This window comes from Streptomyces sp. NRRL F-6492 (assembly GCF_001280125.1).
Classification (GTDB): domain Bacteria; phylum Actinomycetota; class Actinomycetes; order Streptomycetales; family Streptomycetaceae; genus Streptomyces.
Window position 1 is genome coordinate 1 of record NZ_LGEG01000226.1, and the last position, 57212, is coordinate 57212.

The following is a 57212-nucleotide window of genomic DNA, read 5'->3' on the forward strand; positions in this document are numbered from 1 at the left end:
GGCGCGGCGGGGCGGGGGGTGATGGGGGTGTTGTGGTTCATGCCGGGGGTCTTCCGCTTCCGAAGGCTCCCCTAACCCCTGTTACACGCTCGTCGACAATTGGGGACAAGCTCGCCCTAAAGTACGTGCGTTCGAGTGCCGATGAGGCACCTCCCCCTCGTGAACGCGGCCGTGAACGCGACGGCGACCGCGCACGCGACGGCGGGGGCCGCGGGCCGGAGCCCGCGACCCCCGCCGGGTCCGGTCGCCGTCACTCCGCCGCGCGGTCGCACTCCTGCGCGCGCAGGGCCCGCGCCAGGTCGTCGCGGGCCTCCAGGACCAGGCGCCGCAGGGCCGGCGCGGCCGACTCGTGCGCCGACAGCCAGGCGTCCGTGGCGGCCAGCGTCGCCGCGTCGTCCTGGAGCCCCGGGAACAGGCCCCGGACCACGTCCATGCCGATCTGGATCGACCGCTCGGCCCACAGGCGCTCGATCGCCGCGAAGTACTTCTCCGCGTACGGGGCGATCAGTTCGCGCTGCGAGGGCTGCGCGAAGCCCGCGATCGTCGCCTCGACCAGCGCGTTCGACAGGGCGTCCGACTCGACGACCTGCGCCCAGGCCTGCGCCTTGACCGCCGCCGAGGGGCGCGAGGCGAGCAGCCGCACCTGGTGGCGCTTGCCCGTCGCCGTGTCGTCCCGGGCCAGCTCCTCGCCGATCCGGGCCTCGTCCGCGCGCCCGTGCGCGGCGAGCGGCGAAAGGAGCGCCCAGCGCAGCTCCTGGTCGACGTCCAGGCCGTCGATCCGGGCCGTGCCGTCGAGCAGCTCCTCCAGGAGCCGGAGGTCGGCGTCCGAGGAGGCCGTCGCCGCGAAGAACCGCGCCCAGGTCAGCTGGTGCTCGCTGCCCGGCTCCGCCGCCCGCAGCTCGCGCAGCCCGCCCTCGGCGAGCAGCCGGCCGCCCTCCGCGCGCCACCCCGGCGCCGCGTACAGGGTGACGGCCGACTTCGTCCAGGCGTGCACCATCTGGAGGACGCCGATCTCCGTCTCGCGGCCCGCGAAGGCCAGGACGACGGCGACGAAGTCCCGGGCGGGCACGAGCCCGTCGCGGGTCAGGTTCCACAGCGCCGACCAGCACAGCGCGCGGGCCAGCGGGTCGGTGACGTCGCCCAGGTGCTTGCGCAGGGTGACGAGGGAGCCCTCGTCGAAGCGCATCTTGCAGTAGGTGAGGTCGTCGTCGTTGACGAGCACCAGGTCGGGCCGCTCCTCGCCCGCGAGCCCGGCCACGACCGTGCGGGCGCCGGTGACGTCCGCCTCGGCCCGCGCGTACCGCGCGAGCGAGCCGTCCGCCCCGAGCCGGTAGAGGCCCACGGCCGTCCGGTGCGGACGGAGCTCGTCGCCCTCCTGGAGGACGGCGAGCTCGGTGATCCGGCCCTCGGCGTCGTAGGTGACGTCCGGCGCCAGGACGTTCACGCCCGAGGTCTGGAGCCAGGACTTCGCCCACCCCTTCATGTCGCGCCCGGAGGTCTCCTCCAGGATCGCGAGCAGGTCGCCCAGGCGCGTGTTGCCGTAGGCGTGGCGCTTGAAGTAGCGGCGCGCGCCCTCCAGGAACGCGTCCCGCCCGGCGTACGCCACGAGCTGCTTCAGGACCGACGCGCCCTTGGCGTACGTGATGCCGTCGAAGTTCAGCTTGGCGTCCTCCAGGTCACGGATGTCGGCCGTGATCGGGTGGGTGGACGGCAGCTGGTCGGCGCGGTACGCCCAGGACTTGCGGTTGTTGGCGAAGGTCACCCAGCTGTGGGTGAAGCGGGTCGCCTCGGCGTTCACGAAGGACCCCATGAAGTCCGCGAAGGACTCCTTCAGCCACAGGTCGTCCCACCACACCATGGTGACCAGGTCGCCGAACCACATGTGCGCCATCTCGTGCAGGATGACGTTGGCCCGCGCCTCGTACGAGGCCTGCGTGACCTTGCCCCGGAAGACGTACTCCTCGCGGAAGGTCACCATGCCCGGGTTCTCCATCGCGCCGAGGTTGTACTCGGGGACGAAGGCCTGGTCGTACTTCCCGAAGGGGTACGGGTAGTCGAAGTTGTCGTGGAAGAAGTCGAAGCCCTGCTTGGTGATCAGGAAGACGTCGTCCGCGTCGAAGTGCTTCGCAAGGCCCTTGCGGCACATCGCCCCGAGCGGGATCTCCAGGTCCCCGCGCCGGTAGGTGTCGGTCACGTAGTGGTACGGACCGGCGACCACGCAGGTGATGTACGTGGAGATCGGCGCCGTCTCGGCGAACCGCCACACCCCCTCCGCGTCCCGCTCCCCGGCGCCGTTCGACCAGACCGTCCACTCCTCCGGCGCGGTCACCGAGAAGCGGTACGGGGCCTTCAGGTCGGGCTGCTCGAAGTTCGCGTACACCCGGCGGGCGTCGGCCGGCTCGTACTGCGTGTAGAGGTAGACCTCGCCGTCCTCCGGGTCGACGAAGCGGTGCATGCCCTCGCCGGTCCGGCTGTAGGCGCACTGCGCGTCCACGACCAGGGTGTTCTCGTCCTCCAGGCCGTCGAGCGCGACCCGCGCGCCGTCGAAGACCTCCGCCGGGTCCAGGGAGCGCCCGTTCAGGGTGACCGCGTTCACCGAGGGGGCGATCAGGTCCGCGAAGGTGCTCGTGCCCGCTCCCGTACGGCGGAAGCGGATCGTCGTCACCGAACGGAAGGTGCGCACCGCCTCGTCGGACTCGCCGACCGCCGAGCGCAGGTCGAGGGCGACCTCGTACCCGTCGACGGACAGCAGCGCGGCCCGCTCGTGGGCCTCGTCGCGGGACAGATTCTCACCGGGCACGGTCACTCCTTCGTGGCGCGTTCGAAACAGCACCGATCCTCCCATGTGCCCCTGTCGCCCGGCACACGGGAATGCCCTTCCGGGTCCGTGGCGTTCTCCCCTCGGCGCACCACCTTCCTTTCCCGCGGCCGTACCGAGGAGTGACATGTCCGAGAGCAGGACCACCGCAGACTTCTACTTCGACCCGCTGTGCCCCTGGGCCTGGATGACCTCCCGCTGGATCCTCGAAGTGGAGAAGGTGCGCCCGGTCGACGTGCGCTGGAAGGTGATGAGCCTGGCGGTGCTCAACGAGGACCGGATCGACGAGCTCCCGGAGGAGTACCAGGAGATGCTGCGGACCAAGGCCTGGGGCCCGGTCCGCGTGGTGATCGCGGCCCAGCAGCTGCACGGCGACGAGGTCGTCGGCAAGCTCTACACCGCGCTCGGCACCCGCTTCCACAACAACGGCGAGGGCCCGACCCGCGAGGCGATCGCCGGGGCCCTGAAGGACGTCGGCCTGCCCGAGGACCTCGTGGAGTACGCCGACAAGGACACCTACGACACCGAGCTGCGCGCCTCCCACAAGGAGGGCATCGACAAGGTGGGCCAGGACGTCGGCACCCCGGTCGTCTCGGTGCCGGGCCCCGACGGCGACGAGGTCGCCTTCTTCGGTCCCGTGGTCACCCCGACCCCGCGCGGCGAGGCGGCGGCCCGGCTGTGGGACGGCACGCTGCTCGTGGCGTCGACGCCGGGCTTCTACGAGATCAAGCGCACCCGGACGGCGGCGCCGAGCTTCGAGTAGTCACCGCCCCGCAGCTGCGGAAGAACCCCCGCGATTCACGTCATCGCGGGGGTTCTTCCTCATTCCGCCCGCACGTGAAGGTTGAGAAGACGATCACGAGTGGGACGACGGGGGGCCGCTGCGGGCCCGGTGCCTCAGAAGGAGATCAGCGGGACCGAGGCCTTGGCGGCGTGGTAGCGCTTGCTCACGTCCTGCCAGTTGACGACCTGCCACATGGCCTCGATGAAGTCGACCTTCTGGTTCTTGTACTGGAGGTAGAAGGCGTGCTCCCAGGCGTCGAACACCAGGACCGGGACCGAGCCCTGGCCGACGTTGCCCTGGTGGTCGTAGACCTGCTCGACGATGAGGCGGCCGCTGATCGGCTCGTAGGCGAGGACGCCCCAGCCGGAGCCCTGGGTGGTCGCGGAGGCCTTGGTCAGCTGGGCCTTGAACTTCGCGAAGGAGCCGAAGGACTCGGTGATCGCGTCCGCGAGGTCGCCGACGCCGTCGGCGGCCAGCGGCTCGCCGCCGCCGCCCTCCTTCGGGCTGTTCATGTTGTTCCAGTAGATGGAGTGGAGGATGTGGCCCGAGAGGTGGAACGCGAGGTTCTTCTCCAGCCCGTTGACGGACCCCCACTGGTCCTTGTCGCGGGCTTCCTCCAGCTGCTCCAGGGTGTCGTTCGCGCCCTTGACGTAAGCCGCGTGGTGCTTGTCGTGGTGCAGCTCGATGATCTGCGGATTGATCACCGGCTCCAGCGCCGCGTAGTCGTACGGCAGCTCGGGAAGTGTGTAGATCGGCATGTGCCCGGCCCTTCGACTGCTCCTGCTTATTGCAACCTGTATGCAGGTGCAGGCTAACAGTAGGTGCGTCCCGGAGTTGATCAGCCCTTCGTCCTAGGTCCCGTGTCCGCGCATGGAGAAACCCCCGGACCGGGTGCGGTCCGGGGGTTTCCCGTCGGTACGGGGCGCGGTCAGGAAGCGCGGTCCCGTGCCGCCCTCTGGCGTACGAGGCCGATGCCGGCGAGCAGCAGGGTCAGGCCGCCCGTCCAGTACAGCTGCGTGCGGGTGCCCTCCTCACGGGCCATCAGGACGAACACCACCGCCATGCCGGCCAGCGCCACCCACGTCAGGAACGGGAAGGCCCACATCCGCACGACCAGCTTCTCGGGCGCCTCGCGCTCGGTGCGGCGGCGCAGCACCAGCTGGGAGGCGGCGATGAAGAACCAGACGACCAGGATGATCGCGCCGATGGTGTTGAGCAGCCAGACGAAGATGTCGTCCGGCCGCCAGTAGCTCAGCAGCACGCAGCCGAAGCCGAAGACGGAGGAGGCGAGCACGGCCGGGCGCGGGACGCCGCCGGAGGTGCGGCCGAGCGCCTTCGGGCCCTGGCCGCGCGCGACCAGCGAGGAGGCCATGCGGGAGGCGCCGTAGACGTTGGCGTTCATCGCGGAGAGCAGGGCGACGAGCACGACCGCGTTCATGATCTGGCCGGCGGCCGGGATGCCCAGGTGGTCCAGGGTGGCGACGTACGGGCCCTTCTCGACGACCGCCGGGTCGCCCCACGGCACCAGGGTGACGATGACCGCCATGGAGCCGATGTAGAAGAGCGCGATCCGCCACATCGCCGTACGGACGGCCTTGGCGACGCCCTGCACCGGGTGCTCCGACTCGGCCGCCGCGATGGTGACCGTCTCCAGGCCGCCGTACGCGAAGACCGAGGCGAGCAGGCCCACGATCAGACCCTCGGAGCCGTGCGGGAAGAACCCGCCGTCGCCGGTGAGGTTGGCGGTGCCGGGGGCGTCCGAGCCGGGCAGCAGACCGGTGATCGCGAGGACGCCGATGCCCAGGAAGAGGACGATCGCGCCGACCTTGAGCGCGGCGAACCAGAACTCGAACTCGCCGAAGTTCTTCACGGCCGCCAGGTTGGTGACGCAGAAGACCAGCATGAAGAGCGCGACCCAGGCCCACTCGGGGCTGCCGGGGAACCAGCCGGTCATGATCTTCGCCGCGCCGATGCCCTCCAGGCCGACGGCGACGCAGAGCAGGAACCAGAAGGCCCAGCCCGAGGTGAAGCCCGCCCAGGAGCCGAAGGCGCGCTCGGCGTGGACGGAGAAGGAGCCCGAGGCCGGGTTCGCGGCGGACATCTCGCCGAGCATCCGCATCACCAGCATCACGAGGATGCCGGAGAGGGCGTAGGCGACGACGATGGAGGGGCCGGCGGCGGCGATGCCGGCGCCGGAGCCGACGAAGAGGCCTGCGCCGATGACGCCGCCGAGGGCGATCATCGAGAGGTGGCGCTGCTTGAGGCCGTGGGAGAGCCCCTCGGCGGGTGCCGCGCCGTCGTCCTCGCGGTCGACGGGCGCGGGCGCGGTGGTCCGGGACATGGGCCGCCCTGTTCACTGGCTGGGACGGGGGAACGGGCCACAGTCTGGGCGGGCACACCGCTGAGAGGGAACCGATGTCCGCTATACGGGCACGGTCTTCACACAAGGTGAAGATCCGGTTCCGTTTCGTACGCGGCCTCCGCGCGCCTCCCGGCCCCCGCCGCGTCCGGCGTCGTCCCGGCCCTCGGCCCCGCCGCGCCCGGCGTCGTCCCGGCCCTCGGCCCCGCCGCGCCCGGCGCCTTCCCGGCCCTCAGCCCCGCCGCGCCCGCAGCTCCCGCACCCACGCCACCAGCAGCACCGCCCCGGTCGCCGCCGACGACCACAGCACCTGTGGCCGCGCCCCCTCGTCGCACAGCATCAGGACCAGCACCGCGCCCATCGCCGCGAGCGCCACCCACGTCAGCCAGGGGAAGCCCCACATGCGCAGCGTCAGCGTCTCGGGCGCCTCCCGCTCGATCCGGCGCCGCAGCCGCAGCTCCGAGACCGCGATCAGGCCCCACACGAAGAGCAGCACCGCGCCGACCGCGTTGAGCATGTAGAGGAAGACGGAGTCCGGCCACTTCAGATTGAGCAGCACGGAGACGAAGCCGAAGGCCACCGAGGCGAGCACCGCCCGGCGCGGCACCCCTCCGCCCGAGACCCTCAGGAGCCCCTTCGGCGCCTCCCCGCGCTCGGCGAGCGAGAACACCATCCGCGAGGAGCCGTACAGGTTCGCGTTGAGCGCCGAGAGCAGCGCCACGAACACCACCACGTTCATGATCTGGCCCGCCCCCGGCACCCCGATCGCGTCCAGGACCGCCACGTACGGCGACTCGCCCGGCTCCATCGACGTCCACGGCAGCAGGGTCACGATCACCAGCATCGAGCCCACGTAGAAGAGGAGGATCCGCCACACGGCGCTGCGCACCGCCCGCGCCACGTTCCGCGCCGGGTCGTCCGACTCGGCCGCCGCGATCGTGACGACCTCCAGGCCGCCGAAGGCGAAGACGACGGCGAGCACCCCCGACACCACCCCCGACCAGCCGTTCGGCAGGAAACCGCCCTGCCCGGTCAGGTTGGCGAGGCCCACCGGATCGGTGTCCGGGAGCCAGCCGGCGATCGCGAGGACGCCCAGGACCAAAAAGAGGACGATCGCACCGACCTTGAGCGCGGCGAACCAGAACTCGAACTCGCCGAAGTTCTTCACCGCCGCCAGGTTGGCGAGGGTGAACACGACCATGAAGACGAGCACCCAGCCCCACTGCGGGACCCCCGGCACCCAGCCGTGCGCGATCCGGGCCGCGCCCGTCGCCTCCACGGCGAGGACCACGACGAGCAGGAACCAGTACAGCCAGCCCACCGAGAAGCCCGCCCACCGGCCGAGCGCCCGCTCCGCGTGCACCGAGAAGGCGCCCGACGCCGGCATCGCCGCCGACATCTCGCCCAGCATCCGCATCACCAGCATCGCGAGCGCGCCCGCGATCAGGTACGAGAACACGATGGCCGGCCCGGCGACGGCGATGCCGGCCCCCGACCCCACGAAGAGCCCCGCGCCGATCACCCCGCCGAGCCCCAGCATTGTCAGGTGACGCTGCTTCAGGCCGTGGGAGAGGGGCTCCGGTTCGGTGAGCGGAGAGGGCGGCGGGGCGTCGGGCATGGTGAAGGGCTCGTGCTCTCGGGAGATGGCGCTTTATGGAGACTCCACAGTCTCTCCGGTGACCTCCCCCAGGCGCAAAAGGGACGTCTTCCAGCGAGTTGCCAGTGACAAGGGTCACGTGGCGCACGGCATGAAAACCGTCCTTTGTCAGAACTCCATGAAGCGGTCGGCTTCCGCTTTGTCGGCTGCTGACGGTGATCGGGCGCTCACCCCTGGCATAGCGTCAACCTGTCCCTGCACCCTCACCCCCGCGGAGTACCGATGAGCACCGCAGCCGCCCCCGTCCGCTCCCTCCGGCCGGGCATCGTCCTCGCCGACCTGGTCCCGGCGAGTCGCGCCCGCGACATCGCCCTCGTCGTCGGCGGCGCCGCCCTCACCGGCCTCGCCGCGCAGCTCTCGGTCCCGGTCCCCGGCTCCCCGGTCCCGGTCTCCGGCCAGACCTTCGCCGCCCTGCTCGTCGGCACCGCCCTCGGCGCCCGCCGCGCCTTCCTCGCCCTCGCGCTCTACGCGGTGGCCGGCGCGGCCGGCGTGCCCTGGTTCGCCCAGGCCACCTCCGGCTACGGGATGCCGTCCTTCGGCTACGTCCTCGGCATGCTCCTGGCCGCCACCGTCGTCGGCGCCCTCGCCCGCCGCGGCGCCGACCGCTCGGTGCTCCGCACGGCCGGCGCGATGGCCCTCGGCTCCGCGCTCGTCTACGCGGTCGGCGTGCCCTACCTGGCCCTCGCCACCGGCATGACCTTCGGCCAGGCCGTCGCCGCCGGCCTCACCCCGTTCCTCATCGGCGACGCCCTCAAGGCCGCCCTCGCCATGGGCGTCCTCCCGGCCGCCTGGAAGCTCGCCGGCCGCAGGGGCTGAGGCCCGCACGGCACGCGAAAGGGCCCCGGCGCACTCCGCCGGGGCCCTTTCGCACACGCGGTCAGAGCTTCGCGGAGGACTTCCCGATCCGCTCGCGGACCAGCGCGACCGCGATCACGAGGGCGGCCACGAGCAGCGAGAGCACGACCTGCTCCCGGGCGCTGCCGCCGTCGTAGATCATGTAGCCGAGGACGAAGACGATCATGGCGATCGTCGCCCAGGTCAGGTACGGGAAGAGCCACATCCGCACGACCAGCTTCTCCGGCGACTCGCGCAGGATGATGCCGCGCATCCGCAGCTGGGTCACGCAGATGACCAGCCAGACGAAGAGCGCCACCGCGCCGGAGGAGTTCAGCAGGAAGGCGAAGACGGTGTCCGGCCACTTGTAGTTGAAGAAGACCGCGACGAAGCCGAAGACGACCGAGCCGAGGATCGCCGCCCGCGGCACGCCCCGCGCGGTGGTGCGGGCGAAGGCCTTCGGGGCGTCACCGCGCCGCCCGAGCGAGAAGGCCATCCGGGAGGCGGTGTAGAGGCCCGAGTTCAGGCAGGACAGGACGGCCGTCAGGACGATCACGTTCATGATCTGGCCGGCGGCCGGGATGCCGATGGAGTCGAGGGCGGCGACGTACGAGCCCTTCTCGACGATCGACTCGTCGTTCCACGGCAGCAGGGTCAGGACCACGAAGATCGAGCCCAGGTAGAAGACGCCGATCCGCCAGATCACGCTGTTGGTGGCCTTGGTGACCGCGCGCTGCGGGTCCTCCGACTCGCCGGCGGCCAGGGTGACGATCTCGCTGCCCATGAAGGAGAAGACGACCATCAGCACACCGGTGAGGATCGCGCCCGCGCCCATCGGGAGGAAGCCCCCGGCGTCGGTGAGGTGCGCGAACCCGGCGCCCGGGTTGTCCGAGCCGGGCAGCACGCCGAAGACCGCGAGCAGGCCGATGACGACGAAGGCGCCGATGGCGACGACCTTGATGCCGGCGAACCAGAACTCGAACTCGCCGTAGGAGGCGACCGAGGCGAGGTTGGTGGCGGTGAGCACCACCATCACGATGAGCGCCCAGGCCCACTGCGGGACGGCCGGGACCCAGCTCTCCAGGATCACCGCGCCCGCGGTCGCCTCGACGGCGAGCACGACGACCCAGAAGAACCAGTACAGCCAGCCGATGCTGAAGCCGGCCCAGCGGCCGAGGGCCTGGTCCGCGTAGGCGGAGAAGGAGCCGGAGGACGGCCGGGCGGCGGCCATCTCGCCCAGCATGCGCATCACGAAGACGACCATGGTGCCGACGAGCGCGTAGGAGAGCAGGATCGCGGGGCCGGCCGCGGCGATGCCGGAGCCGGAGCCGACGAAGAGGCCGGCGCCGATGACGCCGCCGATCGCGATCATCGAGAGGTGGCGGTTCTTGAGACCGGCCTTGAGACCGTCGGAGGAGTCGGGCGTCCCGGTGGTGCCGGTCGTGCCGTCGTCCTTCGTCAGGGTCGGTTGCGTGTTCATGGACGCTTCCTCGGGTGTGGGGGTCGCTCGGGTCGCGAGCCCGGGCATTTAACCCTGTCGGCGGGGCTGATCGGAAGACCCCGTTCCGGATCGTTGTACGGACGGACGCGCGAGGGTCGAAGGTCCGTACCAGGCCGGACGAAGGTCCCGACCCCGCTGCCCACTACCCCGGCCGGTACGTGCCACACTCGGCACCATGCGCGTCTACCTCGGTTCCGACCACGCCGGCTACGAACTCAAGAACCACCTCGTCGAGTGGCTGAAGGCCCACGGCCACGAGCCCGTCGACTGCGGTCCCCACGTCTACGACGCCCTCGACGACTACCCGCCGTTCTGCCTGCGCGCCGCCGAGAGGACGGCCGCGGACCCGGACGCCCTCGGCATCGTCATCGGCGGCTCCGGCAACGGCGAGCAGATCGCCGCGAACAAGGTGAAGGGGGTGCGCGCCGCCCTCGCCTGGAGCGAGCAGACCGCCGCCCTCGGCCGCGAGCACAACAACGCCAACGTGATCTCCGTCGGCGGCCGGATGCACACGCAGGAAGAGGCGACCAAGTTCGTCGAGATCTTCCTCAGCACCCCGTACTCCGGTGACGAGCGCCACACCCGCCGGATCGACATGCTCACCGCCTACGAGAACACCGGCGAGCTCCCCCCGATCCCGGCCCACCACCCGCAGGAGCCGACCGCCTGATGCCCGAAGGGCACACCATCCACCGGCTGGCCGCCGACCACCGCGAGCGGTTCGGCGGCCGGCCCGTGCGCGTCTCCAGCCCGCAGGGCAAGTTCGCCGACTCGGCCGCCCTGCTCGACGGCACCGTCCTGGAGACCACCGAGGCCCACGGCAAGCACCTCTTCCTGGGCTTCACCGGCCGGGTCTGGATCCACATCCACCTCGGCCTCTTCGGCAAGGTGGCCTTCGGCGACGCCCCCGCGCCGCCGCCCACCGACACGGTGCGGCTGCGCCTCGCGAACCCCGAGTCGTACGTCGACCTGCGCGGCCCCACCACCTGCGCCCTGATCACGGACGCCGAGAAGCGGGCGATACACGACCGGCTCGGCCCCGACCCGCTCCGCGACGGCGACGACCCGGACGGGGCCTGGCGCCGGATCTCGAAGTCCCGCACCACCGTCGCCGCCCTCCTCATGGACCAGAAGGTCGTCGCCGGCGTCGGCAACGTCTACCGCGCCGAGGTCCTCTTCCGGCACGGCATCGACCCGTACCGCGCCGGCAAGGACCTCACGAAGCGGGAGTGGGACGCGATCTGGGCCGACCTGGCGGCGCTGATGCGCGAGGGCGTCCGGCTCAACCGCATCGACACCGTCCGGCCCGAGCACACCCCCGAGGCGATGGGCCGCCCGCCGCGCGTCGACGACCACGGCGGCGAGGTGTACGTCTACCGGCGCGCCCGGATGGCCTGTCACATCTGCGGCACCGACATCCGCACGGCGGACCTGGCCGCCCGCAACCTCTTCTGGTGCCCGGGCTGCCAGACCCGCTGAGGGCACTTCTCTAGAACCCGTGCGGCAGCCACGGCGCGACCGGCGAGCCGAACGCCACCGACGCCTCCACCAGCGCGCCCTCCCGCAGCTCCCGCACCCGCCCGGCCGCCGCCAGCGACGTCAGCGGGACGCCGCCCAGATACGCCGCCCCCAGCTCCCGCACCGAGAGCGACAGGTCCGCCGGGTCCGAGGTCCGCACGCAGACCGCGCCCTTCGCGTCCCCGGTCAGCCGCCAACGCCCCTCGTTCCACGGACAGAACGCGTCCTCGACCTCGAACACCACGTCCACCGGCGTCTGGTACGTCCGCGCCTCCAGGGCCGGGCCCACCTCCACCAGGCGCGCGTGCAACGAGTCCCGCAGGGTCGGCGCGCACCGCCGCACGTCGTCCACCAGGTGCTGCCAGCCGTCGTCCACCGGCCGGCCCTCGACCGTCCGCACCGACGCCGTCAGGTCCACCGAGCAGAGGAACCGCCACAGCGCCGCCTCCGCCGCCGGGTCGAGCCCCATCAGCCCGTGCACGTGCACCGACCCGTCGGCCCCCGTCGCCGACCAGTCCGGCTTGACCGCGTAGTGCGCGAACCCCACGACCTCCCCGTCCCGCTCCGCGAGCACGCACAGCCGGGGCGAGGTCCCGCCCCGCTCGGCCGCGGGGTCGATCAGCGGCAGCCGCTCCCAGCCCGGCCGCCGGGCCAGCATCCCCGGCCGCGCGGACACCAGGCGCGCGTACACCGCCTCGCACGCCGCCGAGGACTCCACGAGGTCCGCCCGGCGCAGCGCCACCGCGTCCGTGCCCTCCGGCACCGCGAGCCGCACCCGGTTCGTGTCGATCACCGCCCGCGTCGAGTACGTCGCGATCCCGTAGCCGAACCGCCCGTAGATCCCCGGCTCCGACGCCGTGAGCACCGCGAGGAACTCGCCCGCCGCCCGCAGGTCGTCCAGCTGCCGCCGCATCATCGCGGTCAGGATCCCGCGCCGCCGGTGCGTCCCCGCCACGCTCACCATGGTCACCCCGGCCGCCGGCACCGACGCCCCGCCCGGAACCGTCAGCCGGAACGAGAACGACCCCGCCGTCCCCACGCACAGCTCACCGTCCCAGGCGCCCAGGGAACGGTCGAACTCGGTCAGGTCCCGCCACAGCCGTCGCTCCTCCGGGGACTCGACCACCCCTCCGAAGGCGAGTTCGAGGACCCCGTACCAGCGGTCCCATTCGATCGGGTCGAGAACCCGCAGCTCAGTAGTCATATGCCAAGTCATATGCCATCGATATCAGCGGCCCGCGCCCGGGGCGACCCGGTTTCGCGCACATTGTCGCCGGGGTACCCCTGCACGACGCCGGACGGGATGGATAGGGTCCGGCCCATGGGACACCGCGGCGGAGTGAACGCGTACGCGGCCCGGACGCGCAGGCGCGTACGCCGGGCCCGCGTCGCGCTGCGCAAATCCGGCGTCGACTACTTCCGCGGGGACGGCGCCGACTGGATCGCCTTCGCCGGACTCCTCCTGATGATCCCGGCCATCGCCTTCGGCACCCTGGTCGACCCCGTCTGGTGCGCGCCCACCGCGCTCGCCCTGCCCATCGTGGCCGGCGGCCTGCTGCTGCGCCCCGCCAGCCTGCTCGGCCTGTACGCGGCCGCCGCGGGCGCCCTCATCGTCGAGTCCGTCGTCCTCGGCCCGTACACCCAGGGCCCCGCCCGGGTCACCCCCGGCACCGTCCTCGTCGTCGCCGCCTGCGGCCTCTTCGGGCTCCTCATCGCCCAGTTCCGGGCCCGCGTCGGCGTGCCCTGGCGGCGCGGCGGCACCATGCTCTTCGACCTGCGCGAACGCATCCGGGTGCAGAGCGCGCTGCCCCGGCTCCCGCAGGGCTGGCACCGCGAGATGGCGCTGCGCCCGGCCGGCGGTCAGTCCTTCTCCGGGGACTTCGTGGTCGCCGCCCGCACCCACGGCGGCCGCACCCTGGAGGTCGTCCTCACCGACGTCTCCGGCAAGGGCATGGACGCCGCCTCCCGCTCCCTGCTGCTCTCCGGCGCCTTCGGCGGCCTCCTCGGCTCGCTCCCGCCGCACGGCTTCCTGACCGCCGCCAACGGCTACCTGCTGCGCCAGAACTGGGACGAGGGCTTCGCCACCTCGATCCACCTCGTCCTCGACCTGGAGTCCGGGGACTACGAGCTCTACTCGGCCGGCCACCTGCCCGCCCTCCAGCTCCACGCGGGCAGCGGACGCTGGGAGGAGAAGGAGGCCGAAGGACCCCTCCTCGGCGTCTACGACGGCGCCGAGTTCCACCCGGCCAAGGGCTCCCTGCGCCCCGGCGACGTGCTGATGCTCTTCACCGACGGCCTCGTCGAGGCCGCCGACCGGGACATCGCCGAGGGCATCGACCGGCTCACCGGCGAGGCCGACCGCTGTGTCACCGACGGCTTCGACGGCGTCGCCTGGGACCTCATCGAGGCCGTCGCCAAGGACGTCAACGACGACCGGGCCCTGCTCCTGATCAGCCGCCGGTCCCCCTGAGAGCGCCTCCGGACGCGCACGGACACGGGGACGGCCCCGGACCCTCCCGCGCGGGGAGGCGTCCGGGGCCGTCCGGGATCCGGGGCGGTCAGCCCGGCTTCGCCGCCCCACCCCTGCGGAAGGCCCAGGCCATCTCGGGCTCCGTCACCCACTTCAGCGCCTTGCGCACCGGGGGCGTGCAGAGGAGGGTCATCACCGCCAGGGCGACCAGGGTGACCGCCACCCGGCCCGGGGCCGTGGTGAGCCACGGGTGGTCCTCGAAGAGCCCCAGGTATCCGGCGCCCCGTATCAGGAAGCCGTGCAGGACGTAGCCGCAGATGGTGCCGGCCCCGAGGGCCGTGAACCAGCGCCGGGTGCCCGGGACGAGGGACAGGAACGCCGCGGCCAGCACCAGCGTGCCGAGGAGGAGGACCGCGACCAGGAACACGCCCCACCCCACGTCGGCGCCCATCTCCTGCACGCTGCGGGAGCGGTAGAACCAGTTGAGGTGGAAGGCCGGCGCCCGCCAGTAGAAGAACGGAACCGCGGCGACGAGCACGACCGCCGAGACGATCCGCACGGGCCGCCGCCGCAGGAGGGCGAAGTGCTCCGGCTCCATGCTCAGGCCGATCACGAAGTACGGCAGGAGCTGGAGCACCCTGGCCAGGTCCAGGGGCGCGCCGACGGCCGGAGTGACCGACGCGAGTCCGGCGATCACCAGGGAGGTCGCCACCGGCCACCGCACGACCCGCCAGAACGGGGTGGTCAGCCGCCAGACGAACAGCGCGATCAGGAACCACATCAGATAGGTGGGGCGCAGCAGGCTGAACGGCCGGAAGGCACCGGTGCCCCACCGGGTGAACAGCGTGTACGCGACCTCGAAGAAGAGGTACGGCACGGCGACGCCGGTGAGCAGGCGCCTGAGCTGGTCGGGCCGGCCGGTGTAACTGCGCGAGAGATAGCCGGATATCAGTATGAACACCGGCATGTGGAAGGCGTACACCAGCATGTAGAGCCCGCGGGTGGCCCGGCTCCCCTCGATCACCGCGGGCCAGAGGTGACCCATGACGACGAGCAGGATCGCGAGGTACTTCGCGTTGTCGAAGTAGGGATCGCGCACGGTGGGCCCGCGCGCGGGCCCGCTCCGCGGCGCGGTCGCGGGGGCCGTGGGTGTCCGCTCCGCTTCCCGGCGCCCGGAGAACGGAGCCCTGACGCTGTTCTGTGTGGCGGAGGACATCGGGGAACCCTAGCCACGTCCTCACGCCGACTGAACCCCGTGCGCAACAAAGGGCATTCGACGCAAAAAGGCCTTTAAGTGCTCTTGTGCCGCCGATTAATACGCCCTACACCCGGGTAAAACGGGCTTGGTTGTACGGTTGTGCCTTTTCTCTCCCTTACCCGCCGCCGGGGGCCCTCCGCGACCCGGCGGTTCGTCACCGGGCGGCGTGGGCAAGGGGGTTGATGGCACCATGGGAGCGGCGGGGGGCGCGGACGACGCGAGGCCTCCGGACGGCAAGGCGGGACCGACCGAGGGTGTGATCAGTTGTGGCCATTTCACTGTCTGTGGTGTTGCTGTTGGCGATCATCATGGTGGTGTTGATCCGCGGGGGAAGCCTCAAGGCCGGCCCCGCCGTGGTCGCGGTCCTCTTCGGCTTCTTCCTCGCCTCCACCGGCATGGCCGACGACATCCAGCGCTTCCTGGACTCGATAACGCAGACCGTCGCGTCCATCAAGTTCTGAGGACGCCCCCTCGGAAACGACACGGGGCCCGGACCGCGAGAAGCGGTCCGGGCCCCGGGCCATGTGGAGCGGGTGACGGGAATCGAACCCGCGTAGCTAGTTTGGAAGACTAGTGCTCTACCATTGAGCTACACCCGCACAGCATCGCGCCGCAGGTCACGAGGACCGCGGCACGAAGAGCATGGTACCGGGTCCGGGGCCCTCTTCGCACACCCCGTGGAAAGAGGGGCGCCGCAGAGTCTCCGTCCATGTACCCTACGTGTCGCACCGACGGGGTGTGGCGCAGCTTGGTAGCGCGTCCGCTTTGGGAGCGGAAGGCCGTGGGTTCAAATCCCGCCACCCCGACCATGACGACCACGTGCCCGTCCCGGGCGTTCTTGATCATGTTGTGGGCGTCCTCCCGCTTGCGGTTACTATGCAAGCTGCGTGCCCGTGTGTCTCTCTGACCGGGCCGATCGGCCGGACCCGCCCCGCGCGGCCCGGCTGAATCCAGGAATCAGCCACAAGGAGACCGAACCGTGAAGAGCGCCGTGGAGACCCTGAACCCGACCCGGGTTCGGCTCACTGTCGAGGTGCCCTTCGAGGAGCTCAAGGACAGCCTCGACGCGGCGTACAAGAAGATCAACCAGCAGGTCACGGTCAAGGGCTTCCGCAAGGGCAAGATCCCGGCTCGCGTGATCGACCAGCGGTTCGGCCGCGGCGCCGTGCTGGAAGAGGCCGTCAACGACGCGCTCCCGAAGTTCTACACCGAGGCCGTCAACGAGGCCGAGGTCAACCCGCTCGGCCAGCCCGAGGTCGACATCACCGAGCTGAAGGACGGCGAGCTGCTGGCCTTCACCGCCGAGGTCGACATCCGTCCGGCGATCGAGATCCCGGACTACTCCGGCATCGAGGTCACCGTCGACCCGGTCGAGGTCACCGACGAGGACGTCGAGAAGTCCGTGGAGCAGCTCCGCGAGCGCTTCGCCTCGACCTCCCCGGTCGAGCGCGCCGCCCAGGACGGCGACGTCGTCACCATCGACCTGGAGGCCAAGGTCGAGGGCGAGGTCCTCCCCGACGGCGTCGCGAGCGACGTCTCGTACACCATCGGCTCCGGCGAGCTGCTCGACGGCATCGACGAGGCCGTCAAGGGCCTGGAGGCCGGCGGCGAGACCACCTTCACCTCGCAGCTGAAGGGCGGCTCCGCCGAGGGCAAGGACGCGGAGGTCACCGTCAAGGTCACCGCCGTCGCCGCCCGCGAGCTCCCCGAGCTGGACGACGACTTCGCGCAGCTGGCGTCGGAGTTCGACACCCTCGACGAGCTCAAGGCCGACAGCCGCAAGCGCCTCGAGAACATGAAGCAGTTCGACCAGGCCACCCAGGCCCAGGAGCGCGTCCTCGACGAGCTCCTCAAGCTGGTCGAGGTCCCGATGCCCGAGAAGCTCCTCGAGGACGAGATCAACACCCGCAAGCACAACCTGGAGCACCACCAGCTCGGCCAGATGGGCATCGACCTCGCGAAGTACCTGGAGATCCAGGGCAAGACCGAGGAGGAGTTCCTGGCCGAGACCAAGGAGCAGGCCGAGAAGGGCATCAAGACCCAGTTCATCCTCGACGAGCTGGTCAACCGGGAGAAGCTTGACGTCTCCCGCGAGGAGCTCACCGAGCACCTGTTCCGCCGTGCCGCCTCCTCCGGCATGAGCCCCGACCAGTTCGCCCAGGCCGTGGCCCAGGGCGGCCAGGTGCCGATGCTCGTCGGCGAGGTCGCCCGCGGCAAGGCCCTCGCGGTCGTCGTCGAGGCCGCCAAGGTCGTCGACACCAACGGCGAGGTCGTCGACCTCTCCGACGACGAGGACGAGACCGCCGAGACCGCCGTCGAGGCGGCCGAGGGCGCCGAGGCCGAGGCCTCCGAGGAGAAGTAAGCCCGGAGCGGCGCGGGGGCCCGACCCCCGCGCCGAACCGCTCCGCGGGCCCGTGCGCACAGCTGTGCGCACGGGCCCGCGGACGTACCGGGACCCCGTGACGCGCCCCCAACTACCTTGCGCTCCCAGCGAACAGTTCGGGAACCGGGATGGCGTTGTCCCACCTGCGCGTTAGGGTCCATGAATACGAGGGCAGTGCCTTCTGAACGAGACGCGGAGACGGCCCGGGGCCGTCGGAGACGAGCAGGTGGATACGTGACGAATCTGAAGCCTTACGCCGCGGGTGAGCCGTCCATCGGTGGCGGCCTCGGCGACCATGTCTACAACCGGCTGCTCGGCGAGCGCATCGTCTTCCTCGGCCAGCAGGTCGACGACGACATCGCCAACAAGATCACCGCACAGATGCTCCTCCTGGCCGCCGAACCGGACAAGGACATCTACCTCTACATCAACAGCCCCGGTGGCTCGGTGACGGCCGGCATGGCCGTCTACGACACCATGCAGTACATCCCGAACGACGTCGTCACCATCGGCATGGGCATGGCGGCCTCCATGGGACAGTTCCTGCTGACCGGCGGCACCGCCGGCAAGCGCTTCGCGCTGCCGAACACCGACATCCTGATGCACCAGGGCTCCGCCGGCATCGGCGGCACCGCCTCGGACATCAAGATCCAGGCCGAGTACCTCCTGCGCACCAAGAAGCGCATGGCCGAGATCACCGCGCACCACTCCGGCCAGACCGTCGAGGCGATCATCCGCGACGGCGACCGCGACCGCTGGTTCACCGCGGAGGAGGCCAAGGAGTACGGCCTCATCGACGAGATCATCTCTGCCGCCTCGGGCGTTCCGGGCGGCGGCGGCACGGGCGCCTGAGCCCCGCCGGCCCGCTCAAGAGCCCCAGCCCACCGAACGCCACCAGGACGGTGAACACCCAGATGCAGAACAACCTCTCCCCGAGCGGCCTCCACACCGGCGCGCCGATGGACAACCGCTACGTCGTGCCGCGCTTCGTGGAGCGCACCTCGCAGGGCGTGCGCGAGTACGACCCGTACGCGAAGCTGTTCGAGGAGCGCGTGATCTTCCTCGGCGTGCAGATCGACGACGCCTCCGCCAACGACGTCATGGCGCAGCTCCTGTGCCTGGAGTCGATGGACCCGGACCGCGACATCTCGATCTACATCAACAGCCCCGGCGGTTCCTTCACCGCGCTCACGGCGATCTACGACACGATGCAGTTCGTGAAGCCGGACATCCAGACGGTCTGCATGGGCCAGGCGGCCTCCGCCGCGGCCGTGCTGCTCGCCGCCGGCACCCCCGGCAAGCGGATGGCCCTGCCGAACGCCCGCGTGCTGATCCACCAGCCCTCCGGCGGCACCGGCCGCGAGCAGCTCTCCGACCTGGAGATCGCGGCCCGCGAGATCCTGCGCATGCGCAGCCAGCTGGAGGAGATGCTGGCCAAGCACTCCTCGACCCCGATCGACAAGATCCGCGACGACATCGAGCGCGACAAGATCCTGACCGCCGAGGACGCCCTCGCGTACGGTCTCGTCGACCAGATCGTCTCGACCCGCAAGAGCACGGCCTCCGCCGAGCGCTGACGCCCGACCTTCCCCTGACACGGTTCGCGTGGCCGAATCGCGACCATGTGAACCGTGCCAAGGGGGGCCCGAACGGGGGGCCCGGCAAGGTACCGTCGAATATGAGGCACCAGGAGTCGCCGAACCAAGCGGCTCCCAGGCGAAGGGGAAGCACCTCGTGGCACGCATCGGTGATGGCGGCGACCTGCTCAAGTGCTCGTTCTGCGGAAAGAGCCAGAAGCAGGTGAAGAAGCTCATCGCGGGACCCGGTGTGTACATCTGCGACGAGTGCATCGACCTCTGCAACGAGATCATCGAGGAAGAACTCGCGGAGACGAGCGAGGTGCGCTGGGAGGAACTCCCCAAGCCCCGCGAGATCTACGAGTTCCTCGAGGGATACGTCGTCGGGCAGGAGCCCGCGAAGAAGGCCCTCTCGGTCGCGGTGTACAACCACTACAAGCGCGTCCAGGCCGGCGAGAACGGCGGCGCGCAGGGCCGTGACGACGCCATCGAACTGGCGAAGTCCAACATTCTGCTGCTCGGCCCCACGGGCTCCGGGAAGACGCTGCTCGCGCAGACCCTGGCCCGCATGCTCAACGTCCCGTTCGCCATCGCCGACGCGACGGCGCTCACGGAGGCCGGCTACGTCGGCGAGGACGTCGAGAACATCCTGCTGAAGCTGATCCAGGCGGCCGACTACGACGTCAAGAAGGCCGAGACCGGGATCATCTACATCGACGAGATCGACAAGGTCGCCCGCAAGAGCGAGAACCCGTCGATCACGCGGGACGTCTCCGGCGAGGGCGTGCAGCAGGCCCTCCTGAAGATCCTGGAGGGCACCACCGCCTCCGTGCCGCCGCAGGGCGGCCGGAAGCACCCCCACCAGGAGTTCATCCAGATCGACACGACGAACGTGCTCTTCATCGTGGGCGGCGCCTTCGCCGGCCTGGAGAAGATCATCGAGTCGCGGGCGGGCGCCAAGGGCATCGGCTTCGGGGCGACCATCCGCTCCAAGCGCGAGATCGAGGCGAGCGACCAGTTCCAGGAGGTCATGCCGGAGGACCTGGTGAAGTTCGGGATGATCCCCGAGTTCATCGGCCGTCTCCCCGTCCTCACCTCCGTCCACAACCTGGACCGCGAGGCGCTCCTCCAGATCCTGGTCGAGCCGCGCAACGCGCTGGTGAAGCAGTACCAGCGCCTCTTCGAACTCGACGGCGTGGAGCTGGACTTCGACCGCCCGGCCCTGGAGGCCATCGCCGACCAGGCGATCCTCCGCGGCACCGGCGCCCGCGGCCTGCGCGCCATCATGGAGGAGGTCCTCCAGTCGGTGATGTACGAGGTCCCGTCCCGCAAGGACGTGGCCCGGGTCGTCATCACGGCCGACGTGGTCCGCGACAACGTCAACCCGACGCTGGTCCCGCGGATCGTGAAGAACGACGGCAGGCACGAGAAGTCGGCCTGACGCCGGACGGACGACGATGAGGGGGTCCCGCCCGAAGGCGGGACCCCCTCACGCGTGCGCGGGACCGTCCGGTCAGAGCTTGACGCGAACTTCCTTGCGGAGCTTGGCGGTGGTGGCGGCCGCCTCCTCGGCGGAGCCGCCCGCGCCGGTCATCATGGAGGCCATGTCGACCGGGACCACGAAGCCCACGGTGCTGTGGTCGGCCCAGACGCACATGGTGATGGCGAACGCGGGCGTGCCCTTGCCGGTGTCGGCCTTCGTCTTGGCCTGCTGGCACTTCAGGACCGCGCCGTCGAGCCCCGCCGGCTCGTACGCCTGCGGGCTGCCCTCCAGCTGGGGCACGTCGGGCTTCCCCGCGTCCTTGTCGGCCTCCACCTTGGCGGCGGCGAAGATGGTGTCGACGACCTTCTCGGGGTCCTCGATCTCGCCGTAGAGGCCGTTGAAGGAGAGCATCTTGCTCGCCAGCGGGTTCGCCTTGTTCTCCACCTGGTAGGAGGCGCCGACCTCCTTGGCGTTCTTGACGCCGTTCTTCTCGGCCTCCTTCAGGGAGCTCTTCTCGGACGAACTCCCCTTGTCGGGCATCTTCTTGTACTCGCCGAGCACCGTGTCCGGGGTGATCAGCTTGTGCGGGCCGTCGTTCGCGACCGAGGAACCGCCGCCGCCGACCACGAAGTACGCGCCCACGGCGATCGCCGCGACCACGGCCACCGCGCCGACGATCCAGCCCGCCTTGGACTTCTTCGGGGCCGGCGGGGGCGGCGGGAAGCCGCCGGGGCCCTGGGGGCCGCCGTACGGGGGCTGCTGGCCGTACGGGCCGGGCTGCTGCTGCGGGTAGCCGTACGGGGGCTGCTGCGGCGGGACGCCCTGCGGGGCCTGCTGGGGGTATCCGTAGCCGGGCTGGGCACCGTACGGCCCCGGCTGCTGCGGCTGCTGGCCGTAGGGGCCCGGCTGGCCGTAGGGCCCGGGCTGCTGGGGCGGCTGGCCGCCGTACGGGCCCGGCTGGTTGTAACTCATGGACAGGTTCCCCTCACAGGATGTTTATGCCTGCCGAACATCCTGGCGGAACCGTCGGACACTCGGTGCGGCGGGGGCCACACCGTTACCGAACCAAAGCGTTTCAGGACAGGGACGAGACACCCCTAAACTGACCCCGTGACCGAGAACACTCAGCAGCAGACAGCGCCCACCACCGAACTGCCGACCCAGTACGCGCCGGCCGAGGTAGAGGGGCCGCTGTACGAGCGCTGGGTGGAGCGGGGGTACTTCGAGGCGGACGCGAAGAGCGAGAAGCCGCCGTACACGATCGTCATCCCGCCGCCGAACGTCACCGGATCGCTCCACCTGGGCCACGCCTTCGAGCACACGCTGATCGACGCCCTCACCCGCCGCAAGCGGATGCAGGGCTACGAGACGCTGTGGCAGCCGGGCATGGACCACGCCGGCATCGCCACCCAGAACGTCGTCGAGCGCGAGCTCGCCAAGGAGGGCAAGTCCCGCCACGACCTGGGCCGGGAGGCGTTCGTCGAGCGCGTCTGGCAGTGGAAGGCCGAGTCCGGCGGCCAGATCTCCGGCCAGATGAAGCGCCTGGGCGACGGCGTCGCCTGGTCCCGCGAGCGGTTCACCATGGACGAGGGCCTGTCCCAGGCCGTCCAGACCATCTTCAAGAAGCTCTACGACGACGAGCTGATCTACCGCGCCGAGCGCATCATCAACTGGTGCCCGCGCTGTCTGACGGCCATCTCGGACATCGAGGTCGAGTACCAGGACGACGACGGCGAGCTCGTCTCCATCCGCTACGGCTCCGGTGACGCGGAGATCGTCGTCGCCACCACCCGCGCCGAGACGATGCTCGGCGACACCGCCGTCGCCGTCCACCCGGACGACGAGCGCTACCGGCACCTCGTCGGCACCGAGATCGAGCTGCCGCTGACCGGCCGCCGCATCCCGGTCGTCGCCGACGAGCACGTCGACCCCGAGTTCGGCACCGGCGCCGTCAAGGTGACCCCGGCGCACGACCCCAACGACTTCGAGATCGGCCAGCGCCACGGCCTGCCGAACCTCGCCGTCATGGACGAGCGCGCGGTCATCACCGCCCACGGCCCCTTCCAGGGCCTGGACCGCCTGGAGGCCCGTTCCGCCATCGTCGCCGCGCTGCGCGCCGAGGGCCGGATCGTCGCCGAGAAGCGCCCGTACACCCACTCCGTCGGCCACTGCTCGCGCTGCAAGACCACCATCGAGCCGCGCCTGTCGATGCAGTGGTGGGTCAAGGTCGGCCCGCTCGCGCAGGCCGCCGGCGACGCGGTCCGCGACGGCAAGGTCAAGATCCACCCGCAGGAGATGGAGAAGCGGTACTTCGACTGGGTCGACAACCTGCACGACTGGTGCATCTCGCGCCAGCTGTGGTGGGGCCACCGCATCCCCGTCTGGTACGGCCCGAACGGCGAGGTCGTCTGCGTCGGCCCCGACGAGCAGCCGCCGGCCGGCGAGGGCTGGCACCAGGACACCGACGTCCTGGACACCTGGTTCTCCTCCGGCCTGTGGCCGTTCTCCACGCTCGGCTGGCCGGAGCGGACCGAGAGCCTGGCGAAGTTCTACCCGAACTCCGTCCTGGTCACCGGCTACGACATCCTCTTCTTCTGGGTCGCCCGGATGATGATGTTCGGTCTGTACGCGATGGACGGCACCCCGCCGTTCCACACCATCGCCCTGCACGGCATGGTCCGTGACCAGAACGGCAAGAAGATGTCGAAGTCCTTCGGCAACGTGGTCAACCCGCTGGACTGGATGGACGAGTACGGCTCCGACGCCGTCCGCTTCACCCTGGCCAACGGCGCCAACCCGGGCGTCGACGTCCCGATCGGCGAGGACTGGGTCAAGGCGTCCCGGAACTTCGCCAACAAGATCTGGAACGCGACCCGCTTCGCGCTCATGAACGGCGCGACGATCGAGGGCCCGCTGCCGGACGCCTCGGAGATGTCGGCGACCGACCGCTGGATCCTGTCCCGGCTGAACAAGACGGTCGCCCAGGTCGACGCGCTCTACGAGGACTACCAGTTCGCGAAGCTCAGCGACGCGCTCTACCACTTCGCGTGGGACGAGGTCTTCGACTGGTACGTCGAGCTGTCGAAGACGACGTTCTTCGCGGGCGGCGAGCAGGCCAAGGTCTCCGGCCGGGTCCTCGGCGAGGTCCTGGACGTCATGCTGCGGCTGCTGCACCCGATCGTCCCGTTCGTCACCGAGGCCCTGTGGACCACGCTGACCGGACGCGAGTCCGTCGTGATCGCCGACTGGCCGAAGGACTCGGGCTTCCGGGACGAGGCCGCCGAGAAGGAGATCGAGAACCTCCAGCAGGTCGTCACCGAGGTCCGCCGCTTCCGCGCCGACCAGGGCCTCCAGCCCGGCCAGAAGGTCCCGGCCCGTCTGGAGCTCGGCGGCACCGCGCTCGCCGCGCACGAGGCCGCGATCCGTCAGCTGCTGCGCCTCCAGCCGGAGGGCGAGGACTTCTCCGTCACCGCCTCCCTGCCGGTCGCCGGGGCCACCGTCGCGCTCGACCTGTCGGGCACGATCGACGTGGAGGCGGAGCGCAAGCGCCTCACGAAGGACCTCGCGGCGGCCGAGAAGGAGAAGGCGCAGGCGAACGGCAAGCTCGGCAACGAGGCGTTCCTGGCGAAGGCCCCGGACAACGTGGTCGACAAGATCCGCACCCGCCTCGCCAAGGCGGACGAGGACATCGCCCGCATCCAGGCCCAGCTGGCGAACCTGCCGCAGGCCTGACCCGTACGGACGAAGGGGCCCGGAACCGATCGGTTCCGGGCCCCTTCGCGCGCGTACCCCGTCCGGCCCCTTCGCGCGCGTACCCCGTCCGGCTCCTCCGCCGGTGTCCCCCTTCCGGCTTCCGGGTGACGTGCCCCATCTCATAGCGGGCCGGGGTCCGGGACCTTGGATGATGGAAGGCATGCTCCGTCTCCCCGCCGTCCCCGCGCTGCGCCGTCGCGCGGAGCGGTGGACGGGCTCGCCCCGCGCCCTCGACGCCGTCGCCGCGCTCGGCGCCTTCGGCCTCATGGTCCTGGACGTGCCGGGCCTCGCCCGCGAGGACAACTCCCTCACCGGCGTCACCGCCACCCTGGCCCTCGCGGCCGGCGCGGCCACGCTGGTCCTCCGGCGCCGGCTGCCCTGGCTCCCGTACCTGGTGGCGCTCGGCCTGATGGGCTGGCTGCACGAGCTCACCATGGTCCAGTTCGCGCTGTACTCGATCGGCCGGTTCCGGGGCCGGCGGGCCGCCGTCGCCGCGACCGCGCTGTACGTCGCCGTCGCGTACGCCCTCTTCCAGACGCCCGGCCGGCACCTCCACGGCTACACCCTGAGCGACTTCCTGAGCGTCGTCGTCCCGATCGGGGTCCTCGCGGCGGGCGTCGGCATCGCCGCGTACCGGCACGACCTCGTCCGCGCCCTGGAGACCGAGCGCCGCGAGGCCGCCGCCCGGCAGGCCGTCCAGGAGGAGCGGATCTCCGTCGGCCGGGACGTCCACGACCTGGTCGGCCGCGAGCTCACCGTCCTCGCGGTGCGGGCCGAGGTCCTCGCCGTACGGGCCAGGGGCGAGGACGGCCGGCGGGACTTCGAGGAACTCGCGGACACCGCCCGGCGCGCCCACCGGATGCTCAACGAGACGATCGTGCGGCGCGCCGACCGGGACCCGGCCACCACCGGCCTCGACGGACTCGCCGTCCTCGCCCGGGAGAGCGGGCGGATGGGCAGCCCCGTGGAGCTGACGGTCGCCGAGGAGGCGGAGGCGCTGTCGCCGCTGCGCCGGACGGCCGTCCACCGGGTCGTCCGGGAGTGTCTGACGAACGCCGCCAAACACGCGCCCGGCCTGCCCGTGACGGCCGTGATCGCGGTGGAGGGGGCCGGCCTGCGGATCGAGGTGCGCAACCCGCTGCCGTCCGCGCCGCCGGAACGGGCCCCCGTCTCGACCGGCACCGGCCTGCTCTCCATGGAGGAACGGGTCACCAGCATGGGCGGCGCGCTGACGGCGGGACCGGAGGGCGGGGAGTACGTGGTGCGGGCGACGCTTCCGGCGGGCCTCGACCACCGGACGACCAGCGGGCCGTCCACGACCCCGTCCGGGCCGCTCCGTAGACTGGCCCCGTGAGTGAGCCCCGCGATCCGTCCGACACGCCCGACGACCCCGACGCTTTCGACGAGATCGTCGACAACGAGACCACACGCGATCCCGACCTGGCGGTGATCGAGGCCGGCAGCCGCACCCTGCGCGCCCAGGCCGGACCGCCCCAGGGCGACCCCGTGCCCGGCCGCCCCGAGGACCCCGAGCTCGACGAGGCGCTGCGCGAGGTCGAGACCGAGCTGTCCACCCGCTGGGGCGAGACCAAGCTGGAGCCCTCGGTCACCCGGATCGCGGCCCTGATGGACGTCCTCGGCGAGCCGCAGCGCGCGTACCCCACCATCCACATCACCGGCACCAACGGCAAGACGTCGACGGCCCGCATGATCGAGGCCCTGCTCGGCGCCTTCGAGCTGCGCACCGGCCGGTACACCTCGCCGCACGTGCAGACCATCACCGAGCGGATCAGCCTCGACGGCGCCCCGATCTCCGCCGAGCGGTTCATCGAGACGTACCGGGACGTCGCGCCGTACGTGGAACTCGTCGACGCCCGGGAGGAGTACCGGCTCTCCTTCTTCGAGGTCCTCACCGGCATGGCGTACGCGGCCTTCGCCGACGCCCCGGTCGACGTGGCCGTCATCGAGGTCGGGATGGGCGGCACCTGGGACGCCACGAACGTCATCGACGCCTCCGTCGCCGTCGTCACCCCCATCGACCTCGACCACACCGACCGGCTCGGGGAGACGACCGCCGAGATCGCGTCCGAGAAGTCCGGGATCATCAAGCCGGGCGCGACCGTCGTCCTGGCCCAGCAGCCGGTCGACGCGGCCCAGGTCCTCCTGAAGAAGGCCGTCGAGGCGGACGCCACCGTGGCCCGCGAGGGCATGGAGTTCGGCGTCACCTCCCGCGAGGTCGCGGTCGGCGGCCAGCTCCTCACCCTGCGCGGACTCGGCGGCGAGTACGACGACGTCTTCCTGCCCCTGCACGGCGCCTACCAGGCGCACAACGCGGCCGTGGCGCTCGCGGCCGTCGAGGCCTTCTTCGGCATCGGCGCCCAGCACGCCCGCACCCTCGACGTGGACACGGTCCGCCGGGCGTTCGCACGGGTGGCCTCGCCCGGCCGCCTGGAGATCGTCCGCTCCTCCCCGACGGTCGTCCTGGACGCCGCGCACAACCCGCACGGGGCGAGGGCCACCGCCGAGGGCATCAGCGAGGCCTTCGGCTTCTCCCGGCTCGTCGGCGTGCTCTCCACGAGCGCCGACAAGGACGCCAAGGGGGTCCTGGAGGCCTTCGAGCCGATCCTCGCGGAGGTCGTGATCACCACGAACTCCAACCCGCGGGCCACCGACGTGGACGCGCTCGCCGCGATCGCGGTCGAGGTCTTCGGCGAGGACCGGGTCGTCGTCGAGCCGCGGCTGCCCGACGCCATCGAGGCGGCGATCACCCTCGCGGAGGAAGAGGCCGAGTACGGCGGCGCGGGTGTCCTCGTGACCGGTTCGATCTTCACGGTCGGCGACGCCCGGCTGCTGCTCCGGAGGGGCTGAATCCCATGCGCACGCTCTGTTCCTCGACGCTCATCGGCGAGTTCTTCGTCATCGGCTTCGCCGGGCTCGTCGCCATGAAGGACGACACCCTGGCGATGTCCACCGTCTGGTGGGTCTGCGGGATCGGGATGGTCCTCTCGGTGCTGCTGTGCGGGACGGTCACCCGGCCCGGCGGCGTCCAGCTCGGCTGGGCGCTCCAGATCGGCCTGATCGCCAGCGGCTTCTTCGTCCCGGTCATGTTCTTCCTCGGGGCGGCCTTCGCCGCCCTGTGGTGGGCCTCCGTCCACTACGGCCGGAAGGTCGACGAGGTCAAGGCCCGCTGGGCCGCGGCGCAGACCGCCCAGGGCCCGGCAGAGCCTGACGCTGCGTAATCGGGGCACGTGCGGGCCCTGTAGCCTCGGAGGCCCGCACACCGCTTTTCCCGAAGGAGCCCCCCGTGAGCCAGCGCACGCTCGTCCTGCTCAAGCCCGACGCCGTCCGCCGCGGCCTGGTCGGCGAGATCATCGGCCGCATCGAGCGCAAGGCCGGCTGGACCCTCGCGGCCCTGGAGCTGCGCGAGCTGGACCAGGAGACGCTGGAGCAGCACTACGGCGAGCACAAGGGCAAGCCCTTCTACGAGCCGCTGATGGGCTTCATGGCCTCCGGCCCCGTCGTCGCGCTCGTCGTCGAGGGCGAGCGGGTCATCGAGGGCGTCCGGCAGCTCGCCGGCCCGACCGACCCGATCGCCGCCGCGCCGGGCTCCGTCCGGGGCGACTTCGGCACCATCGTCCGTGAGAACCTGATCCACGCCTCGGACTCCGAGGAGTCGGCCCTCCGCGAGCTGAAGATCTTCTTCCCGGGTCTCGTCTGATCCGTACTCCGTCTGCTCCGGGTCCCTTTTGATCCGGTGTCAGCCGAAAGCACCACCCCGGTGGGGCGACCGAAGGAATTTCGGTCGCCCCCAGGCATATGAACGACAAACCCGGGAACGGATCGCCGCATCCTGCCGTCACCTGTACAGAGGTGGACCACCGCGCGGCATCCGGGCGGGCAGCACTACGATGGAAAACTCCACGCCGCACCACCCTCAGCCATGGGAAATCAAGGGGAACTCAATGTCGTTCATCGGCCGTGACATGGCTGTCGACCTCGGGACCGCCAACACGCTGGTGTACGTCAGGGGTCGAGGCATCGTTCTGAACGAGCCGTCCGTCGTCGCCATCAACACCAACACCGGCGGCATCCTCGCGGTCGGTGCCGAGGCGAAGAAGATGATCGGCCGGACCCCCGGCAACATCGTCGCCGTCCGCCCGCTCAAGGACGGCGTGATCGCCGACTTCGAGATCACCGAGCGGATGCTCCGCTACTTCATCCTCAAGATCCACAAGCGCCGCTACCTGGCCCGCCCCCGGGTCGTCGTCTGCGTGCCCTCCGGCATCACCGGAGTGGAGCGCCGCGCCGTCATCGAGGCCTCCACCCAGGCCGGCGCCCGCCAGGTGCACATCATCGAGGAGCCCATGGCGGCGGCCATCGGTTCGGGCCTCCCCGTCCACGAGGCCACCGGCAACATGGTCGTGGACATCGGCGGCGGCACCACCGAGGTCGCCGTCATCTCCCTCGGCGGAATCGTCACGGCACAGTCCATCCGGGTGGCCGGCGACGAGCTGGACAACGCGATCATCCAGCACATCAAGAAGGAGTACTCGCTCCTCCTCGGTGAGCGCACGGCCGAGCAGATCAAGATCACCATCGGCTCCGCCTACGACCTGGAGAAGGACGAGCACACCGAGATCCGCGGCCGCGACCTCGTCTCCGGTCTGCCCAAGACCGTGGTCATCTCCGCCGCCGAGGTCCGCAAGGCCATCGAGGAGCCGGTCAACGCGATCGTCGACGCGGTGAAGACCACGCTCGACAAGTGCCCGCCGGAGCTGTCCGGTGACGTCATGGACCGGGGCATCGTTCTCACCGGTGGCGGCGCTCTGCTGCGCGGCCTCGACGAGCGCCTCCGCCACGAGACCGGCATGCCGATCCACATCGCCGAGGACCCGCTGGACTCGGTGGCGCTCGGCTCCGGCAAGTGCGTGGAGGAGTTCGAGGCCCTCCAGCAGGTCCTCGACGCGCAGCCGCGCCGCTAGCACCACGGGCCGGGTCGGTGCGGTAGAACTGCCGCACCGACCCCCGCACACCCCGCGCACCACGGAACAACGGAACAGACGAACCACGAGGAAAGGCACGGCCGCCGCACGTGAGGGACACACGAGAGAGCCGGCTGCTCCTGGTACTGCTGATCGCCATCGCGTTCGCACTGATCACGGTGGACATCCGCGGCGGCCAGGAGTCACCCGTCGACGGGGCCCGGCAGGCCGCGGCGGCGGTCTTCGGGCCGGTCGAGAACGGTGTGGCCGCCGCCGTCGACCCCGTAGGCAACGCCATAGGCGCGGTACGGGACTCCGGCGAGCGGCACACCCGGGTCGCCGCCCTGGAGAAGGAGAACGCCGAACTCAAGGCGAAGCTCGGCAGCGACGACCGCAACCGCAACCGGCTGAACGAGCTCGACACCCTGCTCAAGACCGCCGGAGCCGGCCAGTACGGCATCAAGGGCGCGCAGGTCGTCGCCATAGGAGCGGCCCAGGGCTTCTCCTGGACCGTCACCATCGACGTCGGCGCGCGCGACGGCATCCGGCGGGACATGACGGTGCTCAACGGCGCCGGACTCGTCGGCCGGGTCACCACCGTCGGCCCCTCCACCTCCACGGTCCTCCTCGCCAACGACCCCGACTTCACCGTCGGCACCCGCATGGAGAAGAGCGACGAGCTCGGCTTCGCCACCGGCCAGGGCAACAGCCCGCTCCGCGTCCAGCTCCTCAACGGCAAGGCCAAGGTCAAGCCCGGCGACCGGCTCGTCACCTTCGGCTCGCGCGCCGACAAGCCCTTCGTGCCCGGCGTCCCGGTCGGCGAGATCGTCCGCGTCGACCCGGCGGGCGGCGGCCTGACCCGCAACGTCTACGTCCGCCCGTACGTCGGCTTCACCAAGCTCGACATCGTCGGCGTCGTCGTCCAGGCCCCGCGCTCCGACCCGCGCGACGCGGTCCTGCCGCGGAAGCCCGGACCCGCGCCGACCGTCACCGTCACGGCCACGCCGAAACCGACGGGCAGCGGGCAGCCGGAACGGGAACAGGCACAGAACCAGGATCAGAACCAGGCCGGTCAGAACCAGAACCAGGGGGACACGACACCATGAAGTTCAACCGGATCCTCCTCTCCGCCGCACTGATCGTGGTCGCCCTGGTCGTCCAGGTCTCCGTCCTCGCCCGCCTCCAGCTCCCCGGCGCCGTCCCCGACCTCGTCCTCCTCACCGTCGTCGGCCTCGCCCTCGTCTACGGACACGTCAGCGGCGCCCTCATCGGCTTCACCGCCGGCCTCCTCGCCGACCTCGCGCCGCCCGCCGACCACGCCGCCGGCCGCTACGCCCTCGTGCTCTGCCTCATCGGCTACCTCGTCGGCCTGGCCCGCCCGGAGAACGGCCGGCTGACCTCCGCGGCCGGCCCCATGGCCGTCGTCGCCGTCGCGGCCGTCGGCTCCACGCTCCTCTACGCGGGCGTCGGCGCCCTCGTCGGCGACACCGCCGCCCGCCACGTGGGCCTGGGCTTCCTGCTGTTCACCGCGGCCCTGTACGACCTGCTCCTCGCACCCTTCGTGGTGCCGCTCGTCATGGCCCTGGCCCGCCGCGCCGAGAACGACCCGCTCGCCGACTCCGGCGGGGGCGCCGGCACCGACGTCGCCTCCGGCTGGCTCGCCTCCGGCACCGGCCTGAGCATCGGTGCCCAGCGCGGCGGCCTGCGCGTGAAGGCCGCCCGGAACCGGGCCGCACGGGCCGGACGCATCAAGGGAGTCAAGCGACTGTGACCGAGGGGGCAACGGCAGTATGAGCAACATCCCCGAGACCGGCCGGACCCCCCGGGTCCGGATCCGGCTCGTCGTCATCCAGATCCTCGTCTTCTCCCTGCTCCTCACCCTGGGGGGACGGCTCTGGTACCTCCAGATCCGCAACGGCAAGGAGTACACGGACGAGGCCAAGAACAACCACGTCCAGCAGGTCGTCCAGCCCGCCGTCCGCGGCTCGATCCTGGACGCCCGCGGCGTGCCGCTCGCCGACAACGAGACCCGGCTCGTGGTCTCCGCGTCCCGCACCGAGCTGATGAAGATGAAGGACGACGGCAAGGCCGTCCTCACCCGGCTCGCCGGGGTCCTCGGGATGAAGCCCGAGGACATCATCAACGCGATCCGGCTCTGCGACTCCAAGACCCCCAAGCCCTGCTGGAACGGTTCCCCGTACCAGCCGATCCCGGTCACGGACGAGGCCACCACGCAGCAGGCCCTGACGATCCGTGAGAGCTCGGAGGACTTCCCCGGCATCACCGCCGAGCCCACCGCCGTCCGCCGCTACCCGGCGCCGGGCAAGGCCCGCACCGCGCAGGTGCTCGGCTACCTCTCGCCCGTCACCGACTCCGAGATCGAGAAGGCCAAGGACACCGACTCGCCCTTCCTCCGCTCCGACCAGGTCGGCCGCTCCGGCATCGAGCGCACGTACGACAAGGAGCTGCGGGGCAAGGCGGGCGTGACCCGCTACGAGGTCGACAACCTCGGCCGCGTCATGGGCCAGGCCAAGGCCGACCCGGGAGTGGCCGGCTCCACCCTCGTCACCAGCATCGACGCCCGCGTGCAGGCCGTCGCCGAGTACGAGCTCCACGAGGCGATGAAGGTCGTCCGCAAGGAGACCGACAAGATCACCGGACGCAAGTACGAGGCCGACGCGGGCGCCGTCGTCGTCATGGAGACCAAGACCGGCCGCGTCGTCGCGATGGCCTCCCAGCCCGACTACGACCCCAACGCCTGGGTCGGGGGCATCTCCGCCACGGACTACTCCACCCTGACCAGCAAGAAGTCCAACTACCCGCTGCTCAACCGCGCCATCCAGGGCCAGGCAGCCGCCGGCTCCATCTTCAAGGTGATCTCGGCGAGCGCCGCCGTGCGGGCCGGCCACGACTTCAACGACAAGTACAACTGCAGCAGCTCCTACAGCCTCGGCAGCCGCAGCTTCGCCAACTTCGAGTCCCAGGGGCACGGCCCCATCACCCTCGGCGAGGCCCTCAAGTACTCCTGCAACACCGTCTTCTACGCCCTCGGCCACCAGGAGTGGCAGCGCGACGGCGGGATCAAGCCCAAGAAGGACGCGAAGGACTGGTTCTACCGCACCGCCCGCGACTTCGGGCTCGGCGCCGAGACCGGCATCGACCTGCCGAACGAGGTGACGGGCCGCATCCCCGACCGCCAGTGGAAGCAGAACTTCTGGGCGGCCAACAAGGACGTCTGGTGCAAGCAGGGCAAGAAGGGCGGCACCTACGTCCAGCAGATCGCCTACGAGAGCTGCCTCGAAGGCAACCAGCTGAAGGCGTACGACAGCATCAACTTCGCCATCGGCCAGGGCGACGTCCTCGTCACCCCCATCCAGATGGCCACCATCTACGCCGCCATCTCCAACGGCGGCACCCTCTACGACCCCACCGTCGGCAAGGCCGTGATCAGCCCCGACGGCAAGGAGGTCCGGGAGATCAAGCCCACGTCCCACGGCAGGCTCCCGGTCAACGCCCGGACCGTCAGCGACCTCGACAAGGGCCTGCGCTCCGTCGTCGAGCCCGGCGGCACCGCCGCCTGGCGGTTCGGCGGCTGGCCCCAGGACAAGATCCCGATGCGGGCCAAGACCGGCACCGCCCAGGTGTACGGCAAGCAGACCACCTCCTGGCTGGCCACCTACACCGACGACTTCACCATCGTCATGACGATCTCCCAGGGCGGCACCGGCTCCGGCGCCTCCGGCCCCGCCGTGCGCAACATCTACGACGCCCTCTACGGCCTCGACGACGAGGGCAACCAGGACCTCAAGCGGGCCCTGCTGCCGCAGCCGCAGAAGGCCCTGCCGAAGATCAACCGCTACGGCACCATCGACGCCCCCGCGATCAAGCCGTACGACCCCGCGTCGCAGAAGCCCGTTCCCGCCGGGGACGGCGACCCCGCGGGGGAGAACGACGGACAGCCGCCCCTCGCGGGGCCGCCGCCCGGCCGGAGGGACTGACCCGATGACGACCCGCACCAGCTTCTCCGTCTCCCGTTACGCCCCCCAGCGCGGGCCGCTCCTGAAGCTCACCGCCCGCGACTCCGTGCTGCGCCGCCTCGACTGGCCGATGCTGCTCGCGGCGCTCACCCTCTCCCTGCTCGGCGCCCTGCTCGTCTGGTCGGCCACCCGGGGCCGCACCCAGCTCAACCAGGGCGACCCGTACTACTTCCTCTTCCGGCACCTCCTCAACACCGGCATCGGCCTCGCCCTGATGGTCGGCACGATCTGGCTCGGCCACCGCACCCTGCGCGGCGCGGTGCCGGTCCTCTACGGCATCTCGATCCTGCTGATCCTCGCCGTCCTCACCCCGCTCGGCGCCACCATCAACGGCGCCCACGCGTGGATCGTGATCGGCGGCGGCTTCTCCCTCCAGCCCAGCGAGTTCGTCAAGATCACGATCATCCTGATCATGGCGATGCTGCTCGCGGCCAAGGTCGACGCGGGGGACCAGCTCCACCCCGACTACGGGACCGTCGCCAAGGCCCTCGTCCTCGCCGCCCTGCCCATGGGCATCGTCATGCTGATGCCCGACCTCGGCTCGGTCATGGTGATGGCGGTCATCGTCCTCGGCGTGCTGCTCGCCTCCGGCGCGTCCAACCGCTGGGTCCTCGGCCTGATCGGCACGGGCGTCCTCGGCGCGGTGCTCGTCACCGCGCTCGGCATGCTCGACGAGTACCAGATCAACCGCTTCGCGGCCTTCGCCAACCCCGACCTCGACCCGGCGGGCGTCGGCTACAACACCAACCAGGCCCGCATCGCGATCGGATCCGGCGGCCTCTACGGCACGGGCCTCTTCAAGGGGCACCAGACCAGCGGCCAGTTCGTGCCCGAGCAGCAGACCGACTTCATCTTCACCGTCGCGGGGGAGGAGCTGGGCTTCGTCGGCGCCGGCCTCATCCTCGTCCTGCTCGGGATCGTCCTCTGGCGCGCCTGCCGGATCGCCCGCGAGACCACCGAGCTCTACGGCACGGTCGTCGCGGCCGGCATCATCGCCTGGTTCGCCTTCCAGTCCTTCGAGAACATCGGCATGACCCTCGGCATCATGCCGGTCGCGGGCCTGCCCCTGCCGTTCGTCTCGTACGGCGGCTCGTCGATGTTCGCGGTGTGGGTGGCGATCGGACTCCTCCAGTCGATCCGCGTCCAGCGCCCGATGACCGCCTGATACCGGCCTTTCCCCCGCCACGCCGAGTAAGCGGGCCCACGGGCGGTTAGACGAGGGGTATGGCCGAGACGAAGCGCGAGATCGAGCGGAAGTACGAAGCCACGACGGGAACCGGCGTCCCCGACCTCACCCGGGTCCCGGACGTCGCGACCGTCGTCGACGAGGGCGTCGTGGAACTCGACGCCACCTACCACGACACCCCCGACCTGCGCCTGGCCGCCGACTCGATCACCCTGCGCCGCCGCACCGGCGGCTCCGACGAGGGCTGGCACCTGAAGTTTCCCGTCGCCGTCGGCGTCCGCGACGAGATCAGGGCCCCGCTCTCCGACGCCCTCCCGCCCGACCTGGCGGCCCTGCTGCGCTCCCGCGTCCGCGGCGGCGAGGTCGTGCCCGTCGTCCGCCTCCGCTCCGCCCGCGACGTCCACCGGCTCCTCGACGCCGACGGCGGCCTCCTCGCCGAACTCTCCGTCGACACCGTCCGCGCCCGGCGCCTGCCCGCGGGCCCCCGGGCCTCCTGGACCGAGATCGAGGTCGAGGCCGCCGACGACGCGGACCCCGCCATCCTCGACGCCGTCGAGAAGCGCCTGAGGAAGGCCGGCGTCCGCCCCGCGCACGCCCCCTCCAAACTGGCCAGGGCCCTCGCGGAGACCGACCCGGGGGAGGACCGCCCCGACGCCCCGCCGCCCTGCGGACCCGGCACCGCCGGAGCCGCCGTCCTCGCCTACGTACGGGAACAGGCCGAGGCGATCGTCGCGCTCGACCCCGCCGTCCGCCGCGACCTGCCCGACGCCGTGCACCAGCTCCGCGTCGCCTGCCGCCGCCTGCGCAGCGCCCTCAAGACGTACCGCTCCGTCCTCGACCGGGACGCCACCGACCCCCTCGGCGACGAACTCAAGTGGCTGGCGGGCGAGCTGGGCGTCGCCCGCGACCAGGAGGTGCTCGCCGCCCGCCTCCGCGCCCGGCTCGACGACGTCCCCCGGTCCCTGCGCCTCGGCCCGGTGAAGGCCCGGCTGCGGATCTGGGACACGGCCCGCACCCGGGACGCCCGCCGCAGGGCCGTCGCCGCCCTCGACTCCGACCGCCACCTCGCCCTCCTCGACCGGCTCGACGCCCTGCTCGCCGACCCGCCCCTGCGGAAGGCCGCCGCCCGCGACGCCGCGAAGGTCCTCCACCGCGCCGTCCGCAAGGACCACGCCCGGCTGGCCGCCCGCGTCGACCACGCCCTCTCCCTCGCCCCCGGCCACGAGCGCGACCTCGCCCTCCACGAGGCCCGCAAGGCCGCCAAACGCGCCCGCTACGCCGCCGACGCGGCCCGCCCCACCCTCGGGAAGCCCGCGAAGAAGCTCTCCAAACGTGTGAAGGAGGTGCAGTCCCTGCTCGGCGAGCACCAGGACGGCGTGGTCTCCCGCGCGACCCTCCACGACCTCGCCGCCCAGGCCCACGCGGCCGGCGAGACCGCCTTCACCTGGGGACTCCTGTACGGCAGGGAGGAGGCGGCGGCGGACGCGGCCGAGCGCGGCCTGCCGGAGGTCTGGGCGGGGGCCGCGTCCCTCTGACCCGGGGGCGTCGCGGGGCGGCTCGGGGCCACCGGGCACCGGGGTACGCTTGAGAGTCGCCCCCCTGCCCGCTCACGAAGGTTCGAGATGTCTGCTGCCGAGTCTGTCTTCCCGCAGCTCGAAGCCCTGCTCCCGCACGTGCAGAAGCCGATCCAGTACGTCGGCGGAGAGCTGAACTCCACGGTCAAGCCGTGGGAAGAGTGCGACGTCCGCTGGGCGCTGATGTACCCGGACGCGTACGAGGTCGGCCTGCCCAACCAGGGCGTCATGATCCTCTACGAGGTGCTCAACGAGCGCGAGGGCGTCCTCGCCGAGCGCACCTACAGCGTGTGGCCGGACCTCGAGGAGCTGATGCGCGAGCACGAGGTCCCGCAGTTCACGGTCGACAGCCACCGCCCGGTGGGCGCCTTCGACGTGTTCGGCCTGTCCTTCTCCACGGAGCTGGGCTACACCAACATGCTCACCGCGCTCGACCTCGCGGGCATCCCGCTGGAGGCGAAGGACCGGACCGTCGACCACCCCATCGTGCTCGCCGGAGGCCACGCCGCCTTCAATCCCGAGCCGATCGCGGAGTTCATCGACGCGGCGGTCATCGGCGACGGCGAGCAGGCCGTCCTCGACATGACCGCGATCATCCGCGCCTGGAAGGCGGAGGGCAGGCCGGGCGGCCGCGAAGAGGTCCTCTTCCGCCTCGCGAGGACCGGCAACATCTACGTCCCGCGCTTCTACGACGTCGAGTACCTCCCGGACGGCCGCATCGGCCGCGTCGTGCCCAACCGGTCCGGCGTGCCGTGGCGCGTCTCCAAGCACACCGTCATGGACCTCGACGAGTGGCCGTACCCCAAGCAGCCCCTCGTCCCGCTCGCGGAGACCGTCCACGAGCGCATGTCCGTCGAGATCTTCCGCGGCTGCACCCGCGGCTGCCGTTTCTGCCAGGCCGGCATGATCACGCGCCCCGTGCGGGAGCGAAGCATCACCGGCATCGGCGAGATGGTCGAGAAGGGCCTCAAGGCGACGGGCTTCGAGGAGGTCGGCCTCCTCTCCCTCTCCTCGGCGGACCACACCGAGATCGGTGAGATCGCCAAGGGCCTCGCGGACCGCTACACCGAGGACAAGGTGGGCCTGTCCCTCCCCTCGACCCGCGTGGACGCCTTCAACGTCGACCTGGCCAACGAGCTGACCAGGAACGGACGCCGCTCCGGCCTCACCTTCGCCCCCGAGGGCGGCTCCGAGCGCATGCGCAAGGTCATCAACAAGATGGTCTCGGAGGAGGACCTGATCCGGACCGTCTCCACCGCGTACGGCAACGGCTGGCGCCAGGTGAAGCTGTACTTCATGTGCGGCCTGCCGACGGAGACCGACGAGGACGTCCTCCAGATCGCCGACATGGCGATGAACGTGATCGCCGAGGGCCGCAAGGTCTCCGGCCAGAACGACATCCGCTGCACCGTCTCCATCGGCGGTTTCGTGCCCAAGCCGCACACCCCCTTCCAGTGGGCCCCGCAGCTCTCGGCCGAGGAGACGGACGAGCGCCTGCGCAAGCTCCGCGACAAGATCCGCGGCGACAAGAAGTACGGCCGCTCGATCGGCTTCCGCTACCACGACGGCAAGCCCGGCATCGTCGAGGGCCTCCTCTCGCGCGGCGACCGCCGCCTCGCCGGCGTCATCCGCGCCGTGTACGAGGACGGCGGCCGCTTCGACGGCTGGCGCGAGCACTTCTCGTACGACCGCTGGATGGCGTGCGCCGAGAAGGCGCTGCCCGAGCACGGCGTGGACGTCGCCTGGTACACGACCCGCGAGCGCACCTACGAGGAGGTCCTGCCCTGGGACCACCTGGACTCCGGTCTCGACAAGGACTGGCTCTGGGAGGACTGGCAGGACGCCCTCGACGAGACCGAGGTCGAGGACTGCCGCTGGACGCCGTGCTTCGACTGCGGCGTGTGCCCCCAGATGGACACGCACATCCAGATCGGCCCGACCGGCAAGAAGCTGCTGCCGCTGACGGTCGTGAAGTAGGAACTCCGGACGACGGCCCGGCGCGAGGGATGAACCCTCCGCCGGGCCGTCGCGTCATGTTCGGCATGAGCACGCAACACCCCACGCCACCTGCGCTGATCCGCATCCCGGTCCGGATCGTCGTGCTCGTGGCCGTCCTGCCGGTCCGCATGGCCTGGGACGCCCTCACCGTGACGGCCCGCCTCCTCGACCGCACCCTGCTCCGCCCGACGGGCCGCGCCCTGGCCGTCGCGGGGGCGTGGCTGGGCCGGGCGCTGTTCGTGTGGCCGTGGGCGGGGCTGTGGCGGTACGTGGTGGTGCCGGTCGCCCGGTACGGGATCGCGGTCCCGGCCGCGTGGCTGTACCGCACGCTCCTGCGCCCGGCCGGTCGCGGCCTGCTCCGGGGCCTCACGGCGGTGGGGGAGGGGCTCGGGCGGTTCCTTCCCCGGCTCGGACGTGCCCTGGCCGCCGGGGCCGGACGACTCGGCCGGGGGCTTGCGTGGCTTTTCAGGGCGGTGTTCGTGTGGCCGTGGGCGGGGCTGTGGCGGTACGTGGTGGTGCCGGTCGCCCGGTACGGGATCGCCGTCCCCGCCGCGTGGCTGTACCGCCGGGCCCTCTCCCCGCTCGGCACCGGCTGCCTCTTCCTCCTGGAGAAGCTGCTGTTCGTCCCCCTCGCCGCGCTCTTCCGGTACGTCCTGCTCCCCCTGCTCCGGTACGGGGTCGCCGTCCCCGCCGTCCGGCTCGACCGGTACGTGCTCACCCCGCTGGGGCGGGGCCTGGGCCGGTTCTTCCGGCGGGCCGGACGGGGTCTCGGTTGGTTCCTCCCCCGGCTGGGCCGCGCGCTGTTCGTGTGGCCGTGGGCGGGGCTGTGGCGGTACGTGGTGGTGCCCGTCGCCCGGTACGGCGTCGCCGTCCCCGCCGGCTGGCTCTGGACCCGGGTCCTCGTGCCCGTCGGACGGGAGGTGCGGGACGCGCTCGCCCTGTGCTGGCGGGTCGCCGGATTCGTGTCGCGGGCCGTCGGCCGGGGGCTCAAGTGGCTCGCGTGGAACCTGCTCGGACGGCCCCTGGTCCGGGTCTGGTGGGGGCTCCGGTGGTGCGGACGGAACCTCGTCGCGCGGCCCTTCGCCCGGGTCCGGGCGTCCGTCGTCCGGCCCGTCGGGCGCTGGGTCCGCGACGCCGTCTCGGCCCCGGCCCGCCAGGCCGCCGTCGAGGCGGGACGCGCCGCGAAGGAGGCGCTCGCCTCGGCCCGCGCCGTCGTCCGGGAGGCCCGCCGGGACGCCTGGCGCGCCCTCGTCGGCTCGGCCCGGCCGGTCGAGCCCCGGGAACCGGAGGCGGCCCGGGCGCGTACTCTGGGTAGTACAACGAACGTCTCCGGCGCGGTGCCTGCCCCCGAGATCTCCCTGCGGAAGCGGGGGTGAACCGGGCGGACCCCCCGAGGCGACCCGCACATCTCGTGGACGGCGCACGCCCGCGCCGCCCCGCAACGAGGAGAAGAACCACTGGGCAAGCGACAGCCCGAAGGCCCGCCGCCCGCACCGGCGGTGCAGCGCATCCGACTGCGCTACACCAAGCGCGGCCGCCTCCGGTTCACCAGCCACCGTGACTTCCAGCGCGCCTTCGAGCGCGCCCTGCGCCGCGCCGAGGTGCCCATGGCGTACTCGGCCGGCTTCACCCCGCACCCCAAGGTGTCGTACGCCAACGCCGCCCCGACGGGTACGGGCTCCGAGGCCGAATACCTGGAGATCGCCCTCACCGAGGCATGCGACCCGGAGACCCTGCGGGCCCTGCTCGACGAGTCCCTCCCGGTCGGCCTCGACATCACCGACGCCGTCGAGGCCCGCACCCCGGGCCTCGCCGACCGGCTCACCGCCTCCGTCTGGGAGCTGCGCCTCGAAGGCGTCGCCCCCGAGGCGGCGGAGAAGGCCGTCGAGACGTTTCTCGCGGCCGAGACCGTGGAAGTACAGCGCAAGACCAAGAACGGCGTCCGCACCTTCGACACCCGTTCGGCGGTCACCGAGCTGACGACCGTCCGCCCCCCGGGCGACCCCCGGGAAGATGGGCCGCTGGACAGCGCCTGTGCGATACTGCGGCTGGTTGTTCGGCACGTGACACCTGCCGTACGACCCGACGACGTCCTGTCCGGTCTCCGAGCCGTGGCCGACCTGGCGCCGCCGGTCCCCGCCGCGGTGACCAGGCTGGCGCAGGGGCCCTTCGACGAGGAGTCCGGCACGGTGACCGACCCGCTCGCGCCCGACCGCGAGGCAGTCACGGCCGCTTCACCCACGGCCGCCGCGACCGCCCCGGCGACGGCGCCGGGTACGGACACCGCGTAGGGAGCGGTCGCCGCAGCGCAGCCCTGGCACTCGGGAGCCACCTGGGTCGGGCCGCGCACTGACCAGAAGACTTTCGCCAGGCCGTCCGCACAGGGCGTACGGAACCGGCGAGCCAGACATACAGCTCCCGTGCGGCGCCCGCGCCCCGGACGGCGGCACCTCGCCACAGGCGTGACCGTGCCGCCGGACCGGAACCAGACGCGGCGCCCGGGAGCGTGACGGGAGAACCCCGCATGCCCGAGACCAACGAAGACACCAATGCCCCCGGTGACAAGCTGCCGCCGCGCCGCAGGCGCCGCGCCGCTTCCCGCCCCGCCGGTCCGCCGGTGACGGACGTGACCGCCGAGACCCCGGCCGCCGACGCGCCGGAGCCCGCCGCGGTCGCCCGGACGGCCCCCGAGCCGGTCGCCGAGACCGCTCCCGAGGCCGCGCCCGCGCCGCGCACCCGCCGCCGCGCCACCCGCAAGGCCACCGCGCCCGCCGCGGAGACGGCCGAGACGGTGGAGGCGGCCGAGACCCCGGCGCAGACGCCCGAGCCGGTCGCGCAGACCGCGCCCGAGGCCGCCGAGGAGGCCCCCGAGGCCGCTCCGGCACGCCCGGCCCGCCGCCGCGCCACCCGCAAGGCCACCGCGCCGGTGACCTCCCCGGCCGAGGCCGCCGGGACCGCCGCTCCCGAGACCGCCGCGCCGGCCGTCGCCGAGCAGCCGGCCGCCGAGGCCGTCGAGGAGGCCGCTCCGCCGGCCCGTACCCGCCGCCGTGCCACCCGCAAGGCCACCGCGCCGGCCGGCGCGCCCGCCGCGGAGACGGCGGAGCCCGCCGTCGCGGCCCCCGCCGCCGAGCCGGTCGCCGAGCCGGTCGCCGGGACCGCCCCGGCCGAGGCCGCTCCCGAGGCCGCGCCCGCGCCGCGCACCCGCCGCCGGGCCACCCGCAAGGCCACCTCCCCCGAGGCGAGCGCCGCGCCCGAGCAGGCCGCCGAGACGCAGGCCGCCGAGACGCAGGCCGCCGAGGCGTCCGTCACCGGTGAGTCGCTGCCGGAGGCCGCCGTCGCGCAGATCGCCGCCGACGAGACCGAGGTCGCCGCCGCCGAGACCGCCGCCACGCGCGGCCGTGGCCGCCGCCGCGTCACCTCGCCGCAGTTCACCTCCGAGCCGGCCCCGGCCCGTGAGCCGCGCCGCGCCGCGCGTCCCGCCGTCGCCGTCTTCCAGGCCCCGGTGTTCGCCGAGCCGATGTTCCAGACCCCGGAGACGGCCGCCGCGGCCGCCGCCGCCGTGCCCGCGGAGCCGGAGACCGACGAGGTCGAGGAGACGGAGGAGACCGTCGAGACGGTCGAGGCCGTGGAGACCGCCGAGCCCGCCGAGGGCGCCGAGCGGCCCGAGTCCGGCTCCCGCCGCCGTCGCCGTCGTCGCGGCGAGCCCGTCGCCGTCGAGCCCGTCCCGGCCACCGTCGCCGACGAGCCCGAGGTCGAGGCCGCCGCCGACGAGGTCGAGGAGGCCGAGGAGACGGACGAGTACGAGGACCGTCCCTCCCGCCGCCGTCGCCGCGGCGGCCGCCGCCGCCGGCGCGGTGAGCTCGCCGAGGTCGAGGAGACCGAGGAGGGCGAGGAGCCGCACGCCGAGGACGAGTCCGAGGAGACCGAGGACGGCGAGGAGGAGTCCGAGGACGCCGACGCCCTCGCCGGCGGCTCCAGCAGCTCCCGTCGCCGTCGCCGTCGCCGCCGTCGCAGCGGGGACGCCTCCGCCGACGCCGAGTCGGGCGACGAGGACGGCGTCCGCACGGTCGTCAAGGTCCGCGAGCCCCGCCCGGCCCGCGAGAAGGCCGAGCCCGGCACCGGCGCCGACGAGGTCCAGTCCATCAAGGGCTCGACCCGTCTGGAGGCCAAGAAGCAGCGCCGCCGCGAAGGCCGCGAGCAGGGCCGCCGCCGCGTCCCGATCATCACCGAGGCCGAGTTCCTCGCCCGCCGCGAGGCCGTCGAGCGCGTCATGGTCGTCCGCCAGAGCGGCGAGCGCACCCAGATCGGCGTCCTGGAAGACGACGTGCTCGTCGAGCACTACGTCAACAAGGAGCAGGCCACCTCGTACGTCGGCAACGTCTACCTGGGCAAGGTCCAGAACGTCCTGCCGTCCATGGAGGCCGCCTTCGTCGACATCGGCAAGGGCCGCAACGCCGTCCTGTACGCCGGCGAGGTCAACTTCGAGGCGCTCGGCATGGGTCACGGCCCGCGCCGCATCGAGTCCGCCCTCAAGTCCGGCCAGTCGGTCCTCGTCCAGGTCACGAAGGACCCGATCGGTCACAAGGGCGCCCGTCTGACCAGCCAGGTCTCCCTGCCCGGCCGCTACCTCGTGTACGTGCCCGAGGGCTCGATGACCGGCATCAGCCGCAAGCTCCCCGACACCGAGCGCGCGCGCCTGAAGACCATCCTCAAGAAGATCGTCCCCGAGGACGCGGGCGTCATCGTGCGCACCGCCGCCGAGGGCGCGAGCGAGGACGAGCTGCGCCGCGACGTCGAGCGCCTGCAGGCGCAGTGGGAGGACATCCAGAAGAAGGCGAAGAGCGGCAACGCCCCGACGCTGCTCTACGGCGAGCCGGACATGACCGTCCGGGTCGTCCGCGACATCTTCAACGAGGACTTCTCCAAGGTCATCGTCAGCGGCGACGACGCGTGGGAGACCATCCACGGGTACGTCGGCCACGTCGCCCCGGACCTGACCGACCGCCTGTCCAAGTGGACCAGCGAGGTCGACGTCTTCGCGACGTACCGGATCGACGAGCAGCTGATGAAGGCGCTCGACCGCAAGGTCTGGCTGCCGTCCGGCGGCTCGCTGGTGATCGACAAGACCGAGGCGATGATCGTCGTCGACGTCAACACCGGCAAGTTCACCGGCCAGGGCGGCAACCTGGAGGAGACCGTCACCAGGAACAACCTGGAGGCGGCCGAGGAGATCGTGCGCCAGCTGCGCCTGCGCGACCTCGGCGGCATCGTCGTCATCGACTTCATCGACATGGTCCTGGAGTCCAACCGCGACCTGGTGCTGCGCCGCCTCCTGGAGTGCCTGGGCCGGGACCGGACCAAGCACCAGGTGGCCGAGGTCACCTCGCTCGGCCTGGTCCAGATGACCCGCAAGCGGGTCGGCCAGGGCCTCCTGGAGTCCTTCTCCGAGACCTGCGTCCACTGCAACGGCCGCGGTGTCATCGTCCACATGGAGCAGCCGACCACCCCCGGCGGCGGTGGCGGCGGCAAGCGCGCGAAGAAGCGCGGCCGCGGCGGTGAGGGGCACGCCCACGAGCACGAGCACGCCGAGGCCGTGGAGTCCGGCGCCGACGCCGAGGTCCAGGAGGTCGAGACCGAGGCCGAGGTCGCCGCGGAGCTGGCCGCCCCGGTGGCCCTGCCGGAGCCGATCGCCCCGGACGAGGAGCTGTACGGCTCCGTCGCCGAGGCGGAGGCGGCCGCCACGCGCGGTCGCGGCCGCCGGCGCGCGACCCGCAGGGTGACCGCCCCGGTCGCCTCGACGCCGGCCGCTCCGGCCCCGGTCGTCGAGACCGTGACCGAGGCCGTCGTGGCCGAGCCCGTCGCCGAGCCGGCCGCCGGGCCCGAGGCCGTCGAGCCCGCTCCCGTCGAGGCCGAGGTCGTGACCGGGGCCGTGGTCGAGGAGCCCGCCGCCCCGGCCCCGCGCGGCCGCCGCCGTGCCACCCGCCGGGCGACCTCCCCGGTCGTCTCGACCACGGAGTCGGCCGAGCCGGTCACCGTCGTGGAGACCGAGGCCGTCGTGGCGCCCGTCGTGGAGCCGGAGCCCGTCGCGGCCGAGGAGTCCGCCCCGGAGCCGGCCGCCGGGCCCGCCGCCGAGGAGGCCCCCGTGGCCGCCCCGCCGCGCGCCCGTCGCCGGGTGGTCCGCAAGGCCACCGCCCCGGCCGGTTCGCCCGCGGGCGCCGAGGAGGCCGCCGTCGTCGTGGTCGCCGCGGCCCCGGCCGAGGAGACCGGCGCCACCGAGGCCGAGGCCGAGCCCGCCCCCGCCAAGAAGACGGCGGCGCGCAAGACCACGGCGAAGAAGGCCACGGCCAAGAAGGCCGCCATCAAGAAGACGGCGGCGACCAAGAAGACCGCGGCGAAGAAGACGACGACCGCCAAGAAGGCCACGGCCAAGAAGGCGGCGGAGAAGACCTCCGCCCCGGCCCAGGACTGACCGGCGGGTACGGGCCGCCCCCTCCGTCGCGGAGGGGGCGGCCCGTACCGCTCGGGCGAATTTGACCCCCGGTGTCGACCGCCCGTAACCTAGACCGTCGGCGTGTCTGTCGAGACGCCGCGCCTCTGAGCACCTCCCTCCCGCTCGTCGGGAGAGGCCGCTCGTCCGATTCCGGAACGCCGCGGGCCCCCGGGCCCGTGTGAGCGGCTGGCTTCAGAGGTTTCGATCCCGAGTGAGAGAGAGATCCGCGTGTACGCCATCGTGCGCAGCGGTGGTCGCCAGCACAAGGTTGCTGTCGGCGACATCGTTGAGGTTGACAAGATTTCCACTGCCAAGGTTGGCGACACGGTCGAGCTCTCGACCCTGCTCGTTGTCGACGGCGACGCCGTGACCAGCGACCCGTGGGTCCTGGACGGCATCAAGGTCACGGCCGAGGTCGTGGACCACCACAAGGGCGCCAAGATCGACATCCTGCGCTACAAGAACAAGACCGGCTACCGCCGTCGCCAGGGTCACCGTCAGCAGTACACGGCGATCAAGGTCACCGGTATCCCCGCGGCTGCGAAGTAAGAGGGACTGAGACATGGCACACAAGAAGGGCGCATCGTCCACCCGGAACGGGCGCGACTCCAATGCCCAGCGGCTCGGCGTGAAGCGCTTCGGCGGTCAGGTCGTCAACGCGGGTGAGATCCTGGTCCGCCAGCGTGGCACCCACTTCCACCCCGGCGCGGGCGTCGGCCGTGGCGGCGACGACACGCTGTTCGCCCTGCAGGCCGGTTCGGTGCAGTTCGGCACCCACCGTGGCCGCAAGGTCGTGAACATCGTTCCGGTCGCCTGATCGGATCTTTCGCGGAGGCGGACCTCACTTCCCGGCAAGGGAAGCGGGTCCGCCTTTCGCGTGTTACTAGATAGACATTCCGTACGTAATAAATGGAGGCACCCCCATGACCACCTTCGTGGACCGCGTCGAGCTGCACGTCGCCGCGGGTAACGGAGGCCACGGCTGCGCCTCCGTCCATCGCGAGAAGTTCAAGCCGCTCGGCGGACCCGACGGCGGCAACGGCGGCCGCGGCGGCGACGTGATCCTGGTCGTCGACCAGGCGGTCACGACCCTCCTGGACTACCACCACTCCCCGCACCGCAAGGCCACCAACGGCCAGCCCGGCGCCGGCGACAACCGCTCCGGCAAGGACGGCCAGGACCTGGTCCTGACCGTGCCCGACGGCACCGTCGTCCTCGACAAGCAGGGCGACGTCCTCGCGGACCTGGTCGGCCAGGGCACCACCTTCGTCGCGGGCCAGGGCGGCCGCGGCGGCCTCGGCAACGCGGCGCTGTCCTCCGCGCGCCGCAAGGCCCCCGGCTTCGCGCTCCTCGGCGAGCCCGGCGAGGCCCGGGACGTCGTCCTGGAGCTCAAGACCGTCGCCGACGTGGCCCTCGTCGGCTACCCGAGCGCCGGCAAGTCCTCGCTGATCTCGGTCCTGTCGGCCGCCAAGCCGAAGATCGCGGACTACCCCTTCACCACGCTCGTCCCGAACCTGGGCGTCGTCACCGCCGGCTCGACCGTCTACACCATCGCCGACGTCCCGGGCCTGATCCCGGGCGCCAGCCAGGGCCGCGGCCTGGGCCTGGAGTTCCTCCGCCACGTGGAGCGCTGCTCGGTCCTCGTCCACGTCCTGGACACGGCGACGCTGGAGTCCGACCGCGACCCGGTCTCCGACCTCGACATCATCGAGGAGGAGCTGAGGCAGTACGGCGGCCTGGAGGACCGGCCCCGGATCGTCGTCCTCAACAAGATCGACATCCCGGACGGCCAGGACCTCGCGGACATGATCCGCCCGGACCTGGAGGAGCGCGGCTACCAGGTGTTCGAGGTCTCCGCCGTGGCCCGCACCGGTCTCAAGGAGCTCTCCTTCGCCCTCGCCGGCATCGTGGGCGAGGCGCGCGCGGCCAAGCCGAAGGAGGAGGCGACCCGGATCGTCATCCGCCCGAAGGCCGTCGACGAGAGCGGCTTCACGGTCACCTACGACGAGGCCGAGGAGGTGTACCGGGTGCGCGGCGAGAAGCCGGAGCGCTGGGTCCGCCAGACCGACTTCAACAACGACGAGGCCGTGGGCTACCTGGCCGACCGCCTCAACCGCCTCGGCGTCGAGGACGCCCTGATGAAGGCGGGCGCCCGCGCGGGCGACGGCGTCGCCATCGGCTCCGAGGAGAACGCGGTCGTCTTCGACTGGGAGCCCAGCATGATGGCCGGTGCCGAGATGCTCGGCCGCCGTGGCGAGGACCACCGTCTGGAGGCCCCGCGGCCCGCGGCGCAGCGCCGCCGGGACCGGGACGCGGAGCGCGCCGACCCGCAGCGCGAGTTCGACGAGTTCAACCCGTTCTGACGGACCCCCGCCCCGTTCCGACGGGGTGGGGAGCCCCTCGGCCGGCCGCGGGCCGGGCCGGGGGGCTCCCGTAGGATCCTGACCGTGAGTACCGTTCCCCCGCCCGAGACCGCAGGCAGGCTCAGCGTCGTCGTCATCGCCCACAACGACGAGGAGCTGGTCGGCGAAGCCATCAGGTCCGCGCTCGACCAGGGGCCCGTGGTGGCCGAGGTCGTGGCGGTCGACGACTGCTCCGGCGACGGCACGGCGCGGGTGCTCGACGAGCTGGCCGCCCTGCACCCCCGGCTGCGGGTGGTGCACCGCACGGAGAACAGCGGCGGCTGCGGCACCCCGCGCAACGACGGCGTCCGGGCCGCCACCGCCCCGTACGTCATGTTCCTCGACAGCGACGACGTCCTGCCGGCCGGCGCCGCCGAGGCCCTGGTCGCCGCGGCGGAGCAGCACCGGGCCCCCGTCGCCGTCGGCGTCTGCGTGCGCCGTGAACTCCCCGAGGGCAGGGACGTGCGCTGGCAGCCCGGCCTCTACCGGGAACCGGCCGTCCTGGAGACGCCGGAGGAGCTGCGCCCCCTCGTCCACGACACCCTCTGCGTCAACAAGGTCTACGACCGCGCCTTCCTCGACGCGCACGGCATCCGCTTCCCCGACGGCCGGTTCGTCTACGAGGACTTCCTCTTCACCGCCCGGGTGTACGCCGCCGCCCCCCGCGTCGCCGTGATCCCCGACACCGTCTACGTCTGGCACGTCCGCCGGACCGCCGCCCGGCTGTCGATCTCCCTCGACCGGCAGGGCGTCTCCAACTGGCGGGCCCGGATCGCCGCCCACCGCGCGGCCGTCGAGACCTTCGCGGAGGCGGGACGGACGGAACTCGCCGCCGCCTGCCGCACCAAGTTCCTCGAACACGACCTGCGGATGTACGCCAGGGACCTGCGGCTGCGCGACGCCGACCACCGCGCCGAGTGGTGGACGGTCACCCGCGAGCACCTGGCCGGCTTCCGGGAGCCGGAGATCTCCGCCGCCGTCGCCCCCGCCCGCTGGGCCGCCCGCTTCCTGCTGGCCGCCGAGGAGCCGCGCGACCTGCTCCGGCTGTCCCGGCTGTGCGCCGCCCCGGCCCGGCTGCTCCCGCCGTACGCCGGCACCCGCGCCGCCGCCGTCTGGTCCGAGGACCTGCCGGAGGCCCGCCTCGACGGCATGGACCGGCTCCCGCTGGACGAGCTGCCGCTCGTCGTCGACGCCGTCCTGCGCACCGGTGACGGCGGCGACCTGCGCTTCACGGTGCGGGACCTGTACGGACGGCTGGCCGAGGCCCGCCCCCGCATCGCCGAGCTCGCCTTCCTGCCGCGCGGAGACGCCGAGCCCGCCCGTACCGAGCGGGTCGAACTGAGCCCCGCGACCGGGGCGGAGGGGACGGAGGGCGGCTGGACGGCCCGGGTCCCCGTCCGGTTCACCGGCCTCGCCGGAGCCGGGCGGCGGCGCGGCCGCCAGGGCGTCCAGATGTGGGACGTCACCGCCACGGTGACCTGTGCGAACGGCGAGTCGTACACCACCTCGCTCCGGCCGCCGGACGGATCCCAGCGGCGGTCGGTCCTCCCGAGCAGCCGGTACGGTGTACTTCTGGTGCAGCAGTACGCCACGGCGAACGGCTCACTGGCGGTACGGATCGCGCCCGGTGCCCGGGACGGTTTCCGGGCGGTCGGAGCGCGGATCCGCCGGCTCGTCCGCAGTTCTCAGTGAAAGGGTTGGGGCGCTATGACTTATCTGATCACCGGTGGCGCCGGATACATCGGCTCGCACGTGGTCCGCGCCATGACACAGGCGGGTGAGCGGGTCGTCGTCCTCGACGACCTGTCCACGGGTGACGAGTCGCGGGTGCCGGAGGGCGTGCCCCTGGTGGTCGGTTCGACGCTCGACCGCGAGGTCCTGGACCGCACGATCGCCGAGCACGGCGTGACCGGCGTCGTCCACCTCGCCGCCAAGAAGCAGGTCGGCGAGTCCGTCGAACTGCCGCTGCACTACTACCGCGAGAACGTCACCGGCCTCACGGTCCTCCTGGAGGCCGTCGCCGCCGCGGGCGTGCGCAACTTCCTCTTCTCCTCCTCCGCCGCCGTCTACGGCATGCCGGACGTCGACCTCGTCACCGAGGAGACCCCGTGCCTGCCGCTGAGCCCGTACGGCGAGACGAAGCTGGCGGGCGAGTGGCTGGTCCGCGCGGCGGGCGCCGCCCACGGCATCTCCACGGCCTGCCTGCGCTACTTCAACGTGGCCGGCGCCGCGACCCCCGAGCTGGCGGACACCGGGGTCTACAACCTGGTCCCGATGGTCTTCGAGCGCCTGGACGCGGGGGAGTCCCCGCGGGTCTTCGGCGACGACTACGACACCCCCGACGGCACCTGCGTCCGCGACTACATCCACGTCGAGGACCTGGCCGACGCGCACCTCGTCGCCGCGCGCAAGCTCGCGGAGTGGGCCGAGGCGGGCGAGCCGCGCGACCTGACCGTCAACATCGGCCGCGGCGAGGGCGTCTCCGTCACCGAGATGGTCGCGCTGATCAACGAGATCACCGGTCACACCACCGAGCCCCTCGTCACCCCGCGCCGTCCCGGCGACCCCGCCCGGGTCGTGGCCTCCGCCGACCGCATCGCCGCCGAGCTGGGCTGGAAGTCCCGCCACGACGTGCGCGACATGATCGGCTCGGCCTGGGCCGGCTGGGTCGCGAACCGCGCGGTCCCCGTCGGCGGCTGACCGGCCCGCCGTCACCGACGACGTACCCGTACCCGTACCCGTACACGGGAACGCCCGGCCGGAAGAATCCGGCCGGGCGTTCCCGTGAGTGCTTTTCGCGGACCCGGTCGCGCGGACCCGGTCGTTCGGACCTAGTCGCTCAGGAGGGCGAAGAGGTTCTCCCAGCGGCTCATGACCTCGTCGACCGAGTACCGCTGGATGTCGGCGCGGGCGCGCTCGCCCATGTCGTCCCGCAGGTCCTTGTCCGACATCAGCTCGTCGAGCCGGCGCGCGAACTCGCTCGTGTTGCCCGGCGACACGACGAGGCCGTTCTCGCCGTCCGTGATGATCTCCCGGACACCGGGGGCCACGTTGAAGGCGACGCAGGGCACGGCCGTGGCCATGGCCTCCATCAGCGCGAGGGGGAAGCCCTCGCCGCGCGAGGAGAGCGCGAAGAGCGAGCTCTCCCGGAGCGCGCCCGCGACGTCGCTGGTGCGCCCCATCCACTCCACGGAGCCGGTGACGCCCAGGCTCTCGCACTGCTGCCTGAGCGTCTCCTCCTCCTCGCCGGAGCCGTACACGCGCAGGGTCCAGTCGGGGTGGCGCGGGGCCACCTCGGCCCAGGCGTCGAGCAGCATGTCGACGCCCTTCTCCTCGTGCAGCCGCCCGATGCTGACCACCCGCTTGGCGGTGCGGGGGGACGGCTCCTCGGGGAAGAAGGGCAGCGGGTTCGGCATGGAGGAGACGTTGTCGAAGCGCTGGCCGATCCACAGGTCGGCGTCCTCACGGGTCAGCGTGAGCATCCGGTCGACGCCCTTGTAGTACTTCTTGACCCGGTGGAAGCGCGAGGACGCGCGGCAGGTCTGGAAGGACTCGTGGCTCATGCCGATCACCCGCAGGCCGGAGGTGTCCGCGAGCGCGACCCACTCCATCGCCCACACCTGCGTCACGATGACGACGGCGCCGGGACGGGCGGCCCGGAACAGCCGGGTGAGCTTCGCGGCCTGCTCGGCCATGCCCGCCTCGCGCGCGGCCCTGCGCCGGCGCTCGACCAGGTCGAGCTTGCCCTTGAGGCCGCGCAGCGACTTCAGGCTCGGCGGGTGGACGTCGTACAGCGTGGTGGTGCGGTAGGGCAGGTCGTCGCCGAGGTCGGCGCGCCGGTTCTCGGGGACGGGGACCACGCCCACCACGTGGACCGTGTGGCCGCGCTCCGAGAAGAGGCGGGCGACCTGGTGCGACCAGCTGGTGATGCCGCCCAGTTCGTCGACGCTGTTGGAGACGATGAAGATGTCCCGCGTGCCGGCGTTCCGCGCGGTCCCGGGCTCGGTCGTCAGGGTGCTGGTCGGGTTGGACATCAACGGCTCCACCGGGACGAGAAGAACTGATCGACGACGGTCTTGGCGGCGTTGCCCCGGTCGTACTCGCCGAACTCGGCGACGAAGGCCTTGCGCACGTCGGCGTACTCCCGGTCCTGCGCCTCCAGGCTCCGCAGCTCCTCGAAGAACTCGTCCTCCGTGCGGAAGACGGGCCCGGGGGCCTTCTCCAGGAGGTCGAAGTAGGTGCCCCGGCCCTCGTGGACGTAGTTCTCGTAGTCGTACGTGAAGAAGAGCATCGGCCGGTCGAGCAGCGCGTAGTCGAACATCACGGAGGAGTAGTCCGTGATCAGGGCGTCGGCGAGCTCCATGAACGGCATCACGTCGTGGTACTTGGAGACGTCGATGACCTTGCCCTCGACCTCGGGCGGCAGCGTCACGTGGTTGAGGTAGTGCGCGCGCACCAGCAGGACGTAGCGGTCGCCGAACTCCTCGGCGAAGGCCTCCACGTCGAACGGCAGCTGGAAGCGGCTCGCCCCGCGCCCCGCCGTGCGGAACGTGGGGGCGTACAGCAGGACGGTCTTGTCCGCCGGGATGCCCAGCTCCTCGGCGAGCGGTCCGCGGCCCCGGGAGCCGGTCTCCTCCTCGCGCAGCCGCGCCTGGACGAGCACGTCGTTGCGCGGGTAGCCGGCGCGCAGCAGCACCCGGTCCTTCAGCCGGAAGGCCTTGGCCAGCGTGCGGACGTCGTGCTCCGTGCGCACCAGGAAGTGGTCGAAGCGGTCCAGGTACCTCTGCTCCGACGCCTGCTGCTGACGGGTCTTCGCCTTGAGGGAGGGCTGGTCGAAGCCCATCTTCTTCAGGGCGGAGCCGTGCCAGGTCTGGATGTACGTGGTCTCGGGGCGCTTGGCGAGACGGAGCGGGTAGCTCTGGTTGTCCACCCAGAACTCGGCCCGCGCCAGGGCCTTCAGATACGGCATCGACCAGCGGCGCACCAGCTCGACGCCCTCGGGGAAGCCGGTCGGCGTCCCCGAGTACGACCAGACGGCGTCGAACTGGAGGCCCTGCCGGACCATCTCCTCGTAGATCGCGCGCGGGCTGTCGCTGTACTGCTTGCCGAGGTGGCTCTCGAAGACGACGGTCCGCTTCTTCACGGGCAGCCGGCTGTAGACCTCGTGGTAGAGCCGCAGCTTCGTCTCGTCGGACTTGAGCGTCTTGCGCAGTTCCTTGGCCTTGCGGTAGCCGGACTTCGCCAGCTTGCCGGGCTTGCCGCGCACCCCGCGCCGGATCAGCTCCTGGATCCGATCGCTGTTCTGCCGGCTGGACACCAGGCGGAAGGCGAGGTGGCCCTTGGCGGTGGCGTGCGGCTCTATGCGGTCGGCGACCAGGCGGGTCAGCCGGGGCTTGATCGGGAACGCCTCGCCGCCGAGGTCGGGGTCCTCGATGGTGAGCCGGGTCCGGGTGCGCTTGTCGTCGACGTCCAGGTCGAGCCGGACGTCCCAGACGGAGTCGATGACGCCGAGCGGGCGCAGTCCGGCACCGAGGTCGGCCTCGGCCTCCCAGTACACGCTCCGGCCCTCGTGGCGGATCGTCCGGACGGGGAAGACGAAGGTCTGCAGGCTGCGGCGGCGCGCCCGGAACTCCAGCTGTCCCTTGAGCCGGGCCTCCGACGGAATGACGCCGAGCGGGTTGTTGATCCGGCCGGAGAGCCGGACGGTGCCCCCGGACTGCTCGTACGTGGTCAGCAGGTTGCGCAGGAAGAGCTTGTTGATCGGCTTCCTGTGGTACCCGAAGTCGGTGACGTCCAGGACCTTGCGGCCGAACTCGTCGTCGAGGTGCTCGGCGCACCAGTAGACGCGCTCGTCCTCCTCGAAGAGCGGGGCGGACACCTTGTCGCGGTGGAACAGGGTGTCCACGGCGGGCAGCAGGTTGTCCCAGTCGCCCTTCTCCAGCAGGTACGCGCAGATCGACTGGATCCGCTGGGCCTTGAAGTACGCCTCGCGGTCCAGCCCCTGGAGGTAGTCGCGGGAGAGCTCGGCGAATTCGCGGCGGAAGGATTCGTCACGGAAGGGCAGGTCGCGGAGGTGCAGGACCAGGTCGTGCTTGAGGAACTTGACGTCCTTCGCCTGCCGGAGCACGTCCATGCCGTGCTCGTCGAGCAGCGCGTCGATCCGGCGGTGGATCTCCAGCCGGTGGATGTAGTTCGTCATCTCGTGCCGGCGGTTGGTCACCGACTTGACCTGGGCGTTCTGGTGGACGTGCCAGAAGTAGACCTGGTTCGGGATGAGGGTGATCTTCTTCGCGGCGAGGTACGCCTCCGCGATGAACATCAGGTCCTCGTAGAACATCCCCTTGGGGAAGCGGAGGTCGTTCTCCAGGAGGAAGTCGCGGCGGTAGCACTTGTTGGTCGAGAGCGTGTCCCAGACGAAGAGGTCGGGGAGTTCGGCGACCGACTCGATCGTGCGCGTCTGGCGGTAGAGCCAGGCGTACCACTCGTCGCGCTTCTGGTTGGCGGTGTCCTTGTGGAGGCGCACGCACAGGCCCGAGACCATGTCGGCCCCGGTCTCCTCGGCGGCCGAGACCATGTTGAGGCAGGCGTTGAGCTCCAACACGTCGTCGCTGTCGAGGAACATGACGTAGCGGCCCCGCGCGTGGCCGATGCCGACGTTGCGGGGCTCACCGCCCGCTCCGCTGTTCTCGGGCAGCTGGTACGCACGGACCAGGTCGGGGTGCGCCGCTGCCAGGTTCTGGGCGACCGTGAAGGTGTCGTCGCTGCTGCAGTCGTCGACGATCACCACTTCGACGCTCTTCAGGGTCTGGTCCAGTACGGACTGGACAGCAGCCGGAAGACGCTCCGCATCGTTGTAGGCGATGACGATCACTGAGACGTCAGGCACTGGCACCTCGATCCACTTTTCATTCCTTCAGACACCCCCAAGCTACCTGGTGTCGGCAAGCCGTTCGGCCAGGCCTCCGGCCGGGGCGGAGGCGCTCGTCCCCCATCGTTACCGGTTCGCAAGCGAATGCGCCGCAACCGGTGGGGCGGGGCCGGAATCCCGCCGTACGGCGGGATGTCACCGACGCCCGCACATGTCGCCAGAATCTACCGCAGACGCCCCCACACCCCGTCTGACCGGGTGATCGGGAACACGTCCCACCGAGGGGCGGACCTCCTCAGGACCGGGTGACGCGGCTCACGCCGTAGTACCGGGAGGCGCACTGGGCCACCCAGTCCCTCGGATAGGCGGTGGTGAAGAACGGCTCGGCCAGCCGTCCGATCGGCAGCGGGCGGTAGGCCACCTCGCGGGCGCCGTCCGCGGCCTCGGAGCGGATGCGGGCGTCCTGCCGGTCCCACGCCAGGCTCCGGGCCACGGTCGCGGTCGTCAGGTCCCGCACCGGGGACACCAGGGCGGCGACGCAGACGACGGTGGACGCGCCGGCGGCGACGAGGACCGCGACGCGGGCGGCCGCGATCCGGGGGGCGGGGGCGCCGGGACTGAGGAGGCCGCCGGGGCCGGCGCCGTCGGAGGGGGCGGTGAGGCGGCGCCCCAGCAGGAGGCCGAGGCCGGTGCCGTACGCGCAGAGCACCGGCAGGAGCGGGACGAGGAAGCTCGTCCAGGTGCGGGCGTACGTCCAGCCGGTCACGCCGTAGCCGCTGCGCAGCCCGTAGACGACGGCCAGGCTCGCGAGGGCGATCAGCGGCAGCGGCGAGAGCGCCGCGACCAGGAGCACCGGGCGCCGGGACGGTCCGGCGGCGGGACGGGTGCGAGCGGGAGCCCGGGTGCCGGCGCGGGTCCGGGCGCGGGCGCCGAGGAAGGCCGTGCCCAGGCCCAGGAGCACCCCCGCGGTGACGGCCCCCAGGTACGCCCACTGGCCCCCGACGGTCTGCCAGACGCGCCACCAGTCGTGGAACGTCTCTCCCACCTCCGCCGCCGACAGCGGCTCCGGCGGATGCTGGGCGCGCCGCCACCGCGCACCGGGCGAGGTGGAGAGCAGGAGCAGGCCCGCGGCGAGCCCCAGACAGGCCGCCGCGCACCACGTCGACGCGTACCGGTCCTTCGTCCATCCGAACCGGGGCAGGCACATGAGCCCGACGGCGACCGCGGCCACCCCGCCCACCAGGGCGAACGGCTCGCTGAGCATGCCGACCGCCGTCCCGGCCAGGAGGGCCCCGCCCGCCGAGACGGTCCGGGCCCGGGGCCCGCCGCGCGCGGCCCGCACGGCGCCGAGCACGGCCCAGAGGCCGATCACGCTCGGCAGGGTGTGGGAGATGGTCGCCGGGGCCCAGAGCAGCACCTGGTAGGAGCGGGTTCCCGCGAAGAACAGCAGCGCTTCGAGGACCAGGACCGCCGCCGCGGTCGCCACCGCCGGGAACGGCAGGCGCAGCGCCCGCAGCGCCTCCCGGGCGAGGAGGAACAGCGCCGCTCCCAGCGCCACCACCAGGAAGGCGGGCAGCAGCTTCGGCCCCCGCATGCCGTCGGAGTAGACCAGGCCGGTCAGGAAGGCGTTGGTGACGCGGCCGTTCTGGGTGAGGTAGAAGTCCGAGGTGATCCCCAGGACGCCCATGTCCCGCGCCTTCCAGAGGGCGCACCAGTCGTCGGACGTGGGGCGCGCGTAGAGGCCGAGGAAGGCGCCGACCGAGAGCAGCGCCGCCGCTCCGGCGGCGACGACGAGCGCGACCGCGCCCGGGGCCCGGGAGGGGCCGCCCCTCCCGGCGGTCCCGCCCTCCGCTCCGTCCTCCGGCATGCGTGCCTCGCCGCGCTCCGAGATGGTCGTCCTGCTCACCGGTGATCGATCCCCCTGGCCCGAGGTCTCCCCCGGTCGCCCCTATGGGTGACCGGCGAGTGAAAATGCCGCGTATACCAATATCTTGCCCCCATGCTTTGCTGCATGGACGACATGCCGACCGGGGGCGGCCACTCGCGGGACGCCGGGTCGCCACCGTCGCTCCGTACCGTGGCCCCGCTGCTCGAAGGCGAGTTCGGTGGTGGTCCTTCAGGACGTACGCTTGCCCATCTCTCTGGAGTGACCGTTCCATGACCAGGCTTTCCGTCGTCGTCCCCTGCTTCAACGAGGAGGACGTCGTCGAGCGGTTCGACGCGCGGATGCGCCAGGTGCTCGACACCCTCCCGGTCGGCTACGAGATCTGCTACGTGGACGACGGAAGCTCCGACGGAACGCTGGGCAAGCTGCGGGAGATCGCCGCCCGCCACCCGCACCGCACCCAGTACGCCTCCTTCAGCCGCAACTTCGGCAAGGAGGCCGCCATGCTCGCGGGCCTGCGCAAGTCCGCGGGCGACGCCGTGGTCATCATGGACGCCGACCTCCAGCACCCGCCCGAGCTGCTCGGACGCATGCTCGACCTCTACCACCAGGGCCACGACCAGGTGATGGCGCGGCGCACCCGCGACGGGGACAAGAGGATCCGCAGCGCCCTCAGCCGCGTCTACTACCGGGCCGTCAACCGCTGGGTGGACGTGGAACTCACCGACGGCGTCGGCGACTTCCGGCTGCTCTCCCGCCCTGCCGTCGACGCCCTGCTCTCGCTGCCCGAGTACAACCGCTTCTCCAAGGGGCTGTTCTCCTGGATCGGCTTCGACACCGCCACCTTCGACTACCAGAACGCCGCGCGCGAGGGCGGCGAGACGAAGTGGAAGTTCAGCTCGCTGGTCAACTACGGCATGGACGGGCTGATCTCCTTCAACAACCGTCCGCTGCGCATCGCCCTCTGGCTCGGCATGATGCTGACCGGCCTCGCCGCCGTGTACGCGGTCTGGGTGACCGCCGCCGCCCTCTCCCAGGGCGTCACCGCCCCCGGCTACGTCACCCTGGTCGCCATCATCGTGGGGCTCGGGGGCGTGCAGATGGTGATGCTGGGGCTGATCGGCGAGTACATCGGCCGCATCTACTACGAGACCAAGCGCCGGCCGCACTTCCTCGTGAAGGAGACCCACCGCTCCTTCGGCCGCGCGGCCGCCGAACGCGCCGCCGCCGAACGCATCCGCGTCACCACGGCGGAGAGGGAGCGCTGATGGGGGCGGGGGGCGGCGGGGCGACCGGCCCCGCCGGGCGGGAGCGGCGGAAGCGGGGACAGGCGCGCGGGCGGGAGCGGCGGGTACAGGGTGAGGCGCGCGGGCGGGAGCGGCGGGTACAGGGGGA

42 protein-coding genes and 2 tRNA genes are annotated in these 57212 nt (G+C 71.8%); 32 read left to right on the forward strand and 12 right to left on the reverse strand.

All coding sequences use genetic code 11. The features are described from left to right. Positions 1–250 precede the first annotated feature (250 nt). Complete coding sequence (pepN, locus tag ADL08_RS21500) at positions 251–2800, reverse strand: aminopeptidase N (protein ID WP_053645436.1); 2550 nt, start codon at positions 2798–2800, stop codon at positions 251–253. Positions 2801–2945: 145 nt separating this feature from the next. Here pepN and ADL08_RS21505 point away from each other — a divergent pair, with 145 nt between their 5' ends. Further along, positions 2946–3581, forward strand: coding sequence for a DsbA family protein (locus tag ADL08_RS21505; RefSeq protein ID WP_053645438.1), 636 nt, complete (start codon positions 2946–2948; stop codon positions 3579–3581). Between the two features lie 134 nt (positions 3582–3715). Here the strand turns inward: ADL08_RS21505 and ADL08_RS21510 are convergent, their stop codons facing one another. From ADL08_RS21510 to ADL08_RS21520, 3 genes are all read right to left on the reverse strand, one after another. Continuing rightward, positions 3716–4360 carry a superoxide dismutase gene (locus ADL08_RS21510; protein ID WP_053645439.1) on the reverse strand — a complete coding sequence of 215 codons (645 nt, stop codon included), beginning with the start codon at positions 4358–4360 and terminating at the stop codon, positions 3716–3718. A 170-nt stretch (positions 4361–4530) separates the two neighbouring features. Next, positions 4531–5943 (reverse strand): amino acid permease, encoded by a 1413-nt coding sequence (locus ADL08_RS21515; protein ID WP_053645442.1) that lies wholly within the window; start codon positions 5941–5943, stop codon positions 4531–4533. Positions 5944–6193: 250 nt separating this feature from the next. Next, positions 6194–7579 (reverse strand): amino acid permease, encoded by a 1386-nt coding sequence (locus tag ADL08_RS21520; protein WP_053645444.1) that lies wholly within the window; start codon positions 7577–7579, stop codon positions 6194–6196. 261 nt (positions 7580–7840) lie between these two features. Between ADL08_RS21520 and ADL08_RS21525 the strand changes: the two genes are divergently transcribed. Continuing rightward, positions 7841–8434 (forward strand): biotin transporter BioY, encoded by a 594-nt coding sequence (locus ADL08_RS21525; RefSeq protein ID WP_053645446.1) that lies wholly within the window; start codon positions 7841–7843, stop codon positions 8432–8434. A gap of 61 nt (positions 8435–8495) precedes the next feature. On the opposite strand, the gene ADL08_RS21530 is transcribed toward ADL08_RS21525, so the two are convergent. Further along, positions 8496–9932: an amino acid permease gene (locus ADL08_RS21530; protein WP_053645448.1), complete on the reverse strand. Its 1437-nt coding sequence runs from the start codon at positions 9930–9932 to the stop codon at positions 8496–8498. A 196-nt stretch (positions 9933–10128) separates the two neighbouring features. Here ADL08_RS21530 and ADL08_RS21535 point away from each other — a divergent pair, with 196 nt between their 5' ends. Continuing rightward, positions 10129–10623, forward strand: coding sequence for a ribose-5-phosphate isomerase (locus ADL08_RS21535; RefSeq protein WP_053645450.1), 495 nt, complete (start codon positions 10129–10131; stop codon positions 10621–10623). Further along, positions 10623–11432 (forward strand): Fpg/Nei family DNA glycosylase, encoded by an 810-nt coding sequence (locus ADL08_RS21540; protein WP_053645452.1) that lies wholly within the window; start codon positions 10623–10625, stop codon positions 11430–11432. The genes ADL08_RS21535 and ADL08_RS21540 overlap by 1 nt, the downstream gene beginning before the upstream one ends. Before the next feature lie 10 nt (positions 11433–11442). Here the strand turns inward: ADL08_RS21540 and ADL08_RS21545 are convergent, their stop codons facing one another. Continuing rightward, positions 11443–12675, reverse strand: coding sequence for a GNAT family N-acetyltransferase (locus ADL08_RS21545; protein WP_053645454.1), 1233 nt, complete (start codon positions 12673–12675; stop codon positions 11443–11445). A 117-nt stretch (positions 12676–12792) separates the two neighbouring features. Here ADL08_RS21545 and ADL08_RS21550 point away from each other — a divergent pair, with 117 nt between their 5' ends. Beyond that, complete coding sequence (locus ADL08_RS21550; RefSeq protein ID WP_199837055.1) at positions 12793–13941, forward strand: PP2C family protein-serine/threonine phosphatase; 1149 nt, start codon at positions 12793–12795, stop codon at positions 13939–13941. Positions 13942–14029: 88 nt separating this feature from the next. Here ADL08_RS21550 and ADL08_RS21555 read toward each other — a convergent pair whose 3' ends face one another. Then, complete coding sequence (locus tag ADL08_RS21555) at positions 14030–15157, reverse strand: acyltransferase family protein (protein WP_053645458.1); 1128 nt, start codon at positions 15155–15157, stop codon at positions 14030–14032. A gap of 308 nt (positions 15158–15465) precedes the next feature. On the opposite strand from ADL08_RS21555, the gene ADL08_RS21560 reads away from it, so the two are divergent. Next, positions 15466–15660, forward strand: coding sequence for a hypothetical protein (locus ADL08_RS21560; protein ID WP_030210679.1), 195 nt, complete (start codon positions 15466–15468; stop codon positions 15658–15660). A gap of 64 nt (positions 15661–15724) precedes the next feature. Here the strand turns inward: ADL08_RS21560 and ADL08_RS21565 are convergent. Beyond that, a tRNA-Gly gene (locus ADL08_RS21565) sits at positions 15725–15798 on the reverse strand. A gap of 133 nt (positions 15799–15931) precedes the next feature. Here ADL08_RS21565 and ADL08_RS21570 point away from each other — a divergent pair. The 5 genes from ADL08_RS21570 (at position 15932) to clpX (ending at position 20600) form a co-directional block, all read left to right on the forward strand. After that, positions 15932–16008, forward strand: a tRNA-Pro gene (locus ADL08_RS21570). A gap of 170 nt (positions 16009–16178) precedes the next feature. Next, the gene (tig, locus tag ADL08_RS21575) at positions 16179–17561 is read left to right on the forward strand and encodes a trigger factor (RefSeq protein ID WP_053645460.1); all 1383 of its coding nucleotides are present in this window, start codon (positions 16179–16181) and stop codon (positions 17559–17561) included. A gap of 255 nt (positions 17562–17816) precedes the next feature. Continuing rightward, a complete protein-coding gene (locus ADL08_RS21580; RefSeq protein WP_053645462.1) occupies positions 17817–18434 on the forward strand; it encodes an ATP-dependent Clp protease proteolytic subunit in 618 nt (205 codons plus the stop codon). A 62-nt stretch (positions 18435–18496) separates the two neighbouring features. After that, positions 18497–19159, forward strand: coding sequence for an ATP-dependent Clp protease proteolytic subunit (locus tag ADL08_RS21585; protein ID WP_053645510.1), 663 nt, complete (start codon positions 18497–18499; stop codon positions 19157–19159). 157 nt (positions 19160–19316) lie between these two features. Next, the gene (gene clpX, locus ADL08_RS21590; RefSeq protein ID WP_030210686.1) at positions 19317–20600 is read left to right on the forward strand and encodes an ATP-dependent Clp protease ATP-binding subunit ClpX; all 1284 of its coding nucleotides are present in this window, start codon (positions 19317–19319) and stop codon (positions 20598–20600) included. 72 nt (positions 20601–20672) lie between these two features. Here clpX and ADL08_RS21595 read toward each other — a convergent pair whose 3' ends face one another. Next, positions 20673–21614, reverse strand: a complete 942-nt coding sequence (locus ADL08_RS21595) for a hypothetical protein (RefSeq protein ID WP_053645464.1) — start codon at positions 21612–21614, stop codon at positions 20673–20675. A gap of 138 nt (positions 21615–21752) precedes the next feature. On the opposite strand from ADL08_RS21595, the gene ADL08_RS21600 reads away from it, so the two are divergent. The 20 genes from ADL08_RS21600 (at position 21753) to galE (ending at position 49764) form a co-directional block, all read left to right on the forward strand. Further along, positions 21753–24374 carry a valine--tRNA ligase gene (locus ADL08_RS21600; RefSeq protein ID WP_053645467.1) on the forward strand — a complete coding sequence of 874 codons (2622 nt, stop codon included), beginning with the start codon at positions 21753–21755 and terminating at the stop codon, positions 24372–24374. Between the two features lie 181 nt (positions 24375–24555). Then, positions 24556–25749: a sensor histidine kinase gene (locus ADL08_RS21605; protein ID WP_107092019.1), complete on the forward strand. Its 1194-nt coding sequence runs from the start codon at positions 24556–24558 to the stop codon at positions 25747–25749. Beyond that, a complete protein-coding gene (gene folC / locus ADL08_RS21610) occupies positions 25746–27263 on the forward strand; it encodes a bifunctional tetrahydrofolate synthase/dihydrofolate synthase (RefSeq protein ID WP_053645470.1) in 1518 nt (505 codons plus the stop codon). The genes ADL08_RS21605 and folC overlap by 4 nt, the downstream gene beginning before the upstream one ends. 5 nt (positions 27264–27268) lie before the next feature. After that, positions 27269–27634 carry a DUF4233 domain-containing protein gene (locus ADL08_RS21615; RefSeq protein ID WP_053645472.1) on the forward strand — a complete coding sequence of 122 codons (366 nt, stop codon included), beginning with the start codon at positions 27269–27271 and terminating at the stop codon, positions 27632–27634. Positions 27635–27699: 65 nt separating this feature from the next. Beyond that, on the forward strand, positions 27700–28113 hold the full coding sequence (gene ndk / locus ADL08_RS21620; RefSeq protein WP_053645473.1) for a nucleoside-diphosphate kinase: 414 nt from the start codon (positions 27700–27702) through the stop codon (positions 28111–28113). 244 nt (positions 28114–28357) lie between these two features. Further along, positions 28358–29377 (forward strand): rod shape-determining protein, encoded by a 1020-nt coding sequence (locus ADL08_RS21625; RefSeq protein WP_053645475.1) that lies wholly within the window; start codon positions 28358–28360, stop codon positions 29375–29377. A gap of 110 nt (positions 29378–29487) precedes the next feature. Continuing rightward, entirely contained in the window at positions 29488–30483 is a 996-nt protein-coding gene (mreC, locus tag ADL08_RS21630; RefSeq protein WP_053645477.1) for a rod shape-determining protein MreC, read from the forward strand. After that, positions 30480–31148, forward strand: a complete 669-nt coding sequence (gene mreD / locus ADL08_RS21635; RefSeq protein ID WP_053645479.1) for a rod shape-determining protein MreD — start codon at positions 30480–30482, stop codon at positions 31146–31148. Before mreC ends, mreD begins: the two co-directional genes overlap by 4 nt. Positions 31149–31167: 19 nt before the next feature. Beyond that, positions 31168–33375, forward strand: coding sequence for a penicillin-binding protein 2 (mrdA, locus tag ADL08_RS21640; protein ID WP_053645481.1), 2208 nt, complete (start codon positions 31168–31170; stop codon positions 33373–33375). A gap of 4 nt (positions 33376–33379) precedes the next feature. Beyond that, positions 33380–34579, forward strand: a complete 1200-nt coding sequence (rodA, locus tag ADL08_RS21645; protein WP_053645483.1) for a rod shape-determining protein RodA — start codon at positions 33380–33382, stop codon at positions 34577–34579. 59 nt (positions 34580–34638) lie between these two features. Next, positions 34639–36135 (forward strand): CYTH and CHAD domain-containing protein, encoded by a 1497-nt coding sequence (locus ADL08_RS21650; protein ID WP_053645486.1) that lies wholly within the window; start codon positions 34639–34641, stop codon positions 36133–36135. 87 nt (positions 36136–36222) lie between these two features. Further along, on the forward strand, positions 36223–38151 hold the full coding sequence (locus ADL08_RS21655) for a TIGR03960 family B12-binding radical SAM protein (protein WP_053645488.1): 1929 nt from the start codon (positions 36223–36225) through the stop codon (positions 38149–38151). A 65-nt stretch (positions 38152–38216) separates the two neighbouring features. Further along, on the forward strand, positions 38217–39548 hold the full coding sequence (locus tag ADL08_RS21660) for a hypothetical protein (RefSeq protein WP_159043066.1): 1332 nt from the start codon (positions 38217–38219) through the stop codon (positions 39546–39548). Between the two features lie 123 nt (positions 39549–39671). Beyond that, positions 39672–40463, forward strand: coding sequence for a TIGR03936 family radical SAM-associated protein (locus ADL08_RS21665; RefSeq protein ID WP_053645492.1), 792 nt, complete (start codon positions 39672–39674; stop codon positions 40461–40463). Between the two features lie 233 nt (positions 40464–40696). Then, entirely contained in the window at positions 40697–44641 is a 3945-nt protein-coding gene (locus ADL08_RS21670; protein ID WP_053645494.1) for an Rne/Rng family ribonuclease, read from the forward strand. A gap of 249 nt (positions 44642–44890) precedes the next feature. Continuing rightward, a complete protein-coding gene (gene rplU, locus ADL08_RS21675) occupies positions 44891–45211 on the forward strand; it encodes a 50S ribosomal protein L21 (protein WP_018487143.1) in 321 nt (106 codons plus the stop codon). A gap of 13 nt (positions 45212–45224) precedes the next feature. Further along, on the forward strand, positions 45225–45479 hold the full coding sequence (gene rpmA / locus ADL08_RS21680; protein ID WP_010041940.1) for a 50S ribosomal protein L27: 255 nt from the start codon (positions 45225–45227) through the stop codon (positions 45477–45479). A gap of 106 nt (positions 45480–45585) precedes the next feature. After that, on the forward strand, positions 45586–47025 hold the full coding sequence (obgE, locus tag ADL08_RS21685) for a GTPase ObgE (RefSeq protein WP_053645497.1): 1440 nt from the start codon (positions 45586–45588) through the stop codon (positions 47023–47025). Positions 47026–47109: 84 nt separating this feature from the next. Continuing rightward, on the forward strand, positions 47110–48756 hold the full coding sequence (locus ADL08_RS21690) for a glycosyltransferase family 2 protein (RefSeq protein WP_053645498.1): 1647 nt from the start codon (positions 47110–47112) through the stop codon (positions 48754–48756). 15 nt (positions 48757–48771) lie between these two features. Next, complete coding sequence (galE, locus tag ADL08_RS21695; RefSeq protein ID WP_053645500.1) at positions 48772–49764, forward strand: UDP-glucose 4-epimerase GalE; 993 nt, start codon at positions 48772–48774, stop codon at positions 49762–49764. Between the two features lie 131 nt (positions 49765–49895). On the opposite strand, the gene ADL08_RS21700 is transcribed toward galE, so the two are convergent. The 3 genes from ADL08_RS21700 to ADL08_RS21710 form a co-directional block, all read right to left on the reverse strand. After that, the gene (locus ADL08_RS21700) at positions 49896–51098 is read right to left on the reverse strand and encodes a glycosyltransferase family 4 protein (protein ID WP_053645502.1); all 1203 of its coding nucleotides are present in this window, start codon (positions 51096–51098) and stop codon (positions 49896–49898) included. Beyond that, on the reverse strand, positions 51098–53950 hold the full coding sequence (locus tag ADL08_RS21705) for a bifunctional glycosyltransferase/CDP-glycerol:glycerophosphate glycerophosphotransferase (protein WP_199837056.1): 2853 nt from the start codon (positions 53948–53950) through the stop codon (positions 51098–51100). The genes ADL08_RS21700 and ADL08_RS21705 overlap by 1 nt, the downstream gene beginning before the upstream one ends. Positions 53951–54227: 277 nt before the next feature. Beyond that, positions 54228–55838, reverse strand: coding sequence for a hypothetical protein (locus ADL08_RS21710; protein WP_053645506.1), 1611 nt, complete (start codon positions 55836–55838; stop codon positions 54228–54230). Positions 55839–56089: 251 nt separating this feature from the next. On the opposite strand from ADL08_RS21710, the gene ADL08_RS21715 reads away from it, so the two are divergent. Next, positions 56090–57085, forward strand: coding sequence for a glycosyltransferase family 2 protein (locus ADL08_RS21715; RefSeq protein WP_053645508.1), 996 nt, complete (start codon positions 56090–56092; stop codon positions 57083–57085). The last annotated feature ends 127 nt before the right edge of the window (positions 57086–57212 follow it).

What these genes read in the sequence shown, in the direction of transcription:
- ADL08_RS21505 (WP_053645438.1), top strand. Translation starts at nt 2,946, where the DNA reads ATGTCCGAGAGCAGGACCACCGCAGACTTCTACTTCGACCCGCTGTGC.
- ADL08_RS21510 (WP_053645439.1), bottom strand. Translation starts at nt 4,360, where the DNA reads ATGCCGATCTACACACTTCCCGAGCTGCCGTACGACTACGCGGCGCTG.
- ADL08_RS21515 (WP_053645442.1), bottom strand. Translation starts at nt 5,943, where the DNA reads ATGTCCCGGACCACCGCGCCCGCGCCCGTCGACCGCGAGGACGACGGC.
- ADL08_RS21520 (WP_053645444.1), bottom strand. Translation starts at nt 7,579, where the DNA reads ATGCCCGACGCCCCGCCGCCCTCTCCGCTCACCGAACCGGAGCCCCTC.
- ADL08_RS21525 (WP_053645446.1), top strand. Translation starts at nt 7,841, where the DNA reads ATGAGCACCGCAGCCGCCCCCGTCCGCTCCCTCCGGCCGGGCATCGTC.
- ADL08_RS21530 (WP_053645448.1), bottom strand. Translation starts at nt 9,932, where the DNA reads ATGAACACGCAACCGACCCTGACGAAGGACGACGGCACGACCGGCACC.
- ADL08_RS21535 (WP_053645450.1), top strand. Translation starts at nt 10,129, where the DNA reads ATGCGCGTCTACCTCGGTTCCGACCACGCCGGCTACGAACTCAAGAAC.
- ADL08_RS21540 (WP_053645452.1), top strand. Translation starts at nt 10,623, where the DNA reads ATGCCCGAAGGGCACACCATCCACCGGCTGGCCGCCGACCACCGCGAG.
- ADL08_RS21545 (WP_053645454.1), bottom strand. Translation starts at nt 12,675, where the DNA reads ATGACTACTGAGCTGCGGGTTCTCGACCCGATCGAATGGGACCGCTGG.
- ADL08_RS21550 (WP_199837055.1), top strand. Translation starts at nt 12,793, where the DNA reads ATGGGACACCGCGGCGGAGTGAACGCGTACGCGGCCCGGACGCGCAGG.
- ADL08_RS21555 (WP_053645458.1), bottom strand. Translation starts at nt 15,157, where the DNA reads ATGTCCTCCGCCACACAGAACAGCGTCAGGGCTCCGTTCTCCGGGCGC.
- ADL08_RS21585 (WP_053645510.1), top strand. Translation starts at nt 18,497, where the DNA reads ATGCAGAACAACCTCTCCCCGAGCGGCCTCCACACCGGCGCGCCGATG.
- ADL08_RS21595 (WP_053645464.1), bottom strand. Translation starts at nt 21,614, where the DNA reads ATGAGTTACAACCAGCCGGGCCCGTACGGCGGCCAGCCGCCCCAGCAG.
- ADL08_RS21605 (WP_107092019.1), top strand. Translation starts at nt 24,556, where the DNA reads ATGCTCCGTCTCCCCGCCGTCCCCGCGCTGCGCCGTCGCGCGGAGCGG.
- ADL08_RS21615 (WP_053645472.1), top strand. Translation starts at nt 27,269, where the DNA reads ATGCGCACGCTCTGTTCCTCGACGCTCATCGGCGAGTTCTTCGTCATC.
- ADL08_RS21625 (WP_053645475.1), top strand. Translation starts at nt 28,358, where the DNA reads ATGTCGTTCATCGGCCGTGACATGGCTGTCGACCTCGGGACCGCCAAC.
- mreD (WP_053645479.1), top strand. Translation starts at nt 30,480, where the DNA reads ATGAAGTTCAACCGGATCCTCCTCTCCGCCGCACTGATCGTGGTCGCC.
- mrdA (WP_053645481.1), top strand. Translation starts at nt 31,168, where the DNA reads ATGAGCAACATCCCCGAGACCGGCCGGACCCCCCGGGTCCGGATCCGG.
- rodA (WP_053645483.1), top strand. Translation starts at nt 33,380, where the DNA reads ATGACGACCCGCACCAGCTTCTCCGTCTCCCGTTACGCCCCCCAGCGC.
- ADL08_RS21650 (WP_053645486.1), top strand. Translation starts at nt 34,639, where the DNA reads ATGGCCGAGACGAAGCGCGAGATCGAGCGGAAGTACGAAGCCACGACG.
- ADL08_RS21655 (WP_053645488.1), top strand. Translation starts at nt 36,223, where the DNA reads ATGTCTGCTGCCGAGTCTGTCTTCCCGCAGCTCGAAGCCCTGCTCCCG.
- ADL08_RS21660 (WP_159043066.1), top strand. Translation starts at nt 38,217, where the DNA reads ATGAGCACGCAACACCCCACGCCACCTGCGCTGATCCGCATCCCGGTC.
- ADL08_RS21670 (WP_053645494.1), top strand. Translation starts at nt 40,697, where the DNA reads ATGCCCGAGACCAACGAAGACACCAATGCCCCCGGTGACAAGCTGCCG.
- rpmA (WP_010041940.1), top strand. Translation starts at nt 45,225, where the DNA reads ATGGCACACAAGAAGGGCGCATCGTCCACCCGGAACGGGCGCGACTCC.
- obgE (WP_053645497.1), top strand. Translation starts at nt 45,586, where the DNA reads ATGACCACCTTCGTGGACCGCGTCGAGCTGCACGTCGCCGCGGGTAAC.
- galE (WP_053645500.1), top strand. Translation starts at nt 48,772, where the DNA reads ATGACTTATCTGATCACCGGTGGCGCCGGATACATCGGCTCGCACGTG.
- ADL08_RS21700 (WP_053645502.1), bottom strand. Translation starts at nt 51,098, where the DNA reads ATGTCCAACCCGACCAGCACCCTGACGACCGAGCCCGGGACCGCGCGG.
- ADL08_RS21715 (WP_053645508.1), top strand. Translation starts at nt 56,090, where the DNA reads ATGACCAGGCTTTCCGTCGTCGTCCCCTGCTTCAACGAGGAGGACGTC.